The following is a 57,671-nucleotide window of genomic DNA, read 5'->3' as shown; positions in this document are numbered from 1 at the left end:
AATTGGAGATATAATTGTTGTAACTTCCGGTGCTTGGGAAGGAACAACAAGTGCGATTACTGCAATCAATGAGAGTAAACAGACAGTTACCATTGAAGTTGATATGTTCGGAAGAGCGACTTCGGTGGAGATTGATTTCTTAGATATTAAGAAAGCGTAACGAAGAATAGAAATTACAGCAAGATTTCTATTTCAGACAAAGTGGGAGGGCTATCCCGTAATTACCACAATCATCAGGAGGTTAACGATTATGGCAAAGAAAGTAGAAGGTTATATCAAACTTCAAATTCCGGCAGGAAAGGCAACACCAGCACCGCCAGTTGGACCGGCACTTGGACAGCATGGTGTAAACATTGTACAGTTTACAAAAGAATTTAATGCGAGAACAGCAGATCAGGGAGATATGATTATTCCTGTAGTAATCACTGTATATCAGGATCGAAGCTTCAGCTTCGTTACCAAAACTCCGCCGGCGGCAGTTTTACTGAAGAAAGCATGTAAAATTCAGTCTGGTTCCGGAGAACCGAATAGAACTAAAGTAGCTACAATTTCTAAAGCTGATCTTCAGCAGATTGCTGAGACAAAAATGAAAGATTTAAATGCAGCTTCCATTGAAGCGGCTATGAGCATGATTGCCGGTACTGCAAGAAGTATGGGAATCACAGTAGAAGAGTAGTATTGAACACTGTATAAAATTTAAGACGAAAGTGGGAGGGTGAACTCCCGATATTACCACAGGAGGTATTTTAGAATGAAAAAAGGTAAGAGATATTTAGAGCTTACAAAATTGGTGGACAAGACAAATACTTATGATCCACAGGAAGCAGTTGCTTTAGTAAAAAAATTAGCCAATGCGAAATTTGACGAGACGGTGGAAGCTCATATTCGCCTTGGAGTAGACGGACGTCAGGCAGATCAGCAGATTCGTGGAGCAGTGGTACTGCCTCATGGAACCGGCAAACAGGTGAAAGTGCTTGTTTTCGCAAAAGATGCAAAAGCAGAGGAAGCGAAAGCAGCAGGAGCTGAGTATGTTGGAGCAGAAGAATTAATTCCAAAGATTCAGAAAGAAAACTGGTATGATTTTGACGTTGTTGTAGCAACTCCTGACATGATGGGGGTCGTTGGTCGTTTAGGACGTGATCTCGGACCGAAAGGATTAATGCCGAACCCGAAAGCCGGAACTGTAACAATGGACGTTACAAATGCAGTAAAAGAAATTAAAGCAGGTAAAATCGAATATAGATTAGATAAATCCAATATTATCCACGTACCAGTTGGAAAAGCTTCATTTACAGAAGAACAATTAGCGGACAACTTCCAAACGTTAATCGATGCAATTATCAAAGCAAAACCTGCTGCAGCAAAAGGTCAGTATTTTAGAAATGTAACGATTTCTTCTACTATGGGACCTGGAGTGAAGATTGATACAACAAAATTTGCTTAATTTTTAACAATTTCCCCTTTGTGAGATTCACAGAGGGGATTTTTGCCCCCTAAATTGGAATGAAGAGAGGAAAATGAAGATGAAAGACTTAACCACAGGGAATCCGTTTCAGGTTATTATGCGTTTTATGGTCCCCATGCTTTTTAGTATGATTTTCCAGCAGGTATACAGCGTTGTGGACAGTGTAGTTGCCGGAAAGTATTGGAGTGAATGCTCTTGGAGCAGTGGGAGCTTCTCAGCCTATTACTGCGGTATTTATTGCATTTGCAGTGGGGACAGGAATGGGAATGAATGTTGTTATTTCCCATTTTTTCGGAGCCAAAAAATATAAAAGAATGAAGAGTACCATTTCGACCTCTGTCATTGCGGTTTTGGTGATGAGTGTCATATTGACAGTTGCGGGAACCTTTGGGTGTGATGGGATGCTTGAAATGCTTTCAACTCCGGAAAACATTTTTTCGGATGCGTCTTTATACTTGAAAATATATGTGTGGGGTGTTGTTTTCCTGATGTTGTATAACGCAGCTACATCAATTTTTACAGCAATGGGAGATTCTGTAACTCCATTATTGTTTTTAATTTTTTCCTCTGTTCTGAACATAATTTTGGATGTTATGTTTGTGACGAGTCTGAATATGGGAGTGGCGGGAGCTGCCTGGGCAACATTTATTGCGCAGGGAATCGCTTCGGTTCTGGCGGTTGTGACAGTATTCTTTAAGGTTCAGAAAATCAAAACGGGAAAGTATCGTAAATTTCACTGGATTCTTCTCGGAAGAGTGCTGGCGATTGCTCTGCCAAGTATTATGCAGCAATCCTTTGTATCGGTGGGCCAGTTATTTGTTCAGGGAAGAATTAACAGCTTTGGCTCTGTGGTTGTGGCAGGATATTCTGCGGCATTCAAAATTCAGTTATTTGTACTGGCGGCATTGACAACTGTCTCCAATGCGATTTCAAGTTTTATTGCACAGAATCTTGGAGCAGGTAAGACAGATCGTGTAAAGGACGGTGTGAGTATCGGATTAAAAATAATTCTGGCAATGGCAGTTATGTTTTTTGCAGCCGGTTTTTTGATGGCAAAATCTCTGATGGGACTTTTTGTGGATGGAGCAACGAAGGCTTCATTGGATGGAATAAAAGTCGGAGCCGGATTTTTACACATTGTCACACCTTTTTATCTGGTGATCAGCATTAAATTTATTTATGACGGAGCTCTGAGAGGAATGGCGGTAATGAAAGCTTTTATGATTTCTACATTTACCGATTTGATTGTCCGGGTAGTATTATCCTTCTTGTTTTCTGTTCCGTTGGGATATATTGGAATCTGGTGGGCATGGCCGGTAGGATGGTCTCTGGGAGCGGTACTGTCCATATACTATGGAAGAAAAGAATTGAAAAAATTTTAAAAAATAATTGACAAGAGAAAAATATTGTGGTATTATATTACAGTATTACTGCCGAAGACAGCAGGTGCCGCATGGCGCAACGTAGATCAACCTGCCGAGGAGAGTTTTAGTTTTATGCTAATTATGCCCTTTGTCTTTGGAGACAGAGGGCTTTTCTGATATAAGAGTGCGGTGGTACACAAAATAAATCAAGGAGGTGCACCATTTCAATGGCAAAAGTTGAGTTAAAACAACCAGTTGTAAATGAGATCAAAGAGTTACTTACAGATGCTCAGTCTGCAGTATTAGTTTCTTACCGCGGAATCACTGTAGAACAGGATACTGCAATGCGTAAAGAGTTAAGAGAAGCAGATGTTGAGTATAAAGTTTATAAGAATTCAATGATCCGTTTCGCAGTAAAAGATACTGATTTTGAATCATTATCTGGAGATTTGACAGGACCTACAGCAATTGCTGTTTCTAAAACAGATGCAACAGCTCCTGCGAGAATTCTTGCAAAATATGCGAAAGATATTGAAGTTCTTGAAATGAAATCTGGTGTTGTAGAAGGAACGTTCTATGACAAAGACGGAATCCAGGTAATTGCAAGCATTCCATCAAGAGAAGAATTACTTGCAAAATTCCTTGGAAGCATTCAGTCCCCAATTACAAACTTTGCGCGTGTTATTAAGCAGATTGCTGAAAAAGACGGTGAAGGGGCAGCGGCTGAATAATTATCAGTGAGATTATTAGAATATTATTAGGAGGAAATTATAATGACAACTCAGGAAATTATTGAAGTTATCAAAGGTTTATCAGTTTTAGAATTAAATGAATTAGTAAAAGCTTGTGAAGAAGAATTCGGTGTATCTGCAGCAGCAGGTGTTGTAGTTGCAGCAGGAGCAGGCGCTGAAGGCGGAGCAGAAGAAAAAGACGAATTTGATGTTGAATTAACAGAAGTTGGCGGAGCTAAGGTTAAAGTCATCAAAGCTGTTCGTGAAATCACAGGATTAGGATTAAAAGAAGCAAAAGAATTAGTTGACGGAGCTCCTAAAGTTGTGAAAGAAGGCGCATCTAAAGCAGAAGCTGAAGATATCAAAGCAAAATTAGAAGAGCAGGGAGCAAAAGTAACTCTGAAATAATCAGGGACTTAAGTTCTTTTTATAATGAAAATGAAAGTGCAGTATTAGCTGAAAAGTTGATACTGCACTTTTTTCGTGATATAGTAAGGTTCTTATCTTTGTATATCATAGGTTAAGAAGGAGGCTGCTATGCGAAAGATTATTGATGACAATCGTCTGATTTACAAATGTTGTTATTTGTATTATATAGAGCGGAGAAATCAGACTGATATTTGCAGGATACTCGGACTGTCAAGGACCAGTGTTTCCAGGATGTTGGAGCTCGGGCGAAGTAAAGGAATTGTGCAGATCGAAGTCATAAATCCGGATGTTTTTGATTTTGGTGAAATTGAACAGAAGCTGCAGGAGAAATATCGTCTGAGAGAAGTTATTGTTGTAGAGGGCGATCCTCTGGATTCCAAGGAAAAACACAGGGACAGACTTTCTGAGGCCGCATTTACATTTTTATCAAATATCCTGGAAGATGGAGATTGTGTGGGAGTCAGCATGGGGAGAACGCTGCATCATGTGACTCAGGTAAAGCAGGAATATGATCTTCGAAGTCAAAATCTGCTGTTTGTTCCTATGTATGGAGGAATCAGTCAGAAGAGAACCAATCGTCTGGATGTACAATCCAATCGGATTGCAGTAGAATTTGCCCAGAAGTTTGGCGGTGATTATGTGCAGTTTCTGGCGCCGGCGGTATTTTCATCGAAACAGGTAAAGGATATTTTTTTGAACGAAGAAACAATCCGCTATATCTATCGTTATTTTAATAAACTGCGGATTGCACTTCTGGGGATCGGTGTACCGGAAGCCGGAAAAACCGGATTATTTTATGAAGGATATCTGAATGAGAAAATATTAAAAGAGTGCATGGAAAAAGGAGCTGTTGGAGAGACTGCCCTTCGTTTCTATGATATCCACGGAAACCGTCAGGCTTTTCGCCAGTTTAATGAGCGTGTTGTAGGAATTGAAGAAGAGCAGCTCCAAAATATTGAGATACGAATCGGAATTGCAGGTGGCAGAGATAAATCAGATGCAGTAGAGGGTGCCATACAAGCGGGGGACATTAATGTTCTAATTACCGACCTGGCATGTGCAAATAAAATGCTGGAATCTATGTAGGCAAATGTGGATATGCCTTGATTAAAAAAAACATTTAAACAAATGTTCTATAAATTAAATTGAAAATGACTATATAAAACCTTACAATAAAAGCATCAAAGGGAAACAACGTGAAGAGTAATATAAACGGAGGTAAGAACTATGAAAATTTCTCTGGGGTGCGATGAAGCCGCATATGATTTAAAGGTAGCAATCAAGGAACATTTGGAGAAACAGGGGCATGTGGTGGTTGATCAGGGAGCTGATGCCGGAGAAACTGTTTTGTATCCGGATATTGCCGTAAAAACATGTCAAGGCGTAACGGAAGGTGACTGCGATCGAGGGATTCTTGTTTGCGGAACAGGAATCGGAATGGCAATGACAGCCAATAAAGTTCCGGGAATTCGAGCTGCCGTCTGCCATGATCCTTTTTCTACAGAACGCTCCATTTTAAGTAATGATGCCAATGTGATGTGTATGGGGGCAAGGGTCGTTGCTCCGCAGCTGGCTCTGTACCTGCTAGATATCTGGATGGGACTGGAATTTAAAGATGGTCCTTCTACTCCGAAGGTAGAACGAATCATGCATTATGAACATGAGTTTTCAAAATAACGGAGGATATGAGTATGGATGAAATTTTAACAATGACAATGGAACAGATGGGAACGGCAAATTTTGACTGCAGTTGTGGAAAACATCACCGGATGGACATAAAGAAGTTGATCATGGGGAAGGGCGTTCTGCCTAAAATAAAGGAGATTGCAGAGCCGTTTCATGATGGAAAAATATTAATGGTCAGTGATAATCATACCTTTGCAGCGGCAGGAGAAAAGGTACTGGGGCTTCTGGAAGAAGATCATTTTCAAGTGAAAAATTTAGTTCTGGATTCCGGAGATGATATTTTGATTCCGGATGAAGGGGTAGTGGGAAAAGTGCTGCTGAATATAGAACGGGGAACGAAGCTTTTAATCGGAGTAGGTTCCGGAAGCATAAATGATACTGTAAAATATATTTCTTCCAGAACCTCCATTCCATATGTGATTGTATGTACCGCTCCTTCCATGGACGGATACGTAGCAGACGGCGCTCCGCTGATTTTAGACGGAAAGAAAATTTCCTTTGAGGCAACTCTTCCGTATGGAGTCTTAGGTGATACGGAGATTATGAAACATGCGCCTCAGAGAATGATTCAGGCAGGCTTTGGAGATGTTCTGGGGAAATTGACTGCGTTGACGGATTGGAAATTAGCCAAAGAATTAAATGGAGATTATTATTGTCAGACGTGTGTAACTTTGGTGGAAAGAGCATTGGAACGCGTTATCAGCCGTGTGGATGGACTGGCAAAACGGGAAGATGAAGCCATCTTGTTTTTGATCGAAGCGTTAAATCTAACCGGCGTGGCGATGGGGCTGATTGGGATTTCCAGACCGGCTTCGGGGGCAGAGCATATGCTGAGTCATTATTGGGAGATGGATTTTATTGCAAGAGGCAGATTTCCGGAGCTCCATGGGATTAAGGTCGGAATGGCAACACCGGTGATTGCAGAAATTTTCCAACTGATGAAAGACGATGTGCCGGAGGAAATCTTAAAGGATGCTCCGAGCAGAGCTTACTGTGAGGATTTGCTTGGCAGAGTGGAAGCTCCGGTGTCTCCGAAAGAAATCGGAATTGACAGGGAACTCTTTTATCAGAGTATTTTAAATGGATATAAAGTGCGGAACCGATACAGCATTCTGCAGTTGGCGGTGGAAAAAGGAAAGATTGAAGAAATTGCCAAAAAGGTAACGGACCGTATTTACGGAACAGGCGAATAAGCAGAGAACAAAGGAGGGTCATATCTATGAATCCTGTAGATCAGATTCGATGTTTCGTTCTGGATATGGACGGAACAATATATTTAGGAGGAGAACTCTTTGATTTTACCAAAGATTTCTTGAATCGAGTGAAAGATACCGGAAGAGAATACTATTTTTTTACCAATAATTCTTCAAAGAGCCAGCAGGCTTATATTGATAAACTGGCAGGAATGGATATTGAAATTCAGCCGGAGCAGATGATGATTTCAAGTCATGTAACCATTGAATATTTAAAGAAGCATCATCCGGGAGAATCAATCTATGTGGTTGGTACTCCGTCATTGATCGGAGAATTTCAGGCATTTGGGATGCCGTTGACAGAAGAAAATCCGGACATCGTGATTCTGGGATTTGACACGACTCTAACCTACGAAAAAATATCAAAGGCTTGTCACTATGTTCGGAATGGATGTACTTATTATGGAATTAACCCGGATTGGAACTGCCCGATGGAAGGGGGCACGTTTATTCCGGACTGTGGGTCCATGGCAAAGCTTATTGAGGCGTCCACAGGCAGATTTCCTGAATTTTTTGGGAAACCTTCCAGACATACATTGAACTACATCATTGAGAAAACCGGGTATCGGGCGGAAGAGATTGCGATTGTAGGAGATCGTCTGTATACAGACATTGCGGTGGCAGACGGCAGCGACGTAACATCAATTCTTGTGTTAAGTGGAGAGAGCAGTGCTGATGATGTGGAAAAAAGCGATGTAAAACCGGATATGATTGTAGAGTCCTTGAGCGATATTGCAAAAATGTTATAAAAATGTTAATACCAGTGGAGGTTCGTTGAGAGAACCTCCACTTTTTGTGATAGGTGCGCTTCGTCCTGTTCTTGCGATGAGCCGATTTTAAAAACAATTGTTTATATAGAAGTACAAAATAAAGCATTTAAACAAATGTTCAATAAAATCTGTTTCAAACGTAAAAATAAACTGCTAAACTGTAGTTACAAATTACGAAGAGAAGGAAAGGAGGAAACAACTATGGAAATTTTGCCGATTTTTGGGGTCTTGCTATTCTTATTTGTGATGCAGTCTGTGGGGGGATTTTTTCAGGTGAAAGATTATCGAAAAGCAGTACATAGAGTGAATCAGGCAGGAATGGTAGGAATTGGACAGAAAAAAGGAAGAATGTTGTCGAGAGGACATATTGCGGTAATTGCCTGTGACAAAAATGGGGTGATTACCAAAAGTGAAGTGTTGGACGGAATGACTTTTATGGCAAGATTTCGACCGGTTACAAAATTTTTAGGCCAGGAAATGACAGGCAGAAGCATCTATGAATATTTATGGCAGATTCGCAGTATGGAACCGAAAAAAAGAAAATGCTATAAAGGATACGAGCAGGCAATGGAAGCTTTGGAAAGCCGTCTGGCCCATGAAAAACAAGGAGGAAACTAATGGAAGTTATTTCAAGTTTTGCAAATGGATTTATGACGTTGTTTCAGACGGGAGGAAAACAATTTTTAAGCTGGGTAACATCAATCATTCCCACTGTCATTTGTTTGATGACTGCGGTAAACGCAATTATTAAATTGGTGGGAGAAGACAGAGTAGAAAAGTTCTGTATGAAAATTACAGGGAATCGGCTATGCAGATATATGTTTTTGCCTCTGATCGGAATGATTTGTCTTGGGAACCCGATGGCTTACACATTTGGACGCTTTGTGGATGAAAAATACAAGGTACCGTTTTTTGATGCGGCAATTAGTTTTTGCCACCCGGTTTTAGGATTTTTCCCAAATGCAAATGCAGGTGAATTATTTGTATATATGGGAATTGCAGCGGGAATTGAAAAGCTGGGGCTGCCTTTGGGAGAATTGGCAGTACGCTATTTCCTGGTCGGATTGGTAGTCATCTTGATTCGTGGATTAGTGACGGAACGGATTTTCTTATTTTTACATGGAAAATATCAGAAAATGGAATCACAAAAGGAGGCGGCATAAATGTATCGAGCAATTAAAGTAGAAGCGGGATCCGGAGGTTTCGGGGGACCTTTGGTATTACAGCCGACAGAGGAATGCAATATTATTTTAAGTATGACGGCAATCGGCGGCATATGTCCACTGGCAGAGAAAATTGCGGAGATGACAGGGGGAACGCCTGTAGACGGACATAAAAATAACGTTCCGGACGAACAAATTATGGTAGCGATTGTAGATTGTGGTGGAACGTTAAGATGCGGAATTTATCCTCAGAAAGGCGTATTTACAATTAACACAAATCCGGTGGGGCAATCAGGTCCTCTGGCAAAATTTATTACTCCGGATGTGTATGTATCGGCGGTAGATGAGTCATGTCTGAGTTTTACAGAAGAGCAGGCTGAGGTCAAAGAGCACAAGGCGGTGGAAAAGAGTGCGGAGACCAAACCGCAGCCGGAGCGGTCACAGAGCCAGGAAAAGCCTGGAATTATCACAAGATTCGGAATTGCAGTAGGTAAGGTTGTAGGTAAGTTTTTTGCAGCCGGTCGTGAAACAATTGAGATGGTCATAAAAAATATTCTTCCGTTTATGGCATTTACCAGTACAATCTTAGGAATTATTACAGCATCGGGAGCCGGGAATTTTATTGCAAAAACAATTTCGCCGCTATGTTCCACACTGCCTGGAATGCTTGCGATTTCCGTAGTCTGTGCCTTGCCGATTTTATCTCCGGTATTGGGACCGGGAGCAGTCATCGCGCAGGTTGTCGGTACGCTTCTTGGCTCTCAGATCGCAATGGGAAAAATTCCGGCGCAGTATGCTCTTCCTGCTTTGTTTGCAATTAATGCTCAGGTGGGATGTGACTTTATACCGGTTGGTTTAAGTCTTGCAGAATGTGAGTCAAGTACCATTGAGCTGGGTGTACCGTCTGTGCTTTATTCCAGATTGATCACAGGACCGCTGGCAGTAATTATTGCGTTTGTTGCAAGTACAGGTTTATATTCATAATGTATCGGTCAGAGTGAATGAAAAAGGAGAAAGTTTATGAAATATTTTACAAGAATTAAAGGTTTAGGAAAGGATTCTCTGAATTTTCTTGGAGATCGGGATACAAATTTTATAATTTTATTTAACGAAGATGCGCCGGATGCTTTTTTGGATTTGTGTGTCCTTCATTCGGTGGAAACTCTGGTTGCGGATATTCAGCCGGGAGATAAAATGATTATTAATGAAAAAGGATTTGAGGTGACTTCAGTAGGTTCAGAAGCTAATCAAACTCTTCGGGGGCTGGGACATTGCACCATTAGTTTTCAGGGGGCAGAAGAAGCTCCGCTTCCGGGATATATTTCAGTAACTGGAACAGAACCGCTGCTTCCATCAGATCTGCAGCCTGGAATGACCATTGAGTTTATCTAAAGGTTATAACGCTTTTGGAAAGGTGAGGATGGTGAGAGCCGAAGAATTTTCCCCTTTCTGAAAAATGAAGGCATTCCTGCAGGAATCAAAGCTTTTTTATTTGATTCCTGTGGGGATGCTTTTTTGACACTTTTGGCAATTTGGACCTACCAATTTAGCCAATTTGCTGGAAAAGAGGTTTTGATTATGGTAGGATATAAGAAGGATTGTATCGAAAGGAGAGCGTTATGAAATTAGTCATCATTGAACCTTTGGGTGTAGAGGAAGCGCTGTTAAGAGAAATTGCCGGGAAGGCGCTGCCAGATCATGTGGAAATTGTTTCTTATGATACGAGGGTGACAGATACCGAAACCTTGATTGAGAGGGGAAGGGATGCCGATGTCATCATGGTAGCAAATCTGCCGCTCAGCGGTGAGGTCATTGTAGGGTGCCAAAATCTTAAGATGTTAGCGGTGGCATTTACCGGAATTGATCACATTGATCTGGATGCATGCCGCAAAAGAAATATTGTTGTGAGCAACTGTGCGGGATATTCCACTGCGGCAGTTTCAGATCTTGTGTTTGGGCTTCTGATTTCTCTGTATCGTAGGATTGTTCTGTGTAATGAGACTGTGAGAAAAGAGGGCACCAAAGAGGGACTTGTTGGCATGGAACTGGAAGGAAAAAAATTCGGAGTGATCGGAACCGGAGCTATCGGAACCAGAGTGGCAAACATTGCAAAAGCATTTGGGTGTCAGGTTTATGCTTACTCCAGAACAGAAAAACAATTGGATGGCATCACGTATGTAGGTTTGAATGAATTGTTATCCATCTGTGATATTGTATCGCTTCATGTGCCTCTCAATGACAGTACCAAAGGACTCATCGGAAAAGAACAGCTTCAAAAAATGAAAAAGGAAGCGGTTTTGATTAATACTGCGCGTGGACCTGTTGTGGATTCTCAGGCGTTGGCAGATGCACTGAACGAGGGGCAAATTTCAGGAGCAGCAGTGGATGTGTTTGAGGTTGAACCGCCGGTTCCCGCAGATCATCCTTTGTTTGGCGCAAAGAATCTCATTGCAACGCCCCATGTGGCATTTGCAACAAAAGAAGCGTTAGTAAAACGTGCAGTCATCAATTTTGATAATGTGAAATATTGGATGGAGGGGAATCCAATCAACGTCATGAACTAGAGGATGGGAATGTCAGAAAGAATTCAAATAAAATAGCAGAGGGAACTGGGAAATGAAACAGTGGACGAAAAAAATGATTTTGTGCATGCTGCTTTTAACGGCAGGCAGCTTTTGGCTGCACATCGAATCGGCTTTTGCAGCAGAGCATCAATGGTCCGGTCCGGCATGGGCTTATGATACTCCTGACGAGGCAAGAAATTATGATATGGATGAGGAGAATCGAGCCGGAGTAGCAGTGGGCGGCTATATTTATTTGAAATATGGAAGCAGCTATGAGAAGGAGAACACAGCATCTAAGATAGAATATCAATGGAAGACATCCAACCACAATGTCAGAGTGGAGCCGGAAACGGATGCAAGCTGTGCTAAAATTACAGGGCGGCAGACGGGAACGGCACAGGTTACAGTCACGGCGCTGTATCGGAGAGAAGACGGAAGCATAGAAAAGTCCAGAGTAAAATCTATGGATCTTCAAATTACTGAGCCAAAGCTGAAACAGGACAAAATTGGTCTTGTCGTTTATAATGAAGCGAAGATTTCGCTCACCGGAGCTTCTTCCTATGGAGCAGATCATGTATTATATGCGGCAGATCGGAACAATGATTTCTATGTTTCGGATCGCGGACAGATCTTTGGTTTCCGAAAGCAGACGAGAAAGATTTTTGTCTTTGTTGATGGAATGATACTGACGGCTGATGTAAAATGTACTAATCCTCTGATTCGAGCTGCTTATGTGGTGCAGAAAGGGAAGCCAGTTTCCTATAAAGTGCGGGGCGCCAGCGGGTATATGCCGGTATCGTATCAGATTGGAAATCGGAAGTATGCTTGGATCTCTTCAGGTGGAACGGTAAAAGGGAAGAAGTACGGAAAAACTTCTTTGATAATCAAAGTTGACGGCGCAGTGGTAAAGTTTGATGTTTATATTAGCAAAACCAACGCCTACAAAGCAGTAATGCGGGCTCATTCCATTTGTAAGAGCAAGCCCAGGTACAGTCAGAAGAAGCGAATGAAAAAGGGATATGTAGATTGTAGTTCCTTTATCTGGAAGGCATATGAAAGTGCAAATATGAATTTTGGCAGCAAAAATTATGCGCCGACGGCAGCAGATCTTGCCAGATGGTGCGGGAAACAAAAGAAGCTTTTGAAATTTTCCTCCTATAATAAAAAATCCTCAAAATTAAGACCCGGGGATCTGATCTTTTATAAAAAAAGAAATGGAAAAAACGGGAGATATAAAAATATTGATCATGTAGCAATGTTTATCGGAAATGATACCATCGTACATGCGGATGGCAGGAGTGTGTCTTACGGCAGTCCGTGGTATCGCAAAGCGGCAGCGATTGCGCGTCCGGTAAAATAAAAAAGTGAAAGAAAAAAGAATTCTGGAGACAGGATTCTTTTTTTATGGAAACGGATTGACAAATCCGGAAAATATGATAATATAAATATAACCAGTGGTAACATAATGATATAATCATTTGTATTGAAAAGGAGTTTGTATGGATGAAATTTTGAATATGAGTATCAATGAGATGGCGGGAGTAAGCTTTGCCTGTAAATGTGGAAGAGTCCATCGACTGGAGATTGAAAAGCTGGTTATGGGAAAAAATGCAATCCAACAGCTGCCGGAAATTTTGAAAGAGTTTCAGAACTGTAAGATTTATATGCTAAGCGATCATCATACCTATCAGGCAGCAGGAGAGCAGGCGTTTCATATTTTGAAACGAGAAGGCTTTGATGTGAAAAGTCATAGCCTGGATTCCGGTGAAAATCTTTTGATTCCCGATGAAAAGGCCGTCGGAGCAATGTTTATGGAATTAGAAAGAGATACCGGCATGATTCTTGCAGTGGGTTCCGGAACCTTAAACGATATGGCAAAATATATGTCCTCAAGGACGGGAATTCCATATACGATTGTGTGTACAGCTCCGTCCATGGATGGATATGCATCATCCGGAGCGCCTCTGATCAGGGAAGGTAAAAAGATTTCTTATGAGGCTGTTTTGCCTTACGCCATTGTAGGGGATACGGAGATTATGAAACAGGCGCCGATGAAACTGATTCATGCAGGATATGGGGATGTCATTGGGAAGCTGACAGCTCTGGCGGATTGGAAGCTGTCTCATGAAAAAACAGGAGAGTATTACTGTGAAACCATTGTAAAGCTGGTGCAGAAAGCAGTGGACAAAGTGGTTGTTCATCGAAAAGCTTTGGCAAAAAGGGATGAAACGGCAATTCTTTATCTGATCGAAGCTTTAACGCTTACGGGAATTGCAATGGGCTTAATTGGGGTATCGCGTCCGGCTTCCGGTGCGGAGCATATGTTAAGTCACTATTGGGAGATGGCGGTGATTGCACGGGGGGAAAATCCGGAATTGCACGGAATTAAAGTGGGAATTGCCACACCGATCATTGCAGAAGTATTTGATGAGATGTCAGAGGAACTCCCGGATGCTGTCGAGAAAATGGCGCCGTCCCGAGAAGAAATTGAGGAATTTTTAGAGGACGAAGGAGCTCCGATTCACCCCCTGGAGGCAGGAATTGATCGAGAACTGTTTTACCGGGGAATTTTAAATGGAAATACGGTGCGGGATCGGTATAGTATTTTGGATTTTGCGGTGGAGCATGGAAAGATTCAGGAGATCGCAGAAAAAATCACAGAACGTGTCTATGAGAAAAACTCTTAAGAAAGGAAATGAAAAAATGACAGGTATTTTAATTGCAACCCATGGGGAGTTTGCATCGGGGCTTTTGAACGCGGTAGAATTGATTGCCGGAAAGCAGGAAAAGGTAGGAACGATCGGATTACACCATGAAGATGGAGTCGAAGAGTTTGAAGGCAAGGTCAATCAGATGCTGGATTCTCTGGATGAAGGAGACGGTGTTTTGGTTTTTGTGGATATTCTGGGCGGTACACCGTCCAATGTCATATTCCGAAGCCTTTCCCGGAAGAAATTTAAAGCCATCGCAGGGGTAAATATGGCAATGGTAGTTCAGGCAGTGATGATGCGGGACGCCATGTCCTACGACGAGCTTTATGAAAACGTGTTGGAGACAGCAAAGCAGCCGCCGATTTTACTTCATGAAATGTATGAGGAAATGCAAAAAGAAACAGAAGAAGATGAAATTTAGAGCAGGTTATAAAGCATGAAGAGAAAAATAGACAAAAGAGTAAAAAGAAAAACTCTTTTGTCTATTTTTTATAATCTATATGATAAAAACGCTTTGCTCTTTAGTTAGTCGGTGAAAGAATGGAGTCCGCAAATACCGTCATGGCAGCTTTGACATCTTCTTTGATTGCTTTTTTTCCGACGGCGATCAGATCATGGAAAAAGATCTGTTCCTCTTGCGCAGAGGAGATAAAATCGCGGATTGCATTTCCTCCTGCCAGAGAACTGTATGTATAGTAATTGATTTTTGTGATGCCGTTTTGGATGGCTGTTTTAAAATCTTCATCGGAGACGCCGGAACCGCCGTGCATAACAAACGGAAGGTCGATGGCTTCTTTTATTTGTGTAATGCGGTCAAGATCTAACTTTGGCTCTGTCAGATATACGCCGTGGGTTGTTCCAAAGGAAATGGCAAGAGCATCTACGTGGGTCCCTTCTGCAAATTTTTTTGCCATAAGTGGATCTGTATAGCAATCGTTCAGAGAATCGAAATCCTCAGCCCCAACAGCGCCTCTGCCCTCTCCGCCGCCGACGGAGGAGGTAAAAATATGACCAAGCTCGGCTTCCACAGAAACGCCGGCTGCATGGGCAATTTTCACAATCTCTTTGGTTTCTGAAAAATTTTCTTCATAACTTTTGGAGGATGCATCGTACATAATGGACGTAAAGCCTAATTGAATTGCACGGACACAAAGTTCAAAAGAGGCGCCGTGGTCTAAATGGACACAGACCGGAACAGAAGAGCGTTTTGCATATTGAAGCATGATGGGACCGATTTCTTCCAGAGGAATCAGATTTTCGTGAACCTCTGCATGTTGTAAAATCACGGGAACATTTAATTCTTCTGCTGCAGAAATCACTGCCTGAACAGATTCTAGGTTGGGCACATTGAAAGCCCCCACAGCATATTTGCGTTGTTTGGCGTCATCAAGAATTTCTTTCATAGTTACTAGCATTTGCGATACCTCCTAAAATCCAAATAAAATGTAATATGTTTAATGAAATTATAACCAATGGTAAATATAAAGTCAATATAGATAATACCAATGGTATTAAACTGAATGTTTTAAAGTTTGCAGATTTTCAGAAACAGATTTGCCCGGCAGGAATAGACCGGAGGTTCCTCCGGTGAAAATTTCCGCTCCTGCCCGGGAGAGTGTTCCGATGGTGGAGGAATTTACATTCCCATCTGCCTGAATCGGGATGGAAAGACCATGCTGTTTTAAAAGACCGGACATCTGCTGAATGTGGTCAATTGCCTGAGGCTGAATCTTTTGTCCGGAAAATCCCGGGGCGACAGTTAGCTTTAAAATCCATGCGCATTCTTTTGCCAGATCAATAAAATCGTTTTGAGGTGGCGTATCTGCACGATAGCATAGTACAGGCTCGGCTCCGCAGCGTTTGATTTCATCAAAAATTTGAAGAGGATTTTCTAAACTCTCATATGGAACTGCGATATAGTCGGCTCCACAGGCAGAAAAGCGATGAATGTATTGTTCCGGGTGACAAACGGCAAGATGAACTTCGATGGGAAGTTTTGTTGCTTGGGACATTTTTTCCAAAAGCACATCGCCAAGCATAAAGCATTGATTGAAATTGCCGTCTACGACGTCATAGTGGAAAAACGAAATTTCAGACGCTTCACATTCCCGGATCTGTTTCTGCAGGTTTAGCAGATCCATGCAGGAAACGGAAGCAGAAAATGAAGGTGTGGATAATACTGCTGATTTCATAAAATGTGCTCCTTTCTTAAATGGAATTTGAGTTTAGTATAGAAGAGGCGTAAGACAAATTCAATAGAATATTACCAAAGGTAATTAAATTTGTGAAAAATAGATAAAAAATCCCAGAAAATTTGTAAGAATGTACAAAAAAAGAAAAAAATATTAAATAATATTGACAAAATAGTGCGAAGTGGTATTATTTAATACATAACCACTGGTAATAAAAGAAAGGAGATAATGATGAAAATTGATGGAATTGTACTTGTAAGAATTGATGACCGGCTGATCCACGGACAGGTGATGACTTCTTGGCTGAACTACACCGGAGCAAATAAAATTATGATTATTGATGATGGTGTAGCGTCAGATCCGTTTATGAAAAGTGTTTTAAAAACATGTGTTCCGGCCAATGTAAAGCTTGCGACCTTTGGGGTTGAGAAAGCTGCGGAACGACTGAAAAAAGGATTTGCGGGAGATCGCTGTATTGTGCTGGTAAAGTATCCGGAGACGTTATATCGACTGATGGAAGCAGGGATTTTATTCGATGAGATCAACATCGGAGGTATGGGAGTCAGTGGAACAAGAACAAAGTTTTTCCGAAATATTTCGGCATCCGAAGAAGAAAAGAAGATGTTAAAGGAAATGTCAGAGGCAGGTGCGAAGATCAGCGTGAGGATTATCGCAGAGGACAGTGCAACAGATATTTCAAAAATGCTTTAGAAAATGAAGGAGGAAACAGATGCAAATATCATTAATTCAGGCGATTTTGATTGGTATCGTGTATTATCTCGGAAATATAGGAACCCCGTGGCTTTCACTGTTAGGAAGTATTTCTGTGGTTTATAAACCGTTGGTTGCCGGTACTTTAGTTGGATTTATTTTGGGAGATCCGGTACAGGGGTGTATCATTGGAGCTGCAATTAATTTACCTTATGTGGCATTTATTTCTGCCGGAGGAACGGCACCTCAAGATCCGGGACTGGCTGGAACTGTGGGAACAGCATGGGCGCTGGCAGCAGGAGTGGATCCGGCAGCAGCGGTAACCATTGCGCTTCCGCTGGGACTTCTCGGAACGATGATTTGGGTCGCTCATATGACGCTGGATGTAACCTTTGTGCATATGGCAGACAAAGCTGCAGAAGAAGGCAACATTGAGAAAATTTGTTTTTGGCATGTTGTTCCGCCGCAGATTTTAATGTTTTGTCTATGTGTGATTCCGGCAACAATCGCGACCTATTTCGGCTCTTCTGCGGTTCAGGGAATTATTCAGCAGTTAACAGGGCGTCCGCTGACAGTGCTGCAGGTGATCGGAGGACTTCTGCCGGCACTGGGAATTGCGATGAATCTTCGGGCGATTTCCAGACCAGGAACTCTGTTGTTTTACATGGTAGGATTTATTTTAGTTACATATTTGGGACTTCCGGTGATTGCAGTGGCGGTTTTGGGAGCAGTGATCGGATATTTCTATACTGTGCTGTTAAATCAAAATGCGCCTCAGCCGGCTGCGGCAGAAAATCATCAGACGGTGGTAATGGATGACGATGATGAGGAGGATTTCTAATGATGGAAGAAAAAAGAAAACAATTAAGCAAAAAAGATGTGGTAAAAGCTTTTTGGAGATGGACCTTCTTTTCTCATGCCAATTATAATTATGAGAGATTAGAGGCAACCGGCTTGGTGCATTCCTATAAGCATGTCATAAAAAAACTGTATGGAGATGACCCGGAAGAGTATAAAGCATGCATCAAACGTCATATGCAGTTTTTCAATACCGAACCTCACATCGGTGGCGTCATTCCGGGAATTGTATTGGCGATGGAAGAAGAGAGAGCCAACGGAGCGCCCATTACAGATGATGCAATTAATGGAGTAAAAACCGGATTAATGGGACCTTTTGCAGGAATCGGAGATACTTTATGGCAGGGGACCTTAACGCCGATTTTACTGGCCTTTGGAATCAGCCTTGGTTCTCAGGGAAATCTTTTGGGACCGTTGGTGTATGCCTTGTTAATGTTTGGAATCATGTGGCCGGTGGCATATATTTGCTGGATGAAGGGATATGAACTGGGCAAGGACGGAATTGAAAAGATTCTCGGAGGAAACCAACTCCAGATGCTGATTACAGGCGCTTCCGCGATGGGAGCAATTGTCCTCGGAGCTCTCTCCAGTCAATTTGTTACAGTGCATTGTTCTGCGGTGATTAAATTCGGAGCATTGAAAATGAATGTGCAGGAAACGGTATTTGACGCGCTGTTCAAAGGGATTTTGCCGTTGGCAGTGACTCTTCTGACACTGTATCTGTTAAAAAATCGAAAAATGAAAGCGACAACGGTTATGGTGATTTTAATTGTAATAGGGGTTGTCCTAGGAGGGCTTGGATTCCTTGGAGTTGCATCTTAAATAAAAGACACGGAGGTAAAACAGGATGAGTGAGATGGCAAAAACATTAGTATTTACAGGTGAAAAGCAGATAGAACTCAGAGAATATCCGATTCCCGAAGTGAGTGATGATAAAGTTTTGGTTAGGGTGGAAGCCTGTGCAATCTGTACATGGGAACAGAGAGTTTATACCGGAGTGAAGAAGGTAGAATACCCATTTATCGGCGGACATGAGATGGTGGGCAGAATTTTGAAAATGGGAAAAAACGTAGACCGAAGACAGTGGAAAGAAGGAGACTTTGTAGCAGTCGGGGTGACACTTCCCTGTAAAAATTGCTATCAGTGTAAAAGTGGTAACGAACAAAATTGTGAGCATTTTGACCACAGCAAGCAGCAGGAAGGACTTCCGGAAAAGGGTATGGGCGGTATGAGCTCACATCTGTTAGTTCATCCGGAAAATTTGTTTCCAATCGATCATGTTTCGCCGGAGGAAGCGACGATCACAGAACCTCTGTCTTGTGTACTTCACAGCGTAGAAACTGCAGAGATTGAATTCGGCGATACGGTAGTTGTGATCGGGTGCGGAATCATGGGACTCTTGCATACCATTTTGGCGCAGAAACGGGGCGCCAGCGTGATCGTTTCCGATACAAACGAGGAAAGAACAAAGCTTGCTCAGAAGTTGGGAGCAAGCTATGCAGTAAATCCGGCAAAAGAAGATCTCGGGGAGCGGATAAAGGAAATTACAGAAGGAAGAAAGGCACAGGTTGTTTTTGACACCACACCAATCTCGGCGGTGGCAGAGGATTCTTTGAGGCTTGTGGCAAACAACGGGCGAATGGTCCTTTACAGTTCATTCTATCCGGATACGCCGATCTCCGTTCATCCGGACTGGCTTCACAAAAGCGCGGCAAAACTGCTTGGTACAGCAAATTCCAATACGGTGGATTTCACAAAAGCTACGAGATTACTATCGCAGGGAATTGTAGATGTAAAACCGTTTATCAGCGAAGTCTATGAATTGAAAGACTATAAGGAAGCTTTTGAATCGGCAATTCAGGGGGATAAATTCCGGGTTGTTATAAAATTTTGAAGCATCGAACTTGTAAGAGAAAGGGTGAAATGTTAAGATTATCACATAAGATAATGATTCTATAGCAGAATGAAGAAAGGAGAATATATGGCAGAGAAGAAACGACAGCTTCTTTACATGAAATTATATCATAAGCTTTTGGAGGTTTATGAAGATCAGCCGTATTATTCTCCGCTTCCGGGAGAACGTGAATTGTGTGATATCTACCATGTCAGCAGACCAACCGTAAGAAAAGCTCTGGAAGTTTTGGAGAATGAAGGGTGTATTGTGAGATTTGCCGGTAAAGGAGCATTTTTTATCGGAAATAAAAAAGAAGGAAAAAATGAATCAATTTCCACGAACATCGCATTTTATAATCAGGTGAAATTGCGTGGAGATTATACCAGGAGCAAAGTACTGACGCAAAAGATCAGTACAGCCAGTGAAGAAGTAGCAGGAGCTTTGGGGATCCGCAAGGGAGACCGGGTTTTTCATTTGGAGCGACTTCGTTATATCAATGAAAAGCTGTGGTCCATTGCGGATGCCTATGTCTCTTATGAGCGTTGTCCGGAACTGATTGAGTATGATTTCGCGGAACGCTCGCTGCATAATACCATGTCCAATTATGGACATGTACCATCAAGGGCGAAGAGACATTTGACGGTTCAGAAGGCAGATGAGTACGATGCGTTTAATTTAGGGCTGGAAAGCCGGGCTCCGGTCTGTGTGGCAAAAACTGTCACCTTTGATACCGGTGGGGAGCCGATGGAATATTCGGTTAGTCGAAGTGACGCTTACAATATGTCCATTGAACTGAACCAGCAGAATACAATCAGAGCGGCGGACAAAGAGATCTATACAAATATGCTGTAAGGCGGGAAAACCAGAAAGCACAAGCAAAGGACTGTGACTCAGGAAAAGAGTCATGGTCTTTTTTGTTAGGAAGAAAATATGCACATTATAGTTGACAATATCACACAGCTGATATATATTAAAGATACAAAGGAACACAATAGTGAACGGATGTGCATTTGAGAAGGGAGATATCGCATGAATGAGAGAATACGTGAACTCAAGCGAGAAATACAACAATTAAATGATGCGGGAATCAGAACAACGAATCTTTACCAATATGTGGCAGACTCATTAAAACAGACGGAAGGACAACCAATACAAATTCGGCGGGCAAAAGCCTTTGCTTATGTTTTGGATCATGTTAAGCAGGAGGTTCTTCCCTGTGAAAAAATTGTGGGAACCATGTTGGGGATGTGTCCGCTGTATGAAAATGTTATGACAGAGACAGAACAGGAAACGTATGCTGTCAGGGTGATTGAAGAGTATCTTTCCAGAAAAAAAGAACATCAGGATTTTGATGGAAGTATTCAGTTTGGAGAAGGTCATGCCAGAAGCTTTGAAGATGATTTTACCAGTAAAAAAAGCCGCTGGTCGCTGATGTCCAGAGTACACCATGATGCCAGTGTGGAATTTAAAGATCTTCAAAATATTATTGCAAAAATGCAGGGAAAATACCGGGACCGGGAGATTGAATCGTATGAAATCGGGAGAGAACTGGAAAGAGCCTTTAAGATTCCATATGATCCCGAAATCAAAAAAGCCTACAATGAACTTCCGTGGTTTTTAGGAAATCATCTCAGCTTAAATTACGGAAAGATGATCGGCAAAGGCTTTGAAAGATTGATTGGTGAAATAAAAGAATATGGTGCCGGGGCTGAAACAGCAGAGAAGAGAGAATATTATGAAAGTGCGAGGATTGCTGCTGAGGCATCTTCCCGTTTCGTGAAACGATATGCCGAGACTTTAAGAAATTATCCGACGGAGCGAGGTATTTCGATTCAGAGAAAAGAAGAAATTGAAGAAATGGCGCAGATCTGCGAAAAAATTTCAAGGGAACCTGCCGAAACCTTTTGGGAAGCTGTTCAGTTTACATGGATGCTCCATATAATTGCAAGTATTCAGGGTGGCTCTGCGTTATCCTTTGCGAGACTGGATCAATATCTGTATCCATATTATAAAAAGGATATTGCTGACGGAACGATCAATGAGGAGGAAGCCAAGGAACTGTTATCCTGTCTTTGGTTAAAAGTAAATGAGCCGAAGATGCGGACGGTGCAGAGCGTAACACTGGGCGGTATTACGAGAGACGGGGAGGACGCGGCCAATGAGCTGACCAGACTCTGCCTTGAGGTAGCCGGGGATGTGGGAATGCCGTATCCGAACGTGGGACTTAGAGTGAATCCTGTCAGTCCGTCATGGATTTTTGAAGCAGCTGTGGAGACAGCAAAGGCGGGATGTGGACAACCACAGCTTTTGAATGATGAAGTGTGGATACCGAATATGATGGAACTTGGCTATAGCCGGGAAGATGCCAATGATTATTACAATATGGGATGTGTTGAGATTATGGTTCCCGGGAAACAACCGAATTGGGGGGTAACAGAAGCCATTGCATTCCCTGTATTAATCGAACGGATTATGGACAAATGGAAAAATGATAAAGTGTCTGTGGATACCTTTGACGATTTTATGAAGTTCTACTATGAGGAAATGGATGAAGCCATCGAAGGGGATTATCAGGAAGCGATGAAGAAAAAATCAACAATGCAGAATCAATGTTATGACCCATATGCATCTCTTTTGATTGACGGATGTCTGGAAAGCGGAGTGGATATGCTGCAAGGAGGAAGCGAGTGTCCAATGCACTGGTCAGTCTATGCTTACGGGATCGGAACGGCTGCAGATTCTCTGTGTGCAATGAAAAAATTCGTTTTCGATGAGAAAAAAGTTTCCATGGAAGAAATGTATCAGGCATTAAAGTGCAATTTTGAAGGATATGAAGAGCTTCAGGCAATGCTGATGAATAAAACACCGCACTATGGGAATGGGATCAAAGAGGTTGATGACATTGCCGATGCAGTTTTAACTTACTTCACAAAAAAAGTTATGGAACTCAATGAAAAATCAGGAAAAGATAAATTTGTATCTACACTCTTCGGATATTTCTTCCATATTTATCACGGAGAAATAGCGCAGGCCACTCCTGACGGACGAAAGAAGGGAGAACCGTTTAGCGACAGTATGGGACCAAGTCAGGGGATGGATACCAAGGGGCCTACCAGATTGATGAATTCAGTGCTTCATCTGGATGACAAATATGTGACGGGAGGTTATGCGCTGAATTTTAAGATTAATCCATCCTTCCTTACGGAAGAAAAAGGAAGAAAGTCAATCGAGCAGATTTTGAAAGCTTATATGGAAAACGGAGGACCGCAGATTCAGATTTATACAACCAATATGGAGGATATGAAGGATGCTCAGATTCATCCGGAAAAACACAGAGATCTTATTGTACGCGTCGGCGGATACTGTGAATTTTTTGTAAATCTGGATAAGGTTCTTCAGACAGAGATTATTCACCGCACATTATATGGGGAGGCATAATATGGGGAAAAAGGGTCTGGTATTCGGAATCCAGCATTTTTCCATTCATGACGGAGAGGGAGTCCGAAGCAATGTGTTTTTGAAGGGGTGCCCTCTCTCCTGTCTCTGGTGCCATAATCCTGAGGGAATAACGAAGAATGTGGGGATTCAATACATCAAAAATAAATGCAGGAACTGTGGTAAATGCGGATTTATATTTCGGGATATGTCAAAACTGCACGAGAAGAGTGCAGAGCAGATCCGGGGATATGTCAAACTGTGTCCTTATGGCGCACTGGAGCAGATCGGAAACTGGATGAGCGCACAGGAAGTAGTGGAAGAGGTTCTGGAGGATCTTCACTTTTTTCAAGAGAGTCATGGGGGAATCACTCTTTCCGGCGGAGAACCCATGTTTCAGTGGGAGTTTGCTTTGGAGATTCTCAAGGAATCGAAGGCGGCAGGTCTGCCTACAGCAATGGAGACAAGTGGATTTGCCCCTTTGGAAGCGTATTTGAACGTATTGCCTTATGTGGATGAATTTCTCTGGGATTATAAAGAGACGGATCATGAAAAGCACTGGGAATTTACAGGAGTGGGAAATGAACAAATTCTTGGAAATCTGGATGCCTTGTACGCAAAAGGAGCAAAGATCATTTTGCGTTGTCCGATCATTCCGGGGCTCAATGACACAGAGGAGCATTTTCAGGGAATTGCAGCAAGAAGTCAGAAAATGAGCAGACTTCTTGGAGTGGAGCTTATGCCATATCATAAATTTGGCGTGGCAAAGGCCCGCAGAATCGGAAAGACGGAACAAAAAGAATATGAGGTTCCCACAAAAGAACAAAAGAAGCAGTGGGAGAGGAAAATCAGAGATCTTGGAGGCAGAGTATTTTAGGATACAGAAGTTTTTTGTTGTGTGAAATTTCTTTTCTGCTGCACGAAAAAGAAAAAAGAACACTATAATGAAAAAATGTTCATTTTGTATTGACATTCATTGGAAGTGGGCATATAATAATATCAGGTAGAAAAAATAAACACTAATATGAACGAAAGTTCAAGCAAACCCAAAGAGAAGGAAGGGAGAAAAAATGAAGAGTTGCAAACCGGAAAGCATAAACAAAGATTTGCCGGGAATTATTTTATTGAGTCATGGTCCGTTTGCAGTATCTCTGGTAGATACGGCAAAGATGCTGTTTGGAGAAAGTGAAAACCTGGCCGCGTTTTCTCTGGAACCGGGAGACGATATTGATCGGTATCGAAAAGCATTTACAGAAGCCATTGATGAATTTCCGCAGGGGAGTCTGATTCTGGTAGATTTATTTGGAGGAACACCTTGTAATCAGGTAATGCGTCATATTCAGGAAACAGGAAAGCCGTTGGAAGTGGTCGGAGGTATGAATTTGCCGATGCTGGTGAATGCAGTGCTGTCAAGAGAATCTATGTCCGGAAAAGATTTCAGTCTGGATACTGTGGAAAATGGGAAAAACGGAATTTTCAGAGTGGATACCGAAGGCTTTTTAAATGATGATGACGAGGATGAAGAATAGGAATTTATGATCGAAAGGAAGATTTGATATGGCAAAGAATTTAGCAGTGAGAGTGGATGATCGCTTAATTCACGGACAGGTTGTTACACAGTGGGTCAAGGTGTTTAAGGCACAGAAAATTGTAGTCATTGATAATAATGTGGCGAAAGACAAAATGCAGAAAAATGTTTTGAAATTTGCTGCGCCGCCTGAAATTAAAGTCAGTATCTTTTCTGTAGATAAGGCGGTAGAGATCTGGAATAAAAACCAGTTTGGAAATCTCAATGTGTTTGTACTTTTCAAAGATGTGAAACAGATCAAAGAGCTGGCAGATAAGGGTGTGAAATTTGATGAGATAACATTGGGAAATATGTCCATTATCGGTGACCGCAAACAGATTTATAAATCTACCGGCTTTACAGAGGAAGAGGCACAGACGCTGTTTGATCTTGAAAAAGAAGGAGTAAAGTTACTGTTTCAGACACAGCCGACAGATAAAAAAGAATCTTTGGATATGGTGAAAAAAGTATTTCCGAATGTTCAGTAAATATGAAAAACAAAGGAGGATAAGGACATGACAATTACTTTGGCACAGGCGGTTTTATTGGGGCTGTTTTGTGGAATTGCAAAGTGCTGTATTCCATATACAGCGGGAGCTTTTATGTTTAATACGGTTATTTTTAATGCGGTAATCGTAGGAGCGGTACTGGGAGATATGGCTCAGGCAATGATCATCGGAGCCTCTCTTCAGTTAATTTATCTTGGAGTTATTTCAGCAGGAGGGAACCAGCCGACAGACCCCTGTCTTGCGGCTTATGTGGCGATTCCGGTTGCGATGGCATCTGGCTTAGACACCAATGCCGCGGTGGCACTGGCAGTTCCGGTTGGACTGCTGGGTGTTCAGATCACAAATATTCTTTATCTGGCAGCAGGTTTTTTTGCACAGAAGGGCGATACTTTTGTAGAAAAAGGGAATGCCGGAGGAATGGTACGCTGGTCAATTGTTGCGGTGGGGATTATTCGTCTCCTTTGCTTTGGAACTTTGATTACTTTGGCACTCTACTTTGGAAGCGGTGCATTACAGGGGGTATTAGATGATATTCCGAAGTTTGTAACCAACGGCTTATCTGCCATGGGGGCATGTCTGCCGGCGGTTGGATTTGCAATCATTGCAAATCTGATTTCAAAGCCAAAATACATACCATTTTTCTTTGCCGGATTCTTTTTGATTCAGTATACAAAAATTGGAACGATCCCACTTCTTATGGTTGGAGGGTTCCTGACATTTTTATACATTACATTTACGAAGAATGAGTATACCGGTCATGCAGATTATGACGATGACGATGACGAGGAAGAGGAAGAGGAAGAGGAAGAGGAAGAGGATGAAGTTAAAATTCTTACCAGAAGAGATGTATTAAAATCATATCTGATTTATTGGACATCGGCAGAAATCTGCCATAGTTTTGAAAGAATGCAGGCACCGGCTTTCTGTGCGGCATTGGTTCCGGCATTGAAAAAGTTTTATCCGAAAAAAGAAGATAAGCCTCACTATATCGAAGCTTTAAAACGAAATATGACATTTTTTAATTCAGAAGCGCATTGGGGCGGAGGACCTTGCCTAGGGCTTACCTTAGCGATGGAGGAGAAAAAATCTAAAAATTATGAAGCTCTTCCGGGTGAGATGATTATGAATCTAAAGACAGGTCTGATGGGTCCGCTCGCAGGAATCGGTGATACAATTTCTTGGTCAACACTGATGTATCTGTTTATTGGAATGTTCCTTCCTCTCGCCAAGAAGGGAAATCCTTTGGGCGGAATTGCACCCATTCTTTTGCTGACGGTGATTTGTTTTGGAATTGGATACTTTTTGACTTCAAAATGTTATACATTTGGTTATTCTTTTGCAGAAAATATGTTGAAATCCGGGTTGGTAAATATGATTATTGCAGGAGCCAGCATTCTTGGACTGTTTATGATGGGCGGGCTGGCATCCACTTATGTGACGGTATCAACTCCGCTGAAATTTGCAACCGGAGCTTATTCTACAACGCTGCAGTCGATACTTGATTCGATCGCGCCGGGAATTTTACCTTTGATTGTTGTGCTTTGTATCTGGGGGTACTTATCAAAAGTAAAGCGCAATTATTTTGCGGCAACGTTGGGCGTTACAATAATTTCCTTGGTACTGGGATGTCTTGGATTAATTATTTAACAGTAGATGTTCTTTTCGATTGACGAAAGCCGGGCGCAGTAGATATACTGTTCCTATATGAGTAATTTCAGCAATAGAAAGGTGTGGAAGATTTGAGAGAAGAACGGTTCATCATCAAAGTGGTGGAAATGCACTATAAGCAGGGAATGTCGCAGCAGGAAATCGGGAAAAAATTAAATGTATCAAGAACTACGATTTCCAGAGCGCTGGCACAGGCAAAGCGTGAAGGATATGTGCAGATCAAAATCAATTATCCGGAAAATTCAGCAATTAATCTGGAAGCAATTCTGGAAGAGAAATTTGGCTTGAAAGAAGCTGTGATTGCAAGTGCTCAAAAGGAATCGGAATTAAAAGAAGAAATTGCGTTTTACGCCTCTGATTATCTGTTAAGAACGTTAAAAAATCATATGACGGTAGCGCTGACGAGAGGTGTGACACTGCAGAATATGGTAGAATATCTGAGCAGGGATGTCCGGCTTAAATTTCTAAAAACAGATGATGTGAAAGTTGTTCCTCTGATGGCGGCAACAAACATTTCTGTATCGGCACCGAAAGATTATCGCATGGCATATTCCAATTATCTGATTGAGGAGGTTGCCAAGATTATCAATGGAAACAGCTATCAGATGTTAGCGCCGCAGTATGTGACTTCGCCGGAGGCAAAAGAGGTTTTTTTGAAGGAGCAGAGTATCAAAGAGGTGTTTGACTTGGCCAGGTCCGCCGATATTGCAGTTGCGGGAATCGGTACGCTGGATCAAAATTCTGCTTTGATTAATGCAGAATTAATACCTATGGAGGAGTTTCAAAGGCTCCAGAAAATGGGCGGAACCGGAGAGATTCTTTCACATGTGGTGGATGAGAACGGAAATTTAATGAAAGATCAGTTTGAAGACCATCTGATCAGTTTAGATTTAGAGGATTTCAAAAAAATACCAATCCGCGTCGGAGTTGCATATGGAATTGAGAAAAAGGAAGCAATTTTAGGAGTTTTAAAAGGCGGCTACATCAATGTTTTGATCACCGACGAAAAGGTTGCAAAATATCTGACGCAGGAAGTTTCCTTATAAAAAAATCCCAGAGAAATTTTTATTTCTTTGGGATTTTTTTGTAATAGTCATATAGACAGTTGAAGGGAAACCGCCGATTTTGTTCTGATGACTAATCCTCGGAACTTGTTGCGGCAGAACCAGAAAGGAATAGAAATGAAAGTATATAAAAAACAAAAACGAGGGGAAACCATTCCTCATGCATTTGAGAAAAAAGTATTGGAAAGAGAAATGGCGAAAGGGGCTCCGAGAATTCAGGATCTTTACAGAACAAACGCTGTAAAGACAGAAAATTTGAATTTGGAGCTTCTTCGCAGAGAGATGAAGCAGGAAGGCAAGGATATTACGACGGCCATTATTAAGGAAGAAACAAAGCTGATTCCGGTAAAAGGGCACAGAATTCAGGTGACAATTTATAAAAAACAGGGAAGTTTGAAAGAGCGGCCGGGGGTTTTGTTTATTCACGGAGGCGGATTTTTTGGAGGAGATGTGGCCACCAAGGGAAATCAGTGCCGGTATTTGGCAGAGCAGTCTGACGCAGTTGTTATCTCTCCGGAATATCGGCTTGCGCCGGAAACTCCTTATCCGGGCGCTGTGGAAGATATTATAGGGACTTTGGATTGGATGTGCCTGAATGCAGACGATTTAGGAGTTGACAGAGATAAAATTGCCATTGCGGGGGAGAGCGCCGGAGGTACGCTAGCGGTAAATTGCTGCCTTCGGGATACGGAGAGGCGCATCAAGCTGGCAATGATTATTTACGGGGCATTGGATCTTCTTCCGGCAGAAAAAACAAAATATCATTGGGACTATTCAAAATATGAGATGTATCCGCAGCAAAAAGACTATATCATGAATCGTTTGTTTCGATTTAAAGAGCTGACAGAATCCATCGAATCTCTGTATATCCCTGATGGATATTCTGCCGAGAGCGGAGAGATTTCACCGGTTTATGCCGAGGATGTAAGCAGAATGCCAAAAACGGTTATGATTGAAGCGGAATTTGATTATTTTAGAATTTCCAATGAAGAATTTGTAAAAAAGCTTCAAAGGAGTGGAAAAGACGTTGAGGTTATTTTATATGAAGGGTTAGATCACGGATTTTTTGACCGGCTCGGAAGTCTTGAGCAGACAGCGGATTGCATTGAGGAAATGGCAGAGCGGATGAAACAGCTGTAACGGTTAAGGTCTGGAAAGAAAGATACACACGGATCAGAGATCTCCGGCGGAAGCATTGGGCAGAGAGAGCAATCTGAGACGTGTGTTTTGCTTTATAAGCACGAAATCGGGGAAATGTCAAGAGAAACTTAAAAAAATTGTTGACATGAGAAAATGTGTATGCTAACATAAGAAAATGCTTTAATGTGGGTTTGTCTGCCCATAGTGTATAAATTTTAGCTTGAAAATTGTGAGAAAGTCCTTCAGAAATTGAGGGATATGGGGAGTTCGAGGCGGACTTGTCCGCCTTGATCCGATGTGTAGTATATAAACCAGGTTTAGATCAAGAGGTGAAAAACGTCCATGGAAAAGAACAGAATACAGCCAATAAAATCAGGTACAGGGATGCGAATCAGCTATGCCAGGCAGGATGATGTCCTTGAAGTACCGAATCTGATCGAGATTCAAAAGGATTCCTATAATTGGTTCTTAGAAGAGGGATTGGCAGAGGTATTTGAAGATCTCTCTCCGATTGAAGATTACAGCGATCAGTTGAGCTTGGACTTTGTGGATTATCAACTGTGCAGAAATGATATCAAATATTCAATCGAAGAATGTAAAGAAAGGGATGCAACCTACGCGGCTCCTTTGAAAGTAAAAGTAAGACTTCATAATAAAGAAACCGATGAAATCAAACAGCATGATATTTTTATGGGCGATCTTCCTTTGATGACAGAAACCGGAACTTTTATTATCAATGGTGCGGAGAGAGTCATTGTCAGTCAGTTGGTTCGTTCTCCGGGAATTTATTACGGAATTGCCCATGATAAGATTGGTAAAAAATTATATTCTTCAACTGTAATTCCCAATCGGGGAGCCTGGCTGGAATATGAAACGGATTCCAATGATGTTTTCAATGTTCGTGTTGACCGTACGAGGAAAGTGCCGATTACAGTGTTGATTCGCGCACTGGGAATTGGAACCAATGCAGAAATTAAAGAGTTATTTGGAGAGGAACCAAAGATTCTTGCGAGTATTGAAAAAGATCCTTCGGATAATTATGAAGATGGACTTCTTGAATTATATAAAAAGATCCGCCCGGGAGAGCCATTGTCCGTGGATAGTGCGGAGAGTCTGATTAACAGCATGTTCTTTGATCCGAGAAGATATGATCTGGCGAAGGTCGGACGTTATAAATTCAATAAGAAGCTGGCGCTGAGAAACCGAATCAGCGGATTTGTGCTGGCAGAGGATGTGATTGACCAGACAACCGGAGAGATTCTGGCAGAGGCCGGAATAACAGTGGACATGGAGCTTGCCGACAAGATTCAGAATGCGGCGGTTGCCGGTGTTTTAATTCAGACGGAAGCAGGAAATACCAAAGTATTATCTAATATGACCGTAAATCTTGCGGAATATGTAGATTTTGATCCGGAAGAAATTGGAGTTCATGAGCATGTCTTTTATCCGGTTCTTGAGAAAATTTTGGAAGAAGGGTATGAAGGAGAGGAATTAAAGCAAGCATTGAAGAAAAGCGTGCATGAATTGATTCCAAAGCATATTACCAAAGAAGATATTTTAGCATCTATTAATTATAACATCCATTTAGAGTACGGAATTGGAAACGATGATGATATTGACCATTTAGGAAACCGTAGAATTCGTGCGGTAGGCGAGCTGCTTCAGAATCAGTACCGCATCGGTTTATCAAGACTGGAAAGAGTTGTGCGTGAGCGAATGACAACCCAGGATATCGAATCCATTACACCCCAGTCTCTGATCAATATTAAACCTGTAACCGCATCAGTGAAAGAATTCTTCGGAAGCTCTCAGCTGTCACAGTTCATGGATCACAACAACCCGCTGTCAGAACTGACACATAAGAGACGTCTGTCAGCTCTGGGACCGGGAGGTTTATCCCGTGATCGCGCCGGATTTGAGGTCCGTGACGTACATTATTCCCATTATGGAAGAATGTGTCCGATTGAGACTCCGGAAGGTCCGAATATCGGTTTGATTAACTCTCTTGCCACTTATGCAAGAATTAATGAATATGGATTTATTGAAGCACCGTATCGAGTGCTGGACAAGAGTGATGTGGAAAATCCGGTTGTTACAAACGAAGTCGTATATTTGACTGCGGATGAAGAAGATAACTTTGTTGTTGCACAGGCAAACGAGCCGTTGGATGAGGAAGGGCATTTTGTGCATACTCATGTATCCGGACGTTATCGTGAAGAGACATCAGAATTTGATAAATCAAACCTGGATTTGATGGACGTATCACCGAAAATGGTATTTTCTGTGGCGACATCCATGATTCCATTCCTGGAGAACGACGATGCCAACCGTGCGCTGATGGGATCAAACATGCAGCGTCAGGCAGTGCCGCTGCTTTCCACAGAAGCCCCGGTGGTCGGAACAGGTATGGAGTCCAAGGCAGCTTATGATTCCGGTGTGTGCATCACAGCGAAAAAAGGCGGAGTGGTAGAAAAGTCCACCAGCACAAAGATTGTTGTGAGAAACGATGACGGCGGAAGAGATGAATATCATGTGATTAAGTTTGCGCGAAGCAACCAAGGTAACTGTATGAATCAGAGACCGATTGTATTTGTTGGAGACAGAGTAGAAAAAGGTGACATCTTAGCAGATGGAGCATCTACAAGCAATGGAGAGATGGCGCTTGGGAAAAATCCGTTGATTGGATTTATGACATGGGAAGGTTATAACTACGAGGATGCGGTTCTGTTAAGCGAGCGTCTTGTTCAGGAAGACGTATACACATCCGTGCATATTGAAGAATATGAGGCAGAAGCAAGAGATACCAAATTAGGACAGGAAGAGATTACACGAGATCTTGCGGGGCTCAGTGAAGATGTCTTAAAGGATCTGGATGAAAACGGTATTATCCGTATTGGTGCGGAAGTCCGTGCCGGGGATATTCTGGTTGGAAAAGTAACTCCAAAGGGGGAAACAGAACTGACAGCAGAAGAGAGACTGCTTCGGGCGATCTTCGGTGAGAAAGCAAGAGAAGTCCGTGATACATCTTTGAGAGTTCCTCATGGAGCCTATGGTGTTGTAATGGACACGAAGGTCTTTACAAGAGAAAATGGAGATGAGCTTCCGCCGGGAGTGAACAAAACAGTCCGTGTATATATTGCTCAGAAGAGAAAAATTTCCGTTGGAGATAAAATGGCAGGACGACACGGTAATAAGGGTGTTATTTCCCGTATTTTGCCGGTGGAAGATATGCCATATCTGCCAAACGGACGGCCTTTGGACATTGTGTTAAATCCACTGGGTGTGCCTTCGCGTATGAATATCGGACAGGTGTTGGAAATCCATCTGTCTTTGGCGGCAAAAGTGCTGGGGTTCAATGTGGCAACACCGGTATTTAACGGAGCCGATGAGAATGATATTGCAGATACTCTGAAAATGGCAAATGACTATGCCAATACATCATGGGAAGAATTTGATAAAAAATGGCGTGACAAAGTCAATGATGATGTCATGGATTATTTATATGAAAACAGAGACCACAGAAAAGAATGGGAAGGAGTGCCGATTGATACTACCGGAAAAGTTCGATTAAGAGACGGCCGTACCGGAGAAGAATTCGACAGTCCGGTAACCATTGGATTCATGCACTACCTGAAATTGCACCATTTGGTAGATGATAAAATTCATGCCCGTTCTACCGGTCCTTATTCCTTGGTAACTCAGCAGCCGCTGGGTGGTAAAGCTCAGTTTGGAGGACAGCGTTTTGGAGAGATGGAGGTATGGGCACTGGAAGCCTACGGCGCATCCTATACCCTTCAGGAAATTTTGACTGTGAAATCTGACGACGTTGTAGGTCGTGTAAAAACGTATGAGGCAATTATCAAAGGAGATAACATTCCGGAACCTGGAGTTCCAGAATCCTTCAAAGTACTGTTGAAAGAATTCCAGTCTCTGGCATTGGATGTAAAAGTTCTGGATGAAAACGCAGCTGAGGTTGAAATCAAAGAAAACATCGACGGCGGAGATGCAGATCAAGATCTTGCACCAATGATTGAGGGAGATAGTGTTTTTCATAACTATGAAGAAAGTGAATCTGAATTAGGCGCCTTGGGATACAAGCAGGGAGAATTATCTGAAGGTGAAGACGATACAATCATGTAGATTGGCGAGCAATTTAGGAAGGAGCAGCCTTAATGATGGAATCAAGCAATGAATACGCAAGCAGCAAAATTTCATTTGATGCAATTAAAATTGGGTTGGCTTCTCCAGAAAAGATCCGAGAGTGGTCAAGAGGAGAAGTAAAAAAACCTGAGACGATCAACTATCGAACATTGAAACCCGAAAAAGACGGGCTTTTCTGTGAAAAGATCTTCGGACCGACAAAGGATTGGGAGTGTCACTGCGGAAAGTACAAAAAAGTTCGCTATAAAGGTGTTGTCTGCGACCGATGCGGAGTAGAAGTTACAAAAGCAAATGTCCGCCGCGAGCGCATGGGGCATATTGAATTGGCGGCGCCGGTATCCCATATCTGGTATTTTAAAGGAATTCCCAGCCGCATGGGATTGATGCTGGATATTTCTCCGAGAACTTTGGAAAAGGTTCTGTATTTTGCCTGCTATATTGTATTGGATCCGGCAGAGACCGATCTTGCATACAAACAGGTATTAACAGAAAAAGAATATAGAGATGCCTATGAGAAATATGGCGACAGCTTCCGCGTGGGAATGGGAGCTGAAGCAATCAAGGAATTACTTCAGGCAATTGATCTGGAAGCAGAGGCAAAATCCTTAAAAGATGAATTTAAGACTGCAACCGGACAAAAAAGAGCCAGAATTGTAAAACGCCTGGAAGTAGTGGAGGCTTTCTGTAATTCCGAGAATAAACCGGAATGGATGATTCTGGATGTTGTTCCGGTCATTCCGCCGGACATTCGTCCGATGGTGCAATTGGACGGAGGACGATTTGCGACCTCTGATCTGAACGACCTTTACCGGAGAATCATTAACCGAAATAACCGTTTAAAGAGACTTCTGGAATTAGGAGCACCGGATATCATTGTAAGAAATGAAAAGAGAATGCTTCAGGAAGCGGTAGACGCCTTGATTGATAACGGGCGCCGCGGACGTCCGGTCACAGGACCTGGAAACCGTGCGTTAAAATCTCTGTCTGATATGCTGAAAGGGAAGCAGGGACGTTTCCGACAAAACTTACTTGGAAAACGTGTGGATTATTCTGGACGTTCTGTTATCGTTGTCGGACCGGATTTGAAAATTTATCAGTGTGGTCTGCCAAAAGAAATGGCAATCGAATTATTTAAGCCGTTTGTAATGAAAGAGTTAGTAGAAAGGAAACTTTCTCATAATATAAAATCAGCAAAGAAAATGGTTGAGAAACTGCAGCCGGAAGTATGGGATGTATTAGAAGATGTAATCAAGGAACATCCGGTCATGCTGAACCGTGCACCGACACTGCATAGACTTGGAATTCAGGCGTTTGAGCCGATTCTGGTCGAAGGAAAGGCAATTCGTCTGCATCCGCTTGTATGTACTGCCTACAATGCTGACTTTGACGGGGATCAGATGGCTGTCCATCTTCCGCTTTCTGTGGAGGCGCAGGCAGAGTGCCGATTCCTTCTGTTATCCCCGAATAACCTTCTGAAGCCTTCGGATGGCGGACCGGTTGCCGTTCCGTCTCAGGATATGGTCCTTGGTATTTATTATCTGACACTGGAAAAAGAAGGAGATAAGGGAGAAGGAAAATACTTTAAATCTGAGAATGAGGCATATTTGGCTTATGAAAATAAAGTAATTACACTTCATGCAAGAATTAAAGTCAGACGTACAGGGGTAGATCAAAACGGAAATCAGATTTCACAGGTTGTGGAATGTACACTTGGAAGAATTCTGTTCAATGAAATCATTCTGCAGGATCTTGGTTTTGTGGACCGAAGCAAGCCGGAAAATGCACTGGCGTTAGAGATTGACTTCCATGTAGGAAAGAAACAGTTAAAACAGATTCTTGATAAATGTATTAATATTCATGGGGCAACAAAAACGGCGGAAGTACTGGATGATATTAAAGCAATTGGCTACAAATACTCAACAAGAGGAGCTTTAACCGTATCCATTTCCGATATGACCGTGCCGCCTGAAAAACCACAGATTTTAAGTGATGCTCAGCATCAGGCAGAATTTATTACGGAACAGTATAAGAGAGGTCTTCTGACAGAGGAAGAGCGCTATAAGGCTGTTGTGAAAACATGGTTTGATGCCGATGAAGTTCTGACCGATAAGCTGATCGGCGGATTGGATCGACTAAATAATATCTTCATGATGGCGGATTCCGGTGCCCGTGGTTCTAATCAGCAGATTAAACAGCTGGCAGGTATGCGTGGATTGATGGCGGATACATCTGGACGAACCATTGAATTGCCGATTAAGTCAAACTTCCGTGAAGGACTGGACGTACTGGAATATTTCATTTCCGCTCATGGAGCGAGAAAAGGTCTGTCCGATACGGCGCTTCGTACTGCCGATTCAGGATATTTGACTCGTCGTCTGGTGGATGTATCCCAGGATTTGATCATTCGTGAGCAGGATTGCTGTGAGTCAAACGGCGGAGAAATTCCGGGAATGTATGTGGAAGCATTTATGGATGGGCAGGAAGTGATCGAAAGTCTGGAAGAACGTATTACCGGTCGGTATGCGGCAGAGGAGATCAAAGATCCTGCAACAGGAGAAGTACTGGTAAAATGCAATCATATGATCACACCGAAGCGTGCAAAAACGGTAGTGGACGCAGGATATACCAAGGTGAAAATCAGAACGATGCTGACATGTAAGTCTACCGTCGGGGCTTGTGCAAAATGCTATGGCTCCAATATGGCAACCGGTCAGGCAGTGCAGGTTGGTGAGGCAGTCGGAATTATCGCTGCGCAGTCAATCGGAGAGCCTGGTACACAGCTTACTATGAGAACCTTCCATGCCGGTGGTGTAGCCGGTGATGATATCACGCAGGGTCTTCCTCGTGTCGAAGAGCTGTTCGAGGCCCGGAAGCCGAAAGGTCTTGCAATTATTGCAGAATTCGGCGGAGAAGTTCAGATTAAAGATACAAAGAAGAAACGCGAAGTTATTATTTCCAATCGTGAAACCGGAGATATGAAAACTTACTTAATTCCTTACGGTTCCCGTCTGAAAGTACAGGAAGGTCAGGTTATGGAAGCCGGAGATGAACTGACTGAAGGATCTGTGAATCCTCACGATTTACTTCGTATTAAGGGAATTCGCGCGGTTCAGGATTATATGATTCGGGAAGTACAGAGAGTATACCGTCTGCAGGGTGTAGACATCAATGATAAGCACGTTGAGGTGATTGTGCGTCAGATGCTTAAGAAAGTTCGCATTGAAGACGGAGGAGATACCAGTTATCTTCCGGGAGCGATGGTTGATGTACTGGAACTGGAAAATACAAACAAAGAGATGGAAGAAAAGGGATTGGAAACGGCAAAAGCCGATCAGATTATGCTTGGAATTACAAAGGCATCTCTGGCGACAGATTCCTTCCTGTCCGCAGCTTCCTTCCAGGAGACAACAAAAGTTCTTACCGATGCGGCAATCAAAGGAAAAGTGGATCCGTTGGTAGGACTGAAAGAAAATGTTATCCTCGGAAAACTGATTCCGGCCGGTACCGGTATGAAGCGTTATCGTGATGTAAAAATCAGCACGGATGAAGAAGATTTTTCTTTGGAAGAAGAGTTTGATTTTGAAGATGAAATCAACTACGAAGAGACTGCTGTAGAAGAATAAGATTTTTCTAAAATCAGCTGGAGTGCAGAAGATGGAACAAAAAACCGATGCAGACCGTGGGACTGCATCGGTTTTTATATTATAAAAACGCTCCGCGGGATGCCGATGTGAAGAGGAAAGCTGCTCCCTCTCGTCTGTTGAAATCAGTAAACAACGCAAATAAATCTTAAGAAAACTGAAAATACTTTTAATTTGACAAATAAATCAGAAACTGATATAATAAAATCAACAACAAAAGATGAATGAATAAAAAGAAAGGAGAAATGCCCACAGTGCTCCAAAAGACTTTTGCGAGTCTTTAAAACCGGCAGCTGAGGGAAGAGTATCAGATTAGAAAGATGGGACTGACTTAGCGAAGCGGCGTAATCTCGGGAGAGATGTTACGGGCTTCAGAACGGATAGAACGGATAAGGAGTCAACCTCATAGATGTGGAATGATACAGAGGCAATGAGATGATTCGGTAAGATTTGTTTCAGCAGTGAGATTTTCAAGATGGAAGATAAGGTTTGAAAATCTGAAACAGAATGATTCATTGATCGGCTGACCGGTGGAGCATTTAAATTCAATTTAGCACTCGTTCATAGGAGTTCTCCATTGATTCACGAAAAATCCGGAAGAGATTAACGGAGAATCTGGAGAAAAGTATTGACAAAGGCGCGCTAGCGATTTATAATAGCCTAGCGTGCCTTTTTAGATGGTAGAAAAAGGTGCGTTGTAAGTCACTAGGTGAATTAAAGTAACCAAAAGTAGAAAACATGTATGGAGGTGAAATCAATGCCAACTTTTAACCAATTAGTTAGAAAAGGGAGAAAGACATCTGTAAAGAAGTCTACAGCGCCGGCACTTCAGAAAGGATTTAACTCTTTAAAGAAGAAAGCGACAGATACAAGCTCTCCTCAGAAGAGAGGTGTATGTACAGCCGTTAAGACTGCAACTCCTAAGAAGCCTAACTCAGCTCTTCGTAAGATTGCCAGAGTTCGTCTTTCTAACGGAATCGAAGTAACAAGTTATATCCCAGGTGAAGGACATAACTTACAGGAACATAGTGTTGTTCTGATTCGTGGTGGTCGTGTCAAAGACTTACCAGGTACTCGTTACCATATCGTTAGAGGTACACTGGATACAGCTGGTGTAGCCAACAGAATGCAGGCTCGTTCCAAATATGGAGCAAAGAGACCTAAGAAAAAATAAGATAAAACTAAATTGGTACAAAGCAGCGTAATACGCTACCTTGTATAGTTGTGCCGGAACTTTATTGTTTCCTACGAAGGTTACAGGAGATATAAAAGTCCTGCACGAACATGCAGTTTAAAGTATGAGTACCGATGAATTAATTATTATTAAGGAGGGAAGAACCGTGCCACGTAAAGGACATATTGCGAAAAGAGACGTATTGGCAGATCCTATTTACAACAACAAAGTTGTGACAAAACTGATCAACAACATTATGCTGGATGGTAAAAAAGGAGTTGCTCAGAAAATCGTATACGGAGCATTTGCCCGTGTAGAACAGGAAGCTGGAAAACCAGCTCTTGAAGTGTTTGAAGAGGCTATGAACAACATTATGCCAGTTCTCGAAGTAAAAGCTAGACGTATCGGTGGAGCTACTTATCAGGTTCCAATCGACGTAAGACCTGACAGAAGACAGGCATTAGCTCTTCGTTGGCTGACAACTTTCTCACGTAAAAGAGGAGAAAGAACCATGGAAGAACGTCTTGCAAAAGAAATTCTTGATGCATCCAACAACACCGGAGCATCTGTAAAGAAAAAAGAAGATATGCACAAGATGGCAGAGGCAAACAAGGCATTTGCGCATTACAGATTCTAATTAGAGTATTAGAGGATTGTTTTGCAGCTGTCGAAGTGCTTTTGCGTAAAATTTATAGGAGGAAAAAACCTTGGCTGGAAGAGAATATCCATTAGAGAGAACCAGAAATATTGGTATTATGGCTCATATTGATGCTGGTAAAACAACCACAACAGAGCGTATCCTGTATTATACTGGTGTAAACTATAAAATCGGTGATACTCATGATGGTACTGCTACCATGGACTGGATGGAGCAGGAGCAGGAAAGAGGTATCACAATTACTTCCGCTGCTACAACTTGCCACTGGACATTGCAGGAACACTGCAAACCGAAAGAGGGTGCTTTAGAGCATCGTATCAATATTATTGATACTCCAGGTCACGTTGACTTTACAGTAGAAGTAGAGCGCTCTCTGCGCGTGCTGGATGGTTCCGTAGCTGTCTTTTGTGCAAAGGGCGGAGTAGAACCTCAGTCTGAGAACGTATGGCGTCAGGCTGACACTTATAATGTACCAAGAATGGCATTCATCAATAAGATGGATATCTTAGGTGCAAACTTCTATGGTGCAGTTGATCAGATGAAAGAGCGCCTGGGAGCAAATGTTGTTGTACTTCAGCTGCCGATCGGAAAAGAAGATGATTTCAAGGGAATCATTGACTTGTTTGAGATGCAGGCATACATTTACAATGACGACAAAGGAGAAGACATCTCCATCGTTGAGATTCCAGATGACATGAAGGATGATGCAGAACTTTATCATACAGAATTGGTTGAGAAGATCTGTGAATTGGACGATGATCTGATGATGGAATATTTAGAAGGGGAAGAACCAAGCGTTGATGCATTAAAAGCTGCATTAAGAAAGGGAACCTGCCAGTGTGAAGCAGTTCCTGTTTGCTGTGGTACAGCATATAGAAACAAAGGTGTTCAGAAACTTCTTGATGCAATCATCGAATTCATGCCGGCTCCGACAGACATTCCTGCAATTAAGGGTGTAGACGAAGACGGAAATGAAGTTGAGAGACATTCATCTGATGATGAACCGTTCTCTGCTCTTGCATTTAAAATTATGACAGACCCGTTCGTTGGAAAACTTGCATTCTTCAGAGTTTACTCTGGAACATGCAAATCAGGATCTTATGTATTGAATGCAACAAAGAACAAAAAAGAGCGTGTTGGACGTATCCTTCAGATGCATGCCAACAAGCGTGAAGAATTAGATATTGTATATTCAGGAGATATCGCGGCTGCAGTTGGATTTAAATTAACAACAACCGGTGATACAATCTGTGATGAACAGCATCCGGTAATTCTGGAATCCATGGAATTCCCAGAGCCGGTTATTGACGTAGCGATCGAGCCTAAAACAAAAGGTGCTCAGGGTAAAATGTCTGAGGCTCTTGCGAAACTGGCAGAAGAAGATCCTACATTCAGAGCTCATACAGATCAGGAAACAGGTCAGACAATCATTTCCGGAATGGGAGAGCTTCATTTGGAAATCATCGTTGACCGTCTGCTCCGTGAATTTAAAGTAGAGGCAAATGTGGGAGCTCCTCAGGTAGCATACAAAGAGACATTTACAAAAGCCGTTGACGTTGACAGCAAATATGCAAAACAGTCCGGTGGACGTGGTCAGTACGGACATTGTAAAGTTAAATTTGAGCCAATGGATGCCAATGGAGAAGAACTGTTCAAGTTTGAATCTACGGTTGTCGGAGGATCTATTCCGAAAGAATACATTCCGGCAGTTGGAGAAGGTATTGAAGAGGCAGCTCAGTCTGGTATTTTGGGCGGATTCCCGGTACTTGGTGTAAAAGCTACAGTATACGATGGATCTTACCATGATGTCGATTCTAGTGAAATGGCGTTCCATATTGCAGGATCTATGGCATTTAAAGAAGCGATGCAGAAAGCAGGAGCAATCTTACTTGAGCCGATCATGCGTGTGGAAGTTACGATGCCGGAAGAATATATGGGAGACGTTATCGGTGATATTAACTCCCGCCGCGGACGCATCGAGGGTATGGATGATATTGCGAGCGGTAAGATGGTTCGAGCATTCGTTCCGCTGTCTGAAATGTTTGGTTACTCAACAGACCTTCGTTCCAGAACTCAGGGTCGTGGTAACTATTCTATGTTCTTTGAGAAATATGAACCAGTACCAAAGAACGTACAGGAAAAAGTTCTTGCTGACAAATAAGAACAGTGAGAAACTCTCGTATCCTTGATTCCAGTAGAGAGTCAGGAAATAAGCGTATTTTCAAGAAAATAGGCTTGAAATATTTTAGTAAATGAAATATAATCAAATTTAGGACAGCCCTTTGTCGGGCGCTATATTGAAGTATTAAAATCATTATTGTAATCGCCCAACAGGGCCGAATAAGGAGGACATTTAAAATGGCTAAAGAAAAGTTTGAGAGATCTAAACCTCATTGCAACATTGGTACCATCGGACACGTTGACCATGGTAAAACAACTTTAACAGCTGCAATTACAAAAACTCTTTCTGCACGTGTAGAAGGAAACGCAGCCGTTGACTTTGAGAATATTGATAAAGCTCCAGAAGAAAGAGAGCGTGGAATCACAATCTCTACAGCTCACGTTGAGTATGAGACAGACAAACGTCACTATGCACACGTTGACTGCCCAGGCCATGCCGATTATGTAAAGAACATGATCACTGGTGCTGCTCAGATGGACGGAGCAATCTTAGTAGTAGCTGCAACTGATGGTGTTATGGCTCAGACAAAAGAGCACATCCTGCTTTCTCGTCAGGTAGGTGTTCCTTACATCGTTGTATTCATGAACAAATGTGACATGGTAGACGATGAAGAATTATTAGAATTAGTAGAAATGGAAATTCGTGAACTGTTAAATGAATATGAATTCCCAGGTGATGATATTCCGGTTATCCAGGGATCTGCTTTAAAAGCGCTGGAAGATCCTAACGGAGAGTGGGGAGATAAAATCATGGAACTGATGGATGCTGTTGACAGCTATATCCCAGATCCACAGCGTGATACAGACAAACCATTCCTGATGCCAGTCGAAGACGTATTCTCTATCACAGGACGTGGTACAGTGGCAACTGGTAGAGTAGAGAGCGGTGTTCTTCATGTATCTGACGAAGTTGAAATCGTTGGTATCAAAGAAGAAACAAGAAAAGTTGTTGTAACTGGTGTTGAAATGTTCCGTAAACTGTTAGACGAAGCTCAGGCTGGAGATAACATTGGTGCATTACTTCGTGGTGTTCAGAGAGATGAAATCGAAAGAGGACAGGTTCTCTGCCAGCCAGGATCTATCACATGCCATACAAAATTCACAGCTCAGGTTTACGTATTAACAAAAGATGAAGGTGGACGTCATACTCCATTCTTCAACAACTATCGTCCACAGTTCTACTTCAGAACAACAGACGTAACAGGTGTGATCGACTTACCGGAAGGAACAGAAATGTGCATGCCTGGTGACAACGTAGAAATGACAATCGAATTAATTCACCCAATCGCTATGGCGCAGGGATTATCTTTCGCTATCCGTGAAGGTGGACGTACAGTAGGATCAGGTAGAGTAGCATCTATCATCGAGTAATCAATTATTAGAAATATTGATGTTACAGGGCTTTCCGAGAAAATCTCGGAGAGCCCTTTTTGTAATATAGGAAAGTTCTGACTTTCCTATATTATTTAACAAAGTTTGATATGTCCTAAGATAATTTTTCACATTTTCTTCATTTTTTTGCCATGTTTTCAACAAAGTTTTCTTCTATATTGTATTTAGAAACAAGACGAAAGGAAGAAGTTATGTATGTCATAAAAAATGCATGGAAAAATGTGATTCGCTTTCGGGGAAGGAGTATCTTAATCGGGATGCTTGTTTTTTTCATCACAGTTTCTGCCTGCCTTTGCCTGTCAATTCGTCGGGCGACAGAAACAGCAAAACAGGCAGAATTATCAAATGCAGAAATTACAGCACAGATTCGTGTGAAGCAGCGGGCAAAGAATGATTCTAAGACTGAAAATACCTCGGAAATCAAAGAATTGACAATATCTCAATTAAAAAATTATGCAGACTCTGATACAGTAAAAAATTTTTATTATACATTGACTTCATCACTAAATGGGAAAACAATTCGCGCAGTGAAAGCAGAGGAACAAGATGAGTCGGATATTATTCGTCGAAAAACGGATATAGAGCAGACGAAGCAGCAAGGGGCTTTTACTGTGATCGGTTATAATAAGAAGGAGGCTGCAGCTGATTTTCGGGACGGCAGTTCCAAGCTTATTGAGGGAAGGAACCTGAAAATGGGGAAGGCCGATCAGACTTGTTTGATCAGCCAGAAGTTAGCTGCTGAAAATTCTTTGAAAGTCGGGAGTCAGATAGATCTTGTAAATCTTGCAGATTCTTCTCAACAAATATCATGGAAGGTGATAGGAATTTACCGAAACAGCAATTCAGATTCGGGAGAAACCGATATTGCCAATCAAATTTATACCAGCTATGAGACATTGAAAGCTGCAATCTCATCCTTCAACGGAGCGACCGTACAGGTCGGGGCGACTTATGTATTTTCAAATCTTGAGAACTATAAGATGTTTCAAAAGGATGTCAGAGTCATGGGATTAGATGAACACTATACAGTCGTTTCTCAGGATATTGACAATTATAAGAGAAGTCTTCTGTCATTAGAAAGAATGGATCAGTTGTCCGGTTACTTTCTTGCAGGGACACTGGCAGTTGGGGTGAGTGTTTTGGCGTTCATTCAGGGCAGAAATGTACATAGAAGAAAAAAGGAAGCTTGCGTTCTGATTTCCATTGGAATGAAAAAAAGCAGAGTGTGTATTCAATTTTTGACAGAGTTAGGGATTGTTGCAGGTTTTGCAATGATTGTGGGATTTGCTGCAGCAAAAGCGGTATCAGCTCCTGTTTCCAATGAACTTTTAAAAAACCAGGCAGGGCATCAGCAGGTGGAATTTGGAATGCAACAAAACTTTCTTTCCGGTATGTCCGTTTCTGTGGATTGGACTGTGGCAGCTGAGTTACTGGGAATTGGAGCATTTCTCATTCTGATAGCGGGATTGATATCGGCGGCAGTGATGATTCCGTATGATCCAATGAAAACTTTGTCCAGTCAAAGACAGGAGGTTCCATAATGTGTATATTAAAGCTGGAGAATCTGGCATATTCTTATAAGGGAAGTGCGGGGAAAGTTTTTGAACATCTGTATTTTGAGTTTGAAGAAGGAAAAGTTTATGCAGTCCTGGGAGAGTCAGGAGCAGGAAAAACAACGCTGTTATCTCTGTTGGCGGGATTTGAAACCCCGACGGAAGGCAGTGTATCGTTTCAAAAAAGAGATCTTAGAAAGATCAATCCATATATTTATCGGAGTCATTATGTTGGGACTGTGTTTCGATCTTATAGTCTGCTTCCACAATTGACGGCACTGGAAAATGTGCTGCTTTCTATGGATTTGGCAAAAGTTTCCGGCAAAGATAACAGAGAGAAAGCAAGGAAACTGTTAAATTGGGTTGGAATCAATGAAGAAAAGATGGAATACCGGACGTCAAAACTTTCTCAGGGGCAGCGTCAGAGAGCTGCTATCGCCAGGGCGCTTTCTTATGACCCGGAAATTCTTTTGGCAGATGAACCCGCAGAAAATATAGATTGTGAGACTCAAGAAGCAATTATGAAAATTTTCCATCAGTTGGCACAGAAAGGAAAATGCATTATTATAGCAACCCATTCAGAAGAGATTGCATTGCAGGCAGATGGCGTAAAAAAATTGCCGATAGTCGGATAAAAGGAGTTTTCCCAAACGGAAAACTCCTTTTTGTGATAGCGATGAGCCAAAGTTGGGGCTTGCCGAGACCTTGGCGCCTGTTTACAATCCCAGAATGTGCCTTTTGGCACTTCCGGCAATTAATCTCTTTTTAAATGGGGAACCATAACTTCCAGAATTTCTAAAACATGTTTTCGTTGAGAAGAGGTCAAGCGTGTGGTAAGCTCCATAAGTTGTTTATGATCAGATGGAATATCAAAATCCAATCTCTGAGAGGCGTCTCCAAACAACAGATAATCTGCGGAAACCTGCAGTGCAAAGGCAAGGGATGCGAGAATATGGATGGACATGGATTTACGTCCGGATTCGATTTCGTACAGATAATGAGGCGTAATTCCTGCCATCTCAGATAACATCTCCTGAGTAAGTTTCTGATCTTTTCTAAGATGTTTGATACGAAGACCTGTATCTTTGATATTAATTTTTGTAAAAGCCTTTCTTTCGCTCTGATTCATATCAATCAATCTCCCTCCATAAAAATACTATAGCTATTAGCCATAGATTGCCACGATCTGAAAGCAACATTCCTGATTAAAATGTTGCTGGAAGCAATATACAGTGTTACCATAGATGGGGAAGACAATTCAGAATGACAGAATAGAAATTGGGAATACTAAAGGAAAAGATCCGGTGTGGAGAAAGGGAATTTATATGTTCGGCTTAAAAAATATTCAAAGAAAAATATTCTATCGGTTGTTGAATTATCACAAAAACTTAGAACTTTTAAAACAAGTTCCGCATATTTTGTATGAAGATTTTGCTGTAGTATACTTTATTTTGGAGAAAAAGGAGAACGATGTGATGTCTCCGGTTTTTATTGATCGAAAAAAAATGGAGGATTGGAACCTGAGCGGGGAATTACTGGAACAGTATGCCAGAGAGAATACACCGGCTGTTTTTCCGGCAAAGATTCAGGCGATGTCAGGATTTGCAGGACATACTCCGGAGGATGAACCGGCGTTTTTATTGACCAATGAACAACAGTTTTATGGTGCGGGGGTGATTCTTTACGAGGGGGTACTGGATCGGTTTGCCCGTCAATATGAGTGCAATTTGTATCTTCTTCCAACCAGTATCCATGAGTTTGTCATATTATTTGACCGGAGACAATTTCTACAGGAAGAATTGCTGAAAATTGTACGGGAATCCAATAACAATTTGATTTCTGAAGACGATTTTTTGTCGGATAATGTATATTACTATGACAAGGATGATCGTCAGTTTTTTTCTCTGTTCTAGTGAAATTTACAGAAAGAATGGAGTTTCAGTCTGATTTAGGATATAATAAAAAAAACGCTTTGATAGATAAAAGGAGGAATTAATGAGTCGGATCAGATTGAATTCCGCATGTATCCAATGCATGATGGAGAAACACTTATGCAACTACGATCAGGAGATGGAAGAGTCGAAAAAATTGGAGTATATGCATCGTATGGTAAAAGTTGTGGCAGATGCAGATATGACGGAGAGTGCTCCGGTGATTACGGGAAGAATTTTGAAATTACAGGATGAGATGTTTGGAAAGCGAATAGATTATGTGCCTGTAAAACAAAAGTTTAATGGGATGATGCTTTTGGAGGAGGAAAATATCTGGGGAAAAATTCTCTCGGCAAAAGATCCTCTCAGGATGGCAGTGCAGTATGCTATGACCGGAAATTATATTGATTTTGGCACAATGTCAGAAATAACCGGAAAAAAGCTGCATGAGCTTTTGGAGGAAGCAGATCAAATTGTTCTGGATGAGCAGGAGTTTTCTCGATTAAAAGACGATTTGGAGCACGGTACAAAACTTACATATCTTACAGATAATTGTGGAGAAGTGGTGCTGGATAAATTGGTGATGCGGACAATTCAAAGGTTATATCCAAAACTGCAATTAACTGCAGTTGTTCGGGGAGCGCAGGCGTTAAATGATGCGACTATGGAGGATGCACAGGAAGTTGGACTTACGCAGCAGGTCAGGGTGATCGGAAATGGAACGGATATTACGGGAACGGAATTAGATCAGATTTCAGAAGAGGCAAGACAAAGCATTGAGGAGGCAGACGTAATTATTTCCAAAGGTCAGGGGAACTTTGAAACTCTCCAGGGGTGCGGAAAAAATATTTATTATATGTTTTTATGTAAATGTCAATTGTATATCAAAAGATTTCATGCTAATTTATTACAGGGAATTTTAATTCATGACAGGAAATGTTGTTAAGGACAGGAGAGGAGACGTTTTATGGTAGCAATAATAATCGCAGGGGTCTTGGCGGTCGTGATCGTTGTGTGGGGAATTAGCGCATATAATGGATTTGTTGCATTGAGAAATAAGACCGAGGAGGCTTTTTCGGCAATTGATGTGTCATTGAAGAAACGGTATGATTTGATTCCAAATTATGTGGAAACCGTGAAAGGATATGCAAAGCATGAATCCGAAACACTGGAAAGAGTGATTGCCGCAAGGAATATGGCAATGAATGCGGCGGATTTGGGAGAACAGATGGAACAGGAGAATGTGCTGTCCGGGGCGTTAAAATCTTTGTTTGCGGTGGCGGAGAATTATCCGGATTTGAAAGCAAATGAAAATTTTAATATGCTGCAGGATCAGCTTCAGAGACTGGAAGAGGAAATTGCCGGTTCCAGAAGATATTATAACGGCGTTGTCAACCGCTACAATACGAAGGCTGAGATGTTCCCGGGAAATCTGATTGCAGGTGCGTTTCATTTTGACAGGAAACCTTTGTTTGAGGTTGGTGCTCAACAGGAACGGGAAAATGTGGAGATTAAGTTCTGAGCGGCTAAGATGAAGCATTAAGAAACGAAGGAAAAACGGGGAGGAGTAGGGCTTATGAAAAAGTATATGGTAAGGATCGGTGTTATATTGTTTGTGATCCTTACAGTGTTTGCAGGAAAGGGTTTTTCTGTTCAAGCAAGTGAAGAGCTTACCTATGACAGGAATATGGAAACAAAGAATTGTGAGGTAACACTCGTGCTGGGTGAGGACGGAAGCTATACCGTGACAGAGAGCTGGAAGGTTGAATTTAAAAAGCCAAGGCATGGGATCTATCGCTATATTCCTTATAAAGGGAAGATAAATTTTTATGAGAAGGACGGAACAAAGAAAAGTCTTCTTTATTTTGCGGACTTCAACTTGAGGTCCAATAACAGCGGGACCGATTTAGAGGAAAGTTCTGAAAACGGAAGCAAAATTTTGAGATTTGGAGAGGAAGAACGGCTAGTTCACAGTGGAACCTATCAATTTACATATCGCATGGCACCGAAATATCAGGGAGATCTTTATCAGAAGCTTTATTTTAATATTTTTCCGGGACAGTGGCAGAATGAGATTCCGGCGGGAAGCCGTTTGCGACTGTACTTTCCAAAGAAAACAAACTTTGATAAAATTCAGTTTTATTATGGACCCCTTGGTCAGACAAAAGCTGCAAAAGAAATTTTAGATCTGAAATTTGATAAAGAAAAACATATGATTTCCGGCACCTTGGAGAAAAATTTAAAGTTTCAAAATGGCCTGACATGTTTTGGAGATCTGGGAGAGGGATATTTTTCCCATAGAAATGAAATTCAAACACACCGATGGATTTTGGCGCTGGCAGTTTTTGTCCTTGTCTTGGTCATGGTGCTCTATCTTTTCTTCGGAAGAGATAAGAAAGTCATCCCTTCCATCCAGTATCAGCCGCCGGAGGGATTGGACAGTGCGGCAGTGGGATATATTTTGGATGGAATGGTAGATTCTAAGGATGTGATTTCCCTGATTCTTTATTGGGCAGACCGAGGGTATTTAAAGATTCAGGAAACAGGGAAAAAGGATGTTACATTCATCAAACAGAAAGAAATTGCAGACAAGGAACCGAACTATCAGATTTATATGTTTGAGGAATTGTTTGGAAAGAAAAACAAGGTGAAAGCTTCAGCTTTAAAATACAAATTTGCCGATACGATTGCTGTGGTCGGTGACAAAATCCAGTACCAATATCGAAATAAGATTTATACGGCATCTTCCAAAGCGGCAAGGATTGTATCTATGATTTTCATTCAGATTCCGGTGGTGTTATTTGCTGTGATGATGTGTTCCTATGGACAGGCAGGGCTTTTGGATATTATATTGTTGCTTGTGTTTTGGGCAGCCTATCTTGGCGCGGGAATTCTGGCATGTCTGACCGTAGACAAATGGTATGCAATGGCTTCGGGAGGCAGAAAAGGCAGTGTGTTGGGTGCGGCTGTGCTGGCAGTTGTTGGACTGGTCGGAGCAGGAGGATATTTCTATGTTCGCATCCGACAGGGGGATCTGTTTGATTTCTTGTGGGTCTACGGAATCCTTGTGTTGTTTGCAGCAGCAGAGCTTGTGTTTACTGCATTTATGAAGAAACGGACGCAAGAATGTGTTCAATGGATGGGATATCTGGCAGGCTTGCGTGACTTTATAGAAACTGCTGAACTGGACCGCATGAAAGCGATTGGGAAAGAACATCCCAATTTATTTTATCACATTCTCCCTTTTGCAATGGTATTTGGTCTGTTTGATTTGTACGCGGAAAAGTTGGATGCACTAAAGGTACCGGCGCCGGATTGGTATGGATATGATGCGGATCTTCCTTTGTTCCATTATTATATGATGGGGAACTGTATGCATCATGTTGTGACAGATCATCTGACCGCAGTCAAAGCTTCGGAAGTGGCCGGAGATACATTTTCCGGAGGTGATTTTACCGGAGGCGGAGGTTTTAGCGGAGGCGGCTTCGGAGGCGGAGGCGGAGGAAGCTGGTGATGTTTTGGAGAGAAGTAGGATGACATATATTGTACATAAAAATAAAAAGGAAAATAAACATTGTGCTGCAGTCAATTTTGTGTTGGCAGGAGTTTTCGTTCTCTTATCAGTGTATGGAGAAACATACCGGTTTTTGACTGTTCTGATTGCAGTGTTGTTTGGATTTTTAGCGATTCAAATACTTTTCGCAGCATTGGGCGAAGATAAATTATTGGTTTTGACAGAAGATACCATGGAGATTTGTCTGGGACTCGGAAGACAATCATTAAAATTACCATGGAAAGAACTTTCAAATTGTAAGCTTTATAAACGAAAAAATTATATGGAAGTTAAAATCTATTATAAGGACAAAAAAAGTAAAAACAAATGTAAAAAACTTCTGTTGGGAGATAAATTTTCTTTGTCTGATTTCATGGTAAAATATATGGCAGAAGAGGTAGAGGAGGTCTATGCAATGATAGATAATGCATGGAAAGATTATGGAAATGGAGAAGAGCAAAATTGTGTTACGATTCATCGCAGCTACAAAAAACAGAAACTCAGAGCTGTGCAGTGTGCAGTTGTTGTCATTTTGGTTATGCTTTTTATGTGGAAGGAACAGGGAGATCTTCTTTGGATGAAGCTGATGGAGCTGCTGATTATTGCACTTTTTGTCGGGACAGGAATATCGAGTGTAAAAGAACTGTCTAAAAATCCGGATTATATTCATTTAAATTCCGAAGGAATGAAAATAGATTTTGGAGAAAAAAGGGAAAGCTTCTTTCGATGGTCAGAAATTTCAGAGATTGTCTTGACCGGACCAAAAAATAAAAGGATGGAAGGAATTCGTTTTTGTTATGATCAGGATCGATGGCAAAGGATTGATCTGAGTTGGACCACAGAAAAACGTGAGGATGCTGCAGAGACAATTCAACAATTTTGGGAAAAATACCGATAATGTAATTATGGATTTTCCCGCTCCTCCCATTGCCGGATGACCCGATAGGAGCGATCCAGGCGTTCCTTTTTTCTAAGCACTTCCTCTGTCTGACGAAATTGACGATGAAGGCAATGAAGGCAGAGAGGAGCCCCGGAATGTGATTGAAAGCTATGATTATAAACAGGAGCGAGGCAATAGAAGCAGGGAGCAATGTGATAGACAAAGCCTCGTGCATTTTCGTTATAGAAATGTTGATATAGCTGCTGATCCAGCTGAGTCATATGGTATCGGGTATGCTGATACCAGAGCTGCATGTCGGATAGGACAATACGCGCTGCCTCTCGGCTGATCTGAAACATGTGAGAAAGTTCCGCGGAATCTGCTGGTTTGGCATAGTAGACGGCCATCCGGGGAGCTAAAATATGACTGGCAAAATAATTCGCTTCCCGCTCATTTTTCTGATGATCTCCACTGTGGTTTAATACAATATGCCCTAACTCATGCATGAGAGAAAATCGAATACGGTAAAAAGACTGGTCCTCGTTGTAAGCGACCAGTTTTTTTGGTTTAAAATGAAATGCATCGTCGGAGAGACGTTGACAGTATTCATATAATTGTACGTTTGTACGGCGCATTTGCTGGTAAGTTATGATCCGGTATCCGCAGTCCTCAATAAGTTGAAAACAGTCCAAAGGGAAAGATTGAATATGAAACTTCTGGAATAATTCTAGAATAATTTTGTGAATTTTTGTTTGTGTTTTCGTATAATCCAAATGATCTGTCCATCCTTATCTTCTAAAGATCTGAAAGCATGCGAATCAATTCTAACTTCTCCTCAGTGGAAATATCCTTGCCGTTTCGGGCAATTAAATTCTTAAGATCATGATAGGAAGTCTGTGGTATTGCTTCATCAGAAAAATATTCTACGGTAACTCCCAGTTCCTGGCTGATCCGCACAAGAAGACCAATGTCAGCCTTTTTGCTGTCTCGTTTAATCATAGAGTAAATCGTAGTGGGAGCGACCCCTACTTTCTGAGCCAATTCATTGACATTAGTCTCTTTTTCTTTCATTAATGTGGTAAGTTTCGTTCCGATTCCCATAAAAACCGCCTTTCTAATATGAAATCCATAGAAAATCTTATAATCAATATATCATATCTGCGGCGGCAAGTAAATTGCTTCCTCTGTTTCGCACGCTAAAAAATACTCGAACGAGTAGAAAAAGCATTGACAATAAACTCAAATGAGCATATTATAAGAGTGTAAAATATGCAAGTGCGTAACAAATGATTCTTGGACCCAATCAGAACGACCGATGGGACATCGAAAAGATATATTTATTATAAAACGTATGTTCGATAAAGGCAAGAGGAAAGGTGGAAATTTATGGTGTTAAAACAAAAAGAATTAGAAAAAATTTATTTTCTTAATTTGGAATTGGAAAAATTAAGAGAAGAAATGAAAAATTTAAATCAGAAGGCGATACCCGGAGGAGGAGCACTGGATGGTCTCCCCAGAGGAAATCAATATAGTGATAAGACCGGAGAGATTGCAGCGAAAAGAGTTTTGCTGGAAGAGCAGCTAAGAAGGACGATTCAAAGATTGTTTGATGCCAGAAGGGAATTGGAAAGATGTCTGGAGGAAGTGGATGATCCGGAGCTTCGTATGATTGTTCGATATCGGGCGGCATACAATCTCGGATGGCAGGAAATCGGAGATGAGATGGGAATGGATCGCAGAACGGCTGCAAGAAAATATGAGAATTTTAAAAAAAAGTATTTTGCCCACAATGCCCGGTGAAAGAGTGATATTATGATAACACATCGAAAAGGGAACATATGTTCTGTATCGAATGTGAAATAAAAAGGAAAGGAGGTAAAAAATGCAGCAGCAAATTTATGAAAAGCTGAGTAGTTTGGAAGAGCTGACGGAACTCTTATCTAAGTATCAAAATGCTCCGGCAATTTTCTTTCAAATGGTTCCCCGGGAGGCAGCGGATGAGGCGTTTCCAAGATTAGTTTGCGGAATAAAAGAAGAAATTAATATGAAGCATGATTTTTTAGGAGAATTGGAAATAAGAATCGAAGAATCGGTGGAGATGGAATCCAAAGCGGATCTGATTCAAAAAATTCTAAAAAAGAAGTTAAGGAACAGTTTCTTTTTCGATGAGGAGCAATTCTTTAGCTAAGAATCAAAAGAGCAACAGACAGATTTTTTTATTAGAGTTGTTGAGAACTCAAAGGGAACAAGTATCGGAGGAATTGTGTTCGATCATTGCCGATGCTTTAGAAGGAGCATATAAAAATATACCATTGGCAACTTAAAAGGAGGATGTTATGAATATTAATATTTACGAGTCGGGAAATACAAGCAGTTATATTACTCTGCCGATGTTACCTGAAACAATGGAATATAGCAGTTCATCAAGGTTCCAGGAGTATGAGATTTTAGATTTGGGAAAAGTTATGATTCCAAAAGGAAGGAATCTTTGTAGGATTGCATGGGAAGGAATTTTTCCTGCCTATGTACGAAAGGGACAGTCTTATATTCAAAAGGAAGTAAATCCACTGAACAAAGGAAAGAAGATTTCGGATGCAGATTTAAAAAAACCAGAATTTTATATCAATTTTTTGGAAAGCAAACGAACAGGAAATAAAAAGGTAGAATTACTTATTTCCGATTCTGTGATTAATAAAAGAACAATGTATATTGAGGAATTCAAATATAAATTAACATCAGTTGGTGACTACAAGTATACAATTCAATTTGTGGATGCAGTAGATTTGATTTTGAATCAATCAACTAAGCGTTCTTCAAAAAAACGAAAAAGTATAAAGTAAAGTCAAATAAAGAAACTTTAAGAGATCTTGCTAAAAAGTATTATGGAGATGGGAAAAAATATCAAACAATTTATAAAGCAAATAAAAAGAAAATTGATCAGAGAGTGATCAAAGAGAGGAAGAAAAATCCTAAATTAAGTAAGTATTCTATTTTTAAAGGACAAGTTTTATTAATCCCATCGGTTTCATCAACAGAAAAACGAAAGGTAGCAATATTGGCGTTGCAAAAAGCAATGAACAAGGATAAAGGACAGTATAAAAAAGTTATAGAAAACGGACGATTAGATTCAAAGACAAAGGCTGCTATGAAACAGATCTTTATCAAAAAGGGAAAAAGAGGAGAAGTAGTAAAATTTGTACAAGGAAGAGTTGGGGCCTCCAAAGATGGAATATGTGGGGATTCTACTGTAAAGAAAATTAAAAATTATCAAAGGAAAAATGGATTAAAAGTAGATGGTATCGCAGGATATGCTACATTGACTAAGATGGTGAAATAAAGAGAGGTGAGTAAAATGGAAGCATCAGTGGAATATCCGAAATATAAATGTCTGATTAAAACGAAATCGGGGATATATAATGTGTCTAATTTATTGACGGGATTAACAATCACACAGGCATTATGATATTGGAGGTAGAGAAATAAGATGGCAGCAAGAGGGAGTACCAAATTAGCGGCAGTATTACAGAGTCGAATGGGAAATATTAAAAATTTTAATGTTTCTCCTGTTGCTGAATTTGGCAAGATTGATTCAATGGGAAATTTAGTTTTAGATAGTTTTCCGGATGAAGTAGTAGAAAAAACAGAATATGTAATATGTGACTTTGCGCAGAAATTAACATTAGATCCAAAGGATCGGGTTTTAATCTTATGGGCAGATGATATCCCTGTGATTCTGGGGAAAATAAAAAAGAAAAGTTAGGAGGTAGAAAGAGATGGACAATGTATTTCCTGAAGATTTAGATGATGAAGAATTGGAATTGCAGGAGTTAGATGAAGCATTTTATGATGAATTTTATGGATATCGAAAAAGCATTAGTTTTGATGATTCCGTGAGAGATTTTAAACAAGACGGTACGAAAAAGCTAATAGAAGCTGATGGCGTGGAAGCATGGATTCAATGGTGTATGAAAATTTTGCAAACCAAAAGATATATATGCCAAGCATACAGTGATGATATTGGCCTTGATATTGAGCAAATTTTTCAAGCTGAAGACAGAAAAGAAATTGAAAATCTACTTAAGAAAGAAATTGTTGATGCATTGGAGGCTGATCCCTATCATCGAACGGAAGTGGTTCAGTCTGTGGAATTTCTGTGGGTGAATGATGTGGAGGTAGAGGTTTTGTGTCGGGTTATCGGGATAAATTCTAATGAAGTAGAATTTCAAACAGTAATTCAAAAATGAGAAAGGAGACTATTATGGAAGAAGAAATTTTTGATGAAGTGGAAGAATTAGAGGAGGATGATTTTCAGGTTCCGGAGTTTTTAAAGGAAACCTGCAGTGAAGAGGAAATCCATCAAAGAATGTTGGCGGAGCTGCCGGAGGACATCGACAAATCAGAAGGGGGATACATATACGATTTAACCAGACCGACAGCCATTGAGGTGGCAAGAATGAAAGAATTTGAGCTGGTAGAAACCATCAAGCTGATTTGGCCTCGTTTTGCAGAAGGAATTTATTTAGATTATCATGCGGAAACGAGAGGGCTGGAACGAAAAGAAGCGACCAATGCTTCCGGGAAATTATATATCGAGGGGAAAATCGGTACGCTCATTTCAGAGGGTACTATTTTTATGACAGAAAGTATCAATGATGAACCGGCAAAAGAATATGTGACTTTAGAAGATGCAGAGATCCTAGAAGGTGAGGACGGTACAGGAAGTGTTGAGGTAGAAATTCAGAGTATCGAGGCAGGAATGAATGGGAATAGTGCGGCAGGAACCGTACTGCTGCAGGACGATATTTCAGAAGATATCACACTGGTTATCAATAAGGAACCGATAACGGGAGGAATGGAAGCCGAAGAGGATGAGAGTCTCAGGGAGCGAATTATGGAATATGACCAGGCACAGGGGCAATCCTTTATTGGAAATATCAACGACTACAAACGCTGGGCAACGTCTGTGGAAGGAGTTGGAGATGCAGTGATTTTAACTCCTGAGGATGACAGCGGGGTCATTGAGATTGTCATTACGGATTCCAATGGTCAGCCGGCATCAGAAGAATTATGCCAGAGTGTTTATGACTTGATTATGCAGCCGGATGATCCTGAAAAGAGATTGGCACCGATCAATGCCAAAATTGATGTGAAAGCTCAAAAAAGTATGCTTTTGACGGTTTCGGCGGATGTGGAATTGAGGGATGCAAAACTGGAGACGGTTGAGAAAACTGTTGCGTCTGCGTTAAATGACTATTTGAAGTTTGCCGCAAATGATAGAGAGATACGATATACACAAGTGTGTAAAATTTTAGGGAATACCGAAGGAATTTATGATTATAAGAACTTAATTGTACAAAATGCTGAAGATTCGTCGCTTTATCAGGATACTGCTGTGAATCTTCCAATTCCGGCAGGCAGCATTCCAATGCTTCAGTCAGTGACATTAACGGAAACGGAGGTTTTGTATGAGAAATGAAACAGAGAAAATGCATAAGATTTTAACAAGCCCGGAAGCTCAAAAAATCATAGATTTTGTGAGTCCGGTTTATGGAGAGGCTTATGTAGGACTTTCGTTATTTCAGGCGATCGGAACGGTATTAGATGATATTGATCAATTTCCGGAGCGAATGAAAGATCAGCTGGTGCTGCAGCTGGTATCGGAAGAGTGGGCTATGGAATATTGGGAGGAACAGTATCGCTCTTATCCTCAAAATTCCTGGACTATGGAGCAGCGCAGGCAAAATCTGTTGGAGAAGATAAAAAATCATTACTATAATCCGAAAAAGATTGAAGATACACTTGCAGCTTTGACAGGATATACCGTCGTCTTGACAGAACATCTTGCGAAAAATAAGTTCGGAGTGTTTGTACAGGGATATGTGAAGGATCAAACGAAAATCCGGGAATTTTTAAACCAGGTGAAACCGGCACATCTGATTTATGAGATAAAAATGTCAGAGCTAATTGAGACAGAGACAACGACGTATTTGGGATCTTGTATCTCAGAACACGAACATTATGAAATAACGGTTATGAATTAAGAAAGGATGAACATTATGAATCTTTGGAAAAATACAGTACTTACAAAAAAGGGAATGAAACTTCAAACAAAACTGATGAAAGGCAGTACTTTAAAGATTACAAAAATCAAAACGGGAACAGGAAGAGCAGAGATTGTGGATTTGAGAGAACAGACAGAAGTTTTGGGTGCTAAGCAGCAACTGCTTGTTCAGGAAATGAAACAGGGAGAGGAGGAAGTCGTAATTCCGGTATTGCTAAATAATATGGATGTTGCAGAGCCGTATACTTTATGGCAAGTAGGTTTTTATGCTGAAGATCCGGAAGAAGGTGAAATACTTTATTGTCTTGCTCAGGCAGAAGAAGGAAAAATGATTCCATCAAATTTAGAAAGCCCGGGATTTTCAGTTACTTGGAATTTCCATTTTAAGGTTTCCAATGATATTTCTATGGAGGTGAACCTTGATCCGGCAGGATTAGTATCCGTAGAAACATTTGAAGATTGGGTTGAGCAATCGAAACAAGGTATGGCAGACGTTCAGGAGAAATTAGCGCAGCTAAATTCAGATTTAACAACTTCAAATAATCAAATTGTTAAGAAAGCTAATAGTATAGATTTATCAAATCATATAAATAATCCACATACAGTAACGAAGGAACAAATAGGGCTTGAGAATGTTCAAAACTTTTTTATTGCCAAAGGACACCACGGAGCAGTTTCTAATCCTACTGGAAATAAAGACTATTGGATTAATTTTGGACACACATTCTCATCTCCACCAACTGTAATAGTATGTAGTGCTTATAGTGCATATAATCGTGGCGTAGCTGCCGTGGACATCAACACTGTTGGATTCAACTTAAGATACAGCAATGCGACAGGAAATGCAGCAACGGATGCAGCATTTTGGGTAGCTATTGGAAACTAGCTATTACTCTAGTTCATTAAACGATCTTTCCATATCTATTTTCATTTGTAAATGTTAAACACCGCGAACAAGATATAAATCTGAATCATACTATTTACAAATTAGATACAACAAACGGTGTTTAATGCGTAGAGTTTATAGGATTATAATACTAAATATTTGCAATAATAATGACATTTGCTCCGGGCGCTCTTCCTGTTCCTGTGTTATTAAAAAAGCGGATAGTGCCTTGTGTAGTTCCAAAAGAACCAGCAACGCCAGCAACACTTATGTTTCCATATTCCGCTGAATTTGAGGTTGTAGCAACAGATGCTACTACACCAAGCACAGATTTTACTGTTACTCCATAGGGAATAATAACGTCTACATATCCATGTGCGGGAACATTTATTGAATTAACAAGTTGCAGATGATTTTTAGATTCTT

The 57,671-nt window shown here is 41.4% G+C and carries 58 protein-coding genes and 1 other annotated feature (1 of these 59 running past the window's edge); of the genes, 52 read left to right on the top strand and 6 right to left on the bottom strand.

Annotated elements, in window-relative coordinates; all coding sequences use genetic code 11:
* From nusG to AC27EF_RS09340, 18 genes are all read left to right on the top strand, one after another.
* A protein-coding gene (gene nusG / locus AC27EF_RS09425; protein WP_487110501.1) for a transcription termination/antitermination protein NusG crosses the window boundary here: on the top strand, positions 1 to 160 show its 3' end. The gene continues 386 nt to the left of window position 1, outside the view; only the last 160 of its 546 coding nucleotides appear in the window; its start codon lies beyond the left edge, outside the window; its stop codon occupies positions 158 to 160.
* Between the two features lie 90 nt (positions 161 to 250).
* Positions 251 to 676: a 50S ribosomal protein L11 gene (rplK, locus tag AC27EF_RS09420; protein ID WP_412233198.1), complete on the top strand. Its 426-nt coding sequence runs from the start codon at positions 251 to 253 to the stop codon at positions 674 to 676.
* Positions 677 to 751: 75 nt separating this feature from the next.
* A complete protein-coding gene (gene rplA / locus AC27EF_RS09415) occupies positions 752 to 1,444 on the top strand; it encodes a 50S ribosomal protein L1 (protein ID WP_487110500.1) in 693 nt (230 codons plus the stop codon).
* Between the two features lie 188 nt (positions 1,445 to 1,632).
* Positions 1,633 to 2,847, top strand: coding sequence for an MATE family efflux transporter (locus AC27EF_RS09410; RefSeq protein WP_487110499.1), 1,215 nt, complete (start codon positions 1,633 to 1,635; stop codon positions 2,845 to 2,847).
* Positions 2,848 to 2,880: 33 nt separating this feature from the next.
* Positions 2,881 to 3,013 (top strand) — a sequence feature (ribosomal protein L10 leader region).
* A 43-nt stretch (positions 3,014 to 3,056) separates the two neighbouring features.
* A complete protein-coding gene (gene rplJ / locus AC27EF_RS09405; RefSeq protein ID WP_487110498.1) occupies positions 3,057 to 3,560 on the top strand; it encodes a 50S ribosomal protein L10 in 504 nt (167 codons plus the stop codon).
* Positions 3,561 to 3,602: 42 nt separating this feature from the next.
* The gene (rplL, locus tag AC27EF_RS09400) at positions 3,603 to 3,968 is read left to right on the top strand and encodes a 50S ribosomal protein L7/L12 (protein WP_412233192.1); all 366 of its coding nucleotides are present in this window, start codon (positions 3,603 to 3,605) and stop codon (positions 3,966 to 3,968) included.
* Between the two features lie 129 nt (positions 3,969 to 4,097).
* The gene (locus tag AC27EF_RS09395; protein WP_487110497.1) at positions 4,098 to 5,075 is read left to right on the top strand and encodes a sugar-binding transcriptional regulator; all 978 of its coding nucleotides are present in this window, start codon (positions 4,098 to 4,100) and stop codon (positions 5,073 to 5,075) included.
* A 141-nt stretch (positions 5,076 to 5,216) separates the two neighbouring features.
* A complete protein-coding gene (gene rpiB, locus AC27EF_RS09390; protein ID WP_487110496.1) occupies positions 5,217 to 5,666 on the top strand; it encodes a ribose 5-phosphate isomerase B in 450 nt (149 codons plus the stop codon).
* A gap of 14 nt (positions 5,667 to 5,680) precedes the next feature.
* A complete protein-coding gene (locus tag AC27EF_RS09385) occupies positions 5,681 to 6,868 on the top strand; it encodes a sn-glycerol-1-phosphate dehydrogenase (protein ID WP_487110495.1) in 1,188 nt (395 codons plus the stop codon).
* Between the two features lie 26 nt (positions 6,869 to 6,894).
* On the top strand, positions 6,895 to 7,677 hold the full coding sequence (locus AC27EF_RS09380) for an HAD-IIA family hydrolase (protein ID WP_487110494.1): 783 nt from the start codon (positions 6,895 to 6,897) through the stop codon (positions 7,675 to 7,677).
* A gap of 222 nt (positions 7,678 to 7,899) precedes the next feature.
* A complete protein-coding gene (locus AC27EF_RS09375) occupies positions 7,900 to 8,316 on the top strand; it encodes a transcriptional regulator GutM (RefSeq protein ID WP_487110493.1) in 417 nt (138 codons plus the stop codon).
* Positions 8,316 to 8,861 carry a PTS glucitol/sorbitol transporter subunit IIC gene (gene srlA / locus AC27EF_RS09370; protein WP_487110492.1) on the top strand — a complete coding sequence of 182 codons (546 nt, stop codon included), beginning with the start codon at positions 8,316 to 8,318 and terminating at the stop codon, positions 8,859 to 8,861. The genes AC27EF_RS09375 and srlA overlap by 1 nt, the downstream gene beginning before the upstream one ends.
* On the top strand, positions 8,862 to 9,845 hold the full coding sequence (gene srlE / locus AC27EF_RS09365; RefSeq protein WP_487110491.1) for a PTS glucitol/sorbitol transporter subunit IIB: 984 nt from the start codon (positions 8,862 to 8,864) through the stop codon (positions 9,843 to 9,845). It begins immediately after the preceding gene.
* Positions 9,846 to 9,881: 36 nt separating this feature from the next.
* On the top strand, positions 9,882 to 10,253 hold the full coding sequence (locus AC27EF_RS09360; protein WP_487110490.1) for a PTS glucitol/sorbitol transporter subunit IIA: 372 nt from the start codon (positions 9,882 to 9,884) through the stop codon (positions 10,251 to 10,253).
* Positions 10,254 to 10,480: 227 nt separating this feature from the next.
* Complete coding sequence (locus AC27EF_RS09355; RefSeq protein ID WP_487110489.1) at positions 10,481 to 11,425, top strand: 2-hydroxyacid dehydrogenase; 945 nt, start codon at positions 10,481 to 10,483, stop codon at positions 11,423 to 11,425.
* A gap of 52 nt (positions 11,426 to 11,477) precedes the next feature.
* Positions 11,478 to 12,785 carry an NlpC/P60 family protein gene (locus AC27EF_RS09350; RefSeq protein ID WP_487110488.1) on the top strand — a complete coding sequence of 436 codons (1,308 nt, stop codon included), beginning with the start codon at positions 11,478 to 11,480 and terminating at the stop codon, positions 12,783 to 12,785.
* 139 nt (positions 12,786 to 12,924) lie between these two features.
* Positions 12,925 to 14,112 carry a sn-glycerol-1-phosphate dehydrogenase gene (locus AC27EF_RS09345; RefSeq protein WP_487110487.1) on the top strand — a complete coding sequence of 396 codons (1,188 nt, stop codon included), beginning with the start codon at positions 12,925 to 12,927 and terminating at the stop codon, positions 14,110 to 14,112.
* Positions 14,113 to 14,128: 16 nt separating this feature from the next.
* Positions 14,129 to 14,557, top strand: a complete 429-nt coding sequence (locus AC27EF_RS09340) for a PTS sugar transporter subunit IIA (protein WP_487110486.1) — start codon at positions 14,129 to 14,131, stop codon at positions 14,555 to 14,557.
* A 100-nt stretch (positions 14,558 to 14,657) separates the two neighbouring features.
* On the opposite strand, the gene AC27EF_RS09335 is transcribed toward AC27EF_RS09340, so the two are convergent.
* Together AC27EF_RS09335 and AC27EF_RS09330 are read right to left on the bottom strand one after the other, a co-directional pair.
* Positions 14,658 to 15,551 carry a class II fructose-bisphosphate aldolase gene (locus AC27EF_RS09335; protein WP_487110485.1) on the bottom strand — a complete coding sequence of 298 codons (894 nt, stop codon included), beginning with the start codon at positions 15,549 to 15,551 and terminating at the stop codon, positions 14,658 to 14,660.
* Between the two features lie 96 nt (positions 15,552 to 15,647).
* Positions 15,648 to 16,328 (bottom strand): ribulose-phosphate 3-epimerase, encoded by a 681-nt coding sequence (locus AC27EF_RS09330; protein ID WP_487110484.1) that lies wholly within the window; start codon positions 16,326 to 16,328, stop codon positions 15,648 to 15,650.
* 228 nt (positions 16,329 to 16,556) lie between these two features.
* Here AC27EF_RS09330 and AC27EF_RS09325 point away from each other — a divergent pair, with 228 nt between their 5' ends.
* The 20 genes from AC27EF_RS09325 to AC27EF_RS09230 all read left to right on the top strand — a co-directional run bounded on the left by AC27EF_RS09325 (position 16,557) and on the right by AC27EF_RS09230 (position 44,569).
* Positions 16,557 to 17,039 (top strand): PTS sugar transporter subunit IIB, encoded by a 483-nt coding sequence (locus AC27EF_RS09325; RefSeq protein WP_487110483.1) that lies wholly within the window; start codon positions 16,557 to 16,559, stop codon positions 17,037 to 17,039.
* Between the two features lie 19 nt (positions 17,040 to 17,058).
* Positions 17,059 to 17,880, top strand: coding sequence for a PTS mannose/fructose/sorbose/N-acetylgalactosamine transporter subunit IIC (locus AC27EF_RS09320; RefSeq protein WP_487110482.1), 822 nt, complete (start codon positions 17,059 to 17,061; stop codon positions 17,878 to 17,880).
* The gene (locus tag AC27EF_RS09315) at positions 17,880 to 18,719 is read left to right on the top strand and encodes a PTS system mannose/fructose/sorbose family transporter subunit IID (protein WP_487110481.1); all 840 of its coding nucleotides are present in this window, start codon (positions 17,880 to 17,882) and stop codon (positions 18,717 to 18,719) included. The genes AC27EF_RS09320 and AC27EF_RS09315 overlap by 1 nt, the downstream gene beginning before the upstream one ends.
* Positions 18,720 to 18,753: 34 nt before the next feature.
* A complete protein-coding gene (locus tag AC27EF_RS09310; protein WP_487110480.1) occupies positions 18,754 to 19,791 on the top strand; it encodes a zinc-dependent alcohol dehydrogenase in 1,038 nt (345 codons plus the stop codon).
* 87 nt (positions 19,792 to 19,878) lie between these two features.
* Entirely contained in the window at positions 19,879 to 20,643 is a 765-nt protein-coding gene (locus AC27EF_RS09305) for a GntR family transcriptional regulator (protein WP_487110479.1), read from the top strand.
* Positions 20,644 to 20,820: 177 nt separating this feature from the next.
* Complete coding sequence (locus AC27EF_RS09300) at positions 20,821 to 23,229, top strand: pyruvate formate lyase family protein (RefSeq protein ID WP_487110478.1); 2,409 nt, start codon at positions 20,821 to 20,823, stop codon at positions 23,227 to 23,229.
* A 1-nt stretch (position 23,230) separates the two neighbouring features.
* The gene (locus AC27EF_RS09295; RefSeq protein ID WP_487110477.1) at positions 23,231 to 24,103 is read left to right on the top strand and encodes a glycyl-radical enzyme activating protein; all 873 of its coding nucleotides are present in this window, start codon (positions 23,231 to 23,233) and stop codon (positions 24,101 to 24,103) included.
* 193 nt (positions 24,104 to 24,296) lie between these two features.
* The gene (locus AC27EF_RS09290; RefSeq protein WP_487110476.1) at positions 24,297 to 24,755 is read left to right on the top strand and encodes a PTS sugar transporter subunit IIA; all 459 of its coding nucleotides are present in this window, start codon (positions 24,297 to 24,299) and stop codon (positions 24,753 to 24,755) included.
* A gap of 28 nt (positions 24,756 to 24,783) precedes the next feature.
* Complete coding sequence (locus AC27EF_RS09285) at positions 24,784 to 25,281, top strand: PTS sugar transporter subunit IIB (protein WP_487110475.1); 498 nt, start codon at positions 24,784 to 24,786, stop codon at positions 25,279 to 25,281.
* A 27-nt stretch (positions 25,282 to 25,308) separates the two neighbouring features.
* Positions 25,309 to 26,949, top strand: coding sequence for a PTS system mannose/fructose/sorbose family transporter subunit IID (locus tag AC27EF_RS09280; protein ID WP_487110474.1), 1,641 nt, complete (start codon positions 25,309 to 25,311; stop codon positions 26,947 to 26,949).
* 92 nt (positions 26,950 to 27,041) lie between these two features.
* On the top strand, positions 27,042 to 28,016 hold the full coding sequence (locus AC27EF_RS09275; RefSeq protein ID WP_487110473.1) for a sugar-binding transcriptional regulator: 975 nt from the start codon (positions 27,042 to 27,044) through the stop codon (positions 28,014 to 28,016).
* A 135-nt stretch (positions 28,017 to 28,151) separates the two neighbouring features.
* Positions 28,152 to 29,174: an alpha/beta hydrolase gene (locus AC27EF_RS09270; RefSeq protein WP_487110472.1), complete on the top strand. Its 1,023-nt coding sequence runs from the start codon at positions 28,152 to 28,154 to the stop codon at positions 29,172 to 29,174.
* Positions 29,175 to 29,516: 342 nt separating this feature from the next.
* Complete coding sequence (rpoB, locus tag AC27EF_RS09265; protein ID WP_487110471.1) at positions 29,517 to 33,314, top strand: DNA-directed RNA polymerase subunit beta; 3,798 nt, start codon at positions 29,517 to 29,519, stop codon at positions 33,312 to 33,314.
* A 32-nt stretch (positions 33,315 to 33,346) separates the two neighbouring features.
* Complete coding sequence (gene rpoC, locus AC27EF_RS09260) at positions 33,347 to 36,958, top strand: DNA-directed RNA polymerase subunit beta' (protein WP_487110470.1); 3,612 nt, start codon at positions 33,347 to 33,349, stop codon at positions 36,956 to 36,958.
* Between the two features lie 775 nt (positions 36,959 to 37,733).
* The gene (gene rpsL, locus AC27EF_RS09255) at positions 37,734 to 38,150 is read left to right on the top strand and encodes a 30S ribosomal protein S12 (protein ID WP_015530650.1); all 417 of its coding nucleotides are present in this window, start codon (positions 37,734 to 37,736) and stop codon (positions 38,148 to 38,150) included.
* A gap of 166 nt (positions 38,151 to 38,316) precedes the next feature.
* Complete coding sequence (gene rpsG, locus AC27EF_RS09250; RefSeq protein WP_487110469.1) at positions 38,317 to 38,787, top strand: 30S ribosomal protein S7; 471 nt, start codon at positions 38,317 to 38,319, stop codon at positions 38,785 to 38,787.
* A gap of 70 nt (positions 38,788 to 38,857) precedes the next feature.
* Positions 38,858 to 40,969, top strand: coding sequence for an elongation factor G (gene fusA, locus AC27EF_RS09245; RefSeq protein WP_487110468.1), 2,112 nt, complete (start codon positions 38,858 to 38,860; stop codon positions 40,967 to 40,969).
* Between the two features lie 197 nt (positions 40,970 to 41,166).
* A complete protein-coding gene (gene tuf, locus AC27EF_RS09240; RefSeq protein ID WP_487110467.1) occupies positions 41,167 to 42,360 on the top strand; it encodes an elongation factor Tu in 1,194 nt (397 codons plus the stop codon).
* Positions 42,361 to 42,572: 212 nt separating this feature from the next.
* Complete coding sequence (locus AC27EF_RS09235; protein WP_487110466.1) at positions 42,573 to 43,922, top strand: ABC transporter permease; 1,350 nt, start codon at positions 42,573 to 42,575, stop codon at positions 43,920 to 43,922.
* Positions 43,922 to 44,569: an ATP-binding cassette domain-containing protein gene (locus tag AC27EF_RS09230; protein ID WP_487110465.1), complete on the top strand. Its 648-nt coding sequence runs from the start codon at positions 43,922 to 43,924 to the stop codon at positions 44,567 to 44,569. The genes AC27EF_RS09235 and AC27EF_RS09230 overlap by 1 nt, the downstream gene beginning before the upstream one ends.
* Positions 44,570 to 44,688: 119 nt before the next feature.
* Here the strand turns inward: AC27EF_RS09230 and AC27EF_RS09225 are convergent, their stop codons facing one another.
* A complete protein-coding gene (locus AC27EF_RS09225) occupies positions 44,689 to 45,063 on the bottom strand; it encodes a helix-turn-helix domain-containing protein (protein ID WP_487110464.1) in 375 nt (124 codons plus the stop codon).
* A 115-nt stretch (positions 45,064 to 45,178) separates the two neighbouring features.
* Here AC27EF_RS09225 and AC27EF_RS09220 point away from each other — a divergent pair, with 115 nt between their 5' ends.
* From AC27EF_RS09220 to AC27EF_RS09200, 5 genes are all read left to right on the top strand, one after another.
* On the top strand, positions 45,179 to 45,847 hold the full coding sequence (locus AC27EF_RS09220; protein ID WP_487110463.1) for a DUF5688 family protein: 669 nt from the start codon (positions 45,179 to 45,181) through the stop codon (positions 45,845 to 45,847).
* Positions 45,848 to 45,929: 82 nt separating this feature from the next.
* Complete coding sequence (locus AC27EF_RS09215; RefSeq protein ID WP_487110462.1) at positions 45,930 to 46,811, top strand: damage-control phosphatase ARMT1 family protein; 882 nt, start codon at positions 45,930 to 45,932, stop codon at positions 46,809 to 46,811.
* Between the two features lie 21 nt (positions 46,812 to 46,832).
* Positions 46,833 to 47,387 carry a LemA family protein gene (locus AC27EF_RS09210; RefSeq protein WP_487110461.1) on the top strand — a complete coding sequence of 185 codons (555 nt, stop codon included), beginning with the start codon at positions 46,833 to 46,835 and terminating at the stop codon, positions 47,385 to 47,387.
* 54 nt (positions 47,388 to 47,441) lie between these two features.
* Positions 47,442 to 49,379: a DUF2207 family protein gene (locus tag AC27EF_RS09205; protein ID WP_487110460.1), complete on the top strand. Its 1,938-nt coding sequence runs from the start codon at positions 47,442 to 47,444 to the stop codon at positions 49,377 to 49,379.
* A gap of 19 nt (positions 49,380 to 49,398) precedes the next feature.
* Positions 49,399 to 50,316, top strand: a complete 918-nt coding sequence (locus tag AC27EF_RS09200; RefSeq protein WP_487110459.1) for a hypothetical protein — start codon at positions 49,399 to 49,401, stop codon at positions 50,314 to 50,316.
* Between the two features lie 5 nt (positions 50,317 to 50,321).
* Here the strand turns inward: AC27EF_RS09200 and AC27EF_RS09195 are convergent, their stop codons facing one another.
* The gene (locus AC27EF_RS09195; RefSeq protein WP_487110458.1) at positions 50,322 to 51,071 is read right to left on the bottom strand and encodes an ImmA/IrrE family metallo-endopeptidase; all 750 of its coding nucleotides are present in this window, start codon (positions 51,069 to 51,071) and stop codon (positions 50,322 to 50,324) included.
* A 22-nt stretch (positions 51,072 to 51,093) separates the two neighbouring features.
* Entirely contained in the window at positions 51,094 to 51,399 is a 306-nt protein-coding gene (locus AC27EF_RS09190) for a helix-turn-helix domain-containing protein (RefSeq protein ID WP_487110457.1), read from the bottom strand.
* Positions 51,400 to 51,684: 285 nt separating this feature from the next.
* Between AC27EF_RS09190 and AC27EF_RS09185 the strand changes: the two genes are divergently transcribed.
* From AC27EF_RS09185 to AC27EF_RS09145, 9 genes are all read left to right on the top strand, one after another.
* The gene (locus AC27EF_RS09185) at positions 51,685 to 52,098 is read left to right on the top strand and encodes a DUF722 domain-containing protein (protein ID WP_487110456.1); all 414 of its coding nucleotides are present in this window, start codon (positions 51,685 to 51,687) and stop codon (positions 52,096 to 52,098) included.
* Positions 52,099 to 52,180: 82 nt separating this feature from the next.
* The gene (locus AC27EF_RS09180) at positions 52,181 to 52,486 is read left to right on the top strand and encodes a hypothetical protein (protein WP_487110455.1); all 306 of its coding nucleotides are present in this window, start codon (positions 52,181 to 52,183) and stop codon (positions 52,484 to 52,486) included.
* Between the two features lie 148 nt (positions 52,487 to 52,634).
* On the top strand, positions 52,635 to 53,138 hold the full coding sequence (locus AC27EF_RS09175) for a hypothetical protein (protein WP_487110454.1): 504 nt from the start codon (positions 52,635 to 52,637) through the stop codon (positions 53,136 to 53,138).
* Between the two features lie 104 nt (positions 53,139 to 53,242).
* The gene (locus AC27EF_RS09170) at positions 53,243 to 53,635 is read left to right on the top strand and encodes a peptidoglycan-binding domain-containing protein (RefSeq protein ID WP_487110453.1); all 393 of its coding nucleotides are present in this window, start codon (positions 53,243 to 53,245) and stop codon (positions 53,633 to 53,635) included.
* Between the two features lie 147 nt (positions 53,636 to 53,782).
* Positions 53,783 to 54,058, top strand: coding sequence for a hypothetical protein (locus tag AC27EF_RS09165; RefSeq protein ID WP_487110452.1), 276 nt, complete (start codon positions 53,783 to 53,785; stop codon positions 54,056 to 54,058).
* A 13-nt stretch (positions 54,059 to 54,071) separates the two neighbouring features.
* The gene (locus AC27EF_RS09160) at positions 54,072 to 54,542 is read left to right on the top strand and encodes a DUF2634 domain-containing protein (RefSeq protein WP_487110451.1); all 471 of its coding nucleotides are present in this window, start codon (positions 54,072 to 54,074) and stop codon (positions 54,540 to 54,542) included.
* A gap of 14 nt (positions 54,543 to 54,556) precedes the next feature.
* The gene (locus tag AC27EF_RS09155; RefSeq protein WP_487110450.1) at positions 54,557 to 55,774 is read left to right on the top strand and encodes a baseplate J/gp47 family protein; all 1,218 of its coding nucleotides are present in this window, start codon (positions 54,557 to 54,559) and stop codon (positions 55,772 to 55,774) included.
* The gene (locus tag AC27EF_RS09150) at positions 55,764 to 56,339 is read left to right on the top strand and encodes a putative phage tail protein (RefSeq protein ID WP_487110449.1); all 576 of its coding nucleotides are present in this window, start codon (positions 55,764 to 55,766) and stop codon (positions 56,337 to 56,339) included. The genes AC27EF_RS09155 and AC27EF_RS09150 overlap by 11 nt, the downstream gene beginning before the upstream one ends.
* Positions 56,340 to 56,354: 15 nt before the next feature.
* Positions 56,355 to 57,245 (top strand): hypothetical protein, encoded by an 891-nt coding sequence (locus AC27EF_RS09145; protein WP_487110448.1) that lies wholly within the window; start codon positions 56,355 to 56,357, stop codon positions 57,243 to 57,245.
* 151 nt (positions 57,246 to 57,396) lie between these two features.
* On the opposite strand, the gene AC27EF_RS09140 is transcribed toward AC27EF_RS09145, so the two are convergent.
* Positions 57,397 to 57,671: hypothetical protein (locus tag AC27EF_RS09140; protein ID WP_487110447.1), on the bottom strand; the 275-nt coding region annotated here is incomplete at its 5' end.

The sequence above is a fragment of the Anaerostipes stercorihominis genome (assembly GCF_057535655.1).
This window is presented reverse-complemented; position numbering and strand designations above follow the sequence as displayed.

Excerpts from the sequence above, each read along its gene's own strand:
- AC27EF_RS09345 (WP_487110487.1), top strand. The coding sequence starts at position 12,925 with ATGGATGAAATTTTGAATATGAGTATCAATGAGATGGCGGGAGTAAGC.
- AC27EF_RS09150 (WP_487110449.1), top strand. The coding sequence starts at position 55,764 with ATGAGAAATGAAACAGAGAAAATGCATAAGATTTTAACAAGCCCGGAA.
- AC27EF_RS09215 (WP_487110462.1), top strand. The coding sequence starts at position 45,930 with ATGAGTCGGATCAGATTGAATTCCGCATGTATCCAATGCATGATGGAG.
- AC27EF_RS09330 (WP_487110484.1), bottom strand. The coding sequence starts at position 16,328 with ATGAAATCAGCAGTATTATCCACACCTTCATTTTCTGCTTCCGTTTCC.
- AC27EF_RS09190 (WP_487110457.1), bottom strand. The coding sequence starts at position 51,399 with ATGGGAATCGGAACGAAACTTACCACATTAATGAAAGAAAAAGAGACT.
- AC27EF_RS09375 (WP_487110493.1), top strand. The coding sequence starts at position 7,900 with ATGGAAATTTTGCCGATTTTTGGGGTCTTGCTATTCTTATTTGTGATG.
- AC27EF_RS09180 (WP_487110455.1), top strand. The coding sequence starts at position 52,181 with ATGCAGCAGCAAATTTATGAAAAGCTGAGTAGTTTGGAAGAGCTGACG.
- AC27EF_RS09395 (WP_487110497.1), top strand. The coding sequence starts at position 4,098 with ATGCGAAAGATTATTGATGACAATCGTCTGATTTACAAATGTTGTTAT.
- AC27EF_RS09320 (WP_487110482.1), top strand. The coding sequence starts at position 17,059 with ATGCAAATATCATTAATTCAGGCGATTTTGATTGGTATCGTGTATTAT.
- AC27EF_RS09210 (WP_487110461.1), top strand. The coding sequence starts at position 46,833 with ATGGTAGCAATAATAATCGCAGGGGTCTTGGCGGTCGTGATCGTTGTG.
- rplA (WP_487110500.1), top strand. The coding sequence starts at position 752 with ATGAAAAAAGGTAAGAGATATTTAGAGCTTACAAAATTGGTGGACAAG.
- AC27EF_RS09145 (WP_487110448.1), top strand. The coding sequence starts at position 56,355 with ATGAATCTTTGGAAAAATACAGTACTTACAAAAAAGGGAATGAAACTT.
- AC27EF_RS09385 (WP_487110495.1), top strand. The coding sequence starts at position 5,681 with ATGGATGAAATTTTAACAATGACAATGGAACAGATGGGAACGGCAAAT.
- AC27EF_RS09270 (WP_487110472.1), top strand. The coding sequence starts at position 28,152 with ATGAAAGTATATAAAAAACAAAAACGAGGGGAAACCATTCCTCATGCA.
- AC27EF_RS09155 (WP_487110450.1), top strand. The coding sequence starts at position 54,557 with ATGGAAGAAGAAATTTTTGATGAAGTGGAAGAATTAGAGGAGGATGAT.
- AC27EF_RS09220 (WP_487110463.1), top strand. The coding sequence starts at position 45,179 with ATGGGGAAGACAATTCAGAATGACAGAATAGAAATTGGGAATACTAAA.
- AC27EF_RS09305 (WP_487110479.1), top strand. The coding sequence starts at position 19,879 with ATGGCAGAGAAGAAACGACAGCTTCTTTACATGAAATTATATCATAAG.
- AC27EF_RS09325 (WP_487110483.1), top strand. The coding sequence starts at position 16,557 with ATGATGAAAATTGATGGAATTGTACTTGTAAGAATTGATGACCGGCTG.
- AC27EF_RS09225 (WP_487110464.1), bottom strand. The coding sequence starts at position 45,063 with ATGAATCAGAGCGAAAGAAAGGCTTTTACAAAAATTAATATCAAAGAT.
- AC27EF_RS09185 (WP_487110456.1), top strand. The coding sequence starts at position 51,685 with ATGGTGTTAAAACAAAAAGAATTAGAAAAAATTTATTTTCTTAATTTG.
- AC27EF_RS09230 (WP_487110465.1), top strand. The coding sequence starts at position 43,922 with ATGTGTATATTAAAGCTGGAGAATCTGGCATATTCTTATAAGGGAAGT.
- AC27EF_RS09340 (WP_487110486.1), top strand. The coding sequence starts at position 14,129 with ATGACAGGTATTTTAATTGCAACCCATGGGGAGTTTGCATCGGGGCTT.
- AC27EF_RS09300 (WP_487110478.1), top strand. The coding sequence starts at position 20,821 with ATGAATGAGAGAATACGTGAACTCAAGCGAGAAATACAACAATTAAAT.
- AC27EF_RS09165 (WP_487110452.1), top strand. The coding sequence starts at position 53,783 with ATGGCAGCAAGAGGGAGTACCAAATTAGCGGCAGTATTACAGAGTCGA.
- AC27EF_RS09295 (WP_487110477.1), top strand. The coding sequence starts at position 23,231 with ATGGGGAAAAAGGGTCTGGTATTCGGAATCCAGCATTTTTCCATTCAT.
- AC27EF_RS09160 (WP_487110451.1), top strand. The coding sequence starts at position 54,072 with ATGGACAATGTATTTCCTGAAGATTTAGATGATGAAGAATTGGAATTG.
- rplJ (WP_487110498.1), top strand. The coding sequence starts at position 3,057 with ATGGCAAAAGTTGAGTTAAAACAACCAGTTGTAAATGAGATCAAAGAG.
- tuf (WP_487110467.1), top strand. The coding sequence starts at position 41,167 with ATGGCTAAAGAAAAGTTTGAGAGATCTAAACCTCATTGCAACATTGGT.
- AC27EF_RS09290 (WP_487110476.1), top strand. The coding sequence starts at position 24,297 with ATGAAGAGTTGCAAACCGGAAAGCATAAACAAAGATTTGCCGGGAATT.
- rpiB (WP_487110496.1), top strand. The coding sequence starts at position 5,217 with ATGAAAATTTCTCTGGGGTGCGATGAAGCCGCATATGATTTAAAGGTA.
- rplK (WP_412233198.1), top strand. The coding sequence starts at position 251 with ATGGCAAAGAAAGTAGAAGGTTATATCAAACTTCAAATTCCGGCAGGA.
- rpoC (WP_487110470.1), top strand. The coding sequence starts at position 33,347 with ATGATGGAATCAAGCAATGAATACGCAAGCAGCAAAATTTCATTTGAT.
- AC27EF_RS09380 (WP_487110494.1), top strand. The coding sequence starts at position 6,895 with ATGAATCCTGTAGATCAGATTCGATGTTTCGTTCTGGATATGGACGGA.
- rplL (WP_412233192.1), top strand. The coding sequence starts at position 3,603 with ATGACAACTCAGGAAATTATTGAAGTTATCAAAGGTTTATCAGTTTTA.
- AC27EF_RS09280 (WP_487110474.1), top strand. The coding sequence starts at position 25,309 with ATGACAATTACTTTGGCACAGGCGGTTTTATTGGGGCTGTTTTGTGGA.
- AC27EF_RS09350 (WP_487110488.1), top strand. The coding sequence starts at position 11,478 with ATGAAACAGTGGACGAAAAAAATGATTTTGTGCATGCTGCTTTTAACG.
- AC27EF_RS09235 (WP_487110466.1), top strand. The coding sequence starts at position 42,573 with ATGTATGTCATAAAAAATGCATGGAAAAATGTGATTCGCTTTCGGGGA.
- AC27EF_RS09360 (WP_487110490.1), top strand. The coding sequence starts at position 9,882 with ATGAAATATTTTACAAGAATTAAAGGTTTAGGAAAGGATTCTCTGAAT.
- AC27EF_RS09200 (WP_487110459.1), top strand. The coding sequence starts at position 49,399 with ATGACATATATTGTACATAAAAATAAAAAGGAAAATAAACATTGTGCT.
- AC27EF_RS09175 (WP_487110454.1), top strand. The coding sequence starts at position 52,635 with ATGAATATTAATATTTACGAGTCGGGAAATACAAGCAGTTATATTACT.
- rpsL (WP_015530650.1), top strand. The coding sequence starts at position 37,734 with ATGCCAACTTTTAACCAATTAGTTAGAAAAGGGAGAAAGACATCTGTA.
- AC27EF_RS09205 (WP_487110460.1), top strand. The coding sequence starts at position 47,442 with ATGAAAAAGTATATGGTAAGGATCGGTGTTATATTGTTTGTGATCCTT.
- AC27EF_RS09315 (WP_487110481.1), top strand. The coding sequence starts at position 17,880 with ATGATGGAAGAAAAAAGAAAACAATTAAGCAAAAAAGATGTGGTAAAA.
- AC27EF_RS09335 (WP_487110485.1), bottom strand. The coding sequence starts at position 15,551 with ATGCTAGTAACTATGAAAGAAATTCTTGATGACGCCAAACAACGCAAA.
- srlA (WP_487110492.1), top strand. The coding sequence starts at position 8,316 with ATGGAAGTTATTTCAAGTTTTGCAAATGGATTTATGACGTTGTTTCAG.
- rpoB (WP_487110471.1), top strand. The coding sequence starts at position 29,517 with ATGGAAAAGAACAGAATACAGCCAATAAAATCAGGTACAGGGATGCGA.
- AC27EF_RS09285 (WP_487110475.1), top strand. The coding sequence starts at position 24,784 with ATGGCAAAGAATTTAGCAGTGAGAGTGGATGATCGCTTAATTCACGGA.
- srlE (WP_487110491.1), top strand. The coding sequence starts at position 8,862 with ATGTATCGAGCAATTAAAGTAGAAGCGGGATCCGGAGGTTTCGGGGGA.
- AC27EF_RS09310 (WP_487110480.1), top strand. The coding sequence starts at position 18,754 with ATGGCAAAAACATTAGTATTTACAGGTGAAAAGCAGATAGAACTCAGA.
- AC27EF_RS09355 (WP_487110489.1), top strand. The coding sequence starts at position 10,481 with ATGAAATTAGTCATCATTGAACCTTTGGGTGTAGAGGAAGCGCTGTTA.